The following is a 56,636-nucleotide window of genomic DNA, read 5'->3' as shown; positions in this document are numbered from 1 at the left end:
CCGTGAACAGCTTGAATGCATCGGCCGAGGCGTTGATCGCGAGCTCGCGTCCGGTCAGGACGTTTGCGCCCTTGGCTTTTGCCGCGGTCAGCAACGGCGTCCAGAGCGGCGTGTAGACGGCGTCGGCAACCCACATCGACGGACGCAGCAGCGCGTCCGGCACCGGCGTGTCGCGGCTCGGCAGCATGCCGACCGGCGTTGCATTGACGAGACCTGTGGCGCCGTCCACCGCGCTCGCGACGCTGCCGGCATGGATCGCATCGCGATCCCGCAACTGGCCAGCAAGCTGCGCGGCCTTGGCGGCATCGGCGTCGAAGACCCTGATCCCGGCGACACCGAGGCCGACGAGCGCGAAGGCGATCGCCTTGCCGACACCGCCGGCACCGATCAGCGCGATCGGGCCGCGCGGCGCTGACGCAAGCAGCGGTGCGATCGCACGCGCAAAGCCGGTCGCATCGGTGTTGTGCCCGACCAGCCGCGCGCCATCGGCGACGATGGTGTTGACCGCGCCGATCGCCCGCGCATCGGGTGAGAGGTCATCGAGCAGATCGACGACCGCTTCCTTGTAAGGAAAGGTGACGTTGACGCCGGCAAAGCCGAGCCGCCTGATGCCCTCTAATATCGCACGCAGATCGTCGCGCCCGGCGCCATCAACCTCGATGAGCTGGTAGTGACAGTGAACGCCGAGCACTGCTGCGGCCTGCTCGTGCATCGCAGGCGCCGCTGAATGCGCGATCGGATACCCGATCAGACCGGTCAGGAAACGGTCGCGCATTGTCCCTCACGTCAGTGTGCTCAGCTCATGCGGTCGAGCCGAGCATAGCTGTCTTCCATGCCGTGCTCCATGCCGGTCGCGAGCATCGCCGCGCGCGTCTCGGCATCCGGCAAGGTCATCCGCATGGTCATCACGGTGCCGCCGCCGTCAGGCGCAAACCGCGTCTCGACGCGATTGTCCGGGGTCGGATCCGGCAGATGCATGCGCTCGACATGCACGATGCGGCTAAACGGTTCGAGTTCGACATATTCGCCGGTCAGATGAAAGCCGCCGCCCTTGCCGTCGGTCCACTCGTAGCGGATCTTGCCGCCGGGCCTGAGATCGCTGACGCAGACCGGCATGGTCCAGCCCTCGGGACCGAGCAGCCACTTCTGCAGCAGCTCCGGCTCGGTGTGCGCGCGATACACCGCCTCGGGCGGCGCGACGAAGCGCCTGGTGACAACGATGTAGCGGTCGCCTTCGGTCTTCAGTGTCAACTTGCTCATGGGATACCCTTCATTTCTCAGGCTTCATGGCGGCCAGCACTCCGTCCAGCCGGTCGTAATTGGTTTCCAGCGCCCGCCGCAGCATGCCGAGCCATTGATCAATCTCGGCGACCGCAGTCGGCGCCAACCGGCACGGCCGCTTGGTGCCCTCAACGCGCCGCACGATCAGGCCCGCGCCCTCGAGCACCTTGAGATGGCGGGAGATCGCGGGCTGGGTCATCTCGAACGGCTCGACCAGCTCCATCACCGTCGCCTCACCCAGAGCGAGACGCGCCAGGATCGCCCGGCGGGTCGGGTCGGCGAGCGCGGAAAAGGCGGCGTCGAGGTTGGGCATAATTCATCTCGTATCTGTTATATAACCAACTTGCTATATAACTGATCGCGCATAGTCAAGCAAAATCCGCTGCGGCGAAGGCGCGCAGCGGATTTGGGTCGTCCCTTCAGTGCTGGATTTGCGCGCCGCCAGGCGCGGTCAGCGGCTAGACGTCGAAGAACACGGTCTCGTTGTCGCCCTGAAGGTGGACATCGAACATGTAGGTATTGCCCGAGCCAGCCTTGCGCCTGGCAATCAAGGTGGCGCGGCGATCGGCCGGCACCAGCGCCAGCACGGCATCGCCGGCGTTGCCGGCTTCGTCGTCGAAATAGATCCGCGTGTAGAGATGCAGCAGCATGCCGCGGGCGAACACCGCGAGCACGATGTGCGGCGCCTGCGGCTTGCCGTCGGCATCCGGCACCACACCCGGCTTGATGGTGTCGAACGAATAGAAGCCGCTCTTGTCGGTGCCGCAGCGACCGAAGCCCTTGAACGAGGAATTCGGTAGCGCGCGCGCATCCTGCGGATCGGAGAAGCGGCCCTGGCTGTCGGCCTGCCAGATCTCCAGCATGCAATCCGGGATCACGGCGCCGTCGCCGTCATAGACGGTACCCTCGACGCGGATGCGCTCGCCCGAGACGTCGCCCGTCAGCAGATTGTTGGTGAAGGCATCGTTCCACTCATATTCGCCGTTCGGCGTCAGGCCATATTTGAAATAGGGACCGACGGTCTGCGAGGGCGTGATTCCATCAGGACGCTGGTTCGACACTTATTTGGTCTCCATCGGCGTGGCATTGCGCCCGCGCAGCACGATATCGAAGCGATAGCACAGCGCCCATTCCGGCTTGGTGTTCTCGAGATCGAACGACGAGATCATCCGCGCCCGCGCCTTCTCATCCGTGACCGAATTGAAGATCGGATCGAACGGGAACAGCGGATCGCCGGGGAAGTACATCTGCGTCACAAGCCGCGAGACGAAGGAATGCCCGAACACCGAGAAGTGGATATGCGCGGGCCGCCAGGCGTTGTGATGATTGCCCCAGGGATAGGCGCCCGGCTTGATGGTGATGAACTTGTAGTAGCCGCTCGCATCGGATTGCGTGCGGCCTGCGCCCGTGAAATTCGGATCGAGCGGCGCCGGATGCTGGTCGACCACATGGATGTAGCGGCCGCAGGCATTGGCCTGCCACAGCTCGACCAGCGTGTTCGGCACGCCGCGGCCGTCCTCGTCGCGCACATGACCGTGCACGATGATGCGCTCGCCGAGCGGCTCGCCCTTGGCCTGGATGGTGAGATCATTGTCGTGCACGCGCACCGTCTCATGGCCATAGACCGGCCCGGTCAATTCCGAGAGCGTGTGCCGCATCGGGATCAGCGGCTTTTGCGGCGAGCGCTTCACGGTGGAGCGATAGTCCGGCGACAGCCGCGCCGGATGAGCCGCAAGCGATTGCAGCGGATACAACAGGGTCATGGCGAATTCCTCCGCGGCCCACGCGCCCGGTGAGCTCACATCAGATCATTATAATGCATAACCAAATTGGGGAAGGGCTGTTTTCAGCCCTTCCAAGCCATTGGATTAATTCAGCTTTTCGATCGCGACCGCGACGCCCTGGCCGACCCCGACGCACATAGTTGCCAAGGCAAGCTTCCCGCCGCGCTTCTCCATGCCGTGCACAGCGGTCAGCACCAGCCGCGCGCCGCTCATGCCGAGCGGATGGCCGAGCGCGATCGCGCCGCCATGCGGATTGACGAAATCGGCGTCTTCCTTGACGCCGAGCTGGCGCAGGCAGGCGATGCCCTGCGAGGCGAAGGCCTCGTTGAGCTCGATCAGATCGAAGTCCGACACCTTGATGCCGAGACGCTCGACCAGCTTCCTGGTCGCCGGCACCGGGCCGATGCCCATGATGCGCGGCGGCACCGCGGCCGAGGCGAGACCGAGGATCTTCGCGCGCGGGGTCAGGCCGTGCTTCTTCACGGCGGCTTCCGACGCAAGGATCATCGCGGCGGCGCCGTCATTGACGCCGGACGCATTGCCCGCGGTCACCGTGCCCGGATTGCGCACGATCGGCTTCAGCTTGGCGAGAGCTTCGAGCGTGGTCTCCGGCCGCGGATGCTCGTCCTTGTCGACGGTGATCGGGCCGGCCTTGCCGCCGGGCACCTGGATCGGCACGATCTCCTCGGCGAAATAGCCCGACGCGATCGCGGCACCCGCGCGCTGCTGCGAGCGGATCGCCATCGCATCCTGATCGGCACGCGACACCTGGAATTCCTCGGCGACGTTCTCGCCGGTCTCCGGCATCGCATCGACGCCATACTGCGCCTTCATCAGGGGATTGATGAAGCGCCAGCCGATCGTGGTGTCGTAGATCTCGGACGAGCGCGAGAAGGCTTCGGAAGCCTTGCCCATCACGAACGGTGCGCGCGTCATCGATTCGACGCCGCCCGCGATCGCGAAATCGATCTCGCCGGCGCGGATGGCGCGGCCCGCCGCACCGACCGCGTCGAGGCCGGAGGCGCAGAGCCGGTTCAGGGTCTGACCGGGAACCGATTCCGGCATACCGGCGAGCAGGAGCGCCATGCGCGCGACGTTGCGGTTGTCCTCGCCGGCCTGGTTGGCGCAGCCGAAATAGACCTCGTCGACCTGATTCCAGTCGAGCGTCGGGTGCTTGGCCATCAGCGCCTTGATCGGGGCCGCCGCGAGATCGTCGGCGCGCACCTTGGCGAGCGAGCCGCCGAAACGGCCGATTGGTGTCCGGACGGCATCGCAAATGAACACATCACGCATTGAATCTCTCCCTGAATGCCGCGACTTAGGCGCTGGATCGGCTGGAACTTGAGGGGAGTTTTAGGAGCGTGCCCGCGGCAGGTCAATTGACGCGGCTGCGCGCCCCGCACGCATTACCGTGAGGGCTGTCATAATGGCACCGTGGACAGGGTGGAAAACTCCGCCTTCGCGGATAGGACCGCATGGCGAAATTCTGTAGTTTCCGCCACCTCATGACTATTCAGCAGCCCATCCCCGTTCCGCCCGAAGCCACTGCCGCCGAGGCGCCGTCGCGCGTCACGCCGATGATGGAACAGTATCTGGAGATCAAGGCCGCCCACCCCGGCCTCCTGCTGTTCTACCGGATGGGCGATTTCTACGAGCTGTTCTTCGAGGATGCCGAGATCGCCTCGAAGACGCTCGGCATCGTGCTGACCAAGCGCGGCAAGCATCAGGGCATGGACATCCCGATGTGCGGCGTTCCGGTCGAACGCTCAGAGGATTACCTGCATCGCCTGATCGGTGCCGGGCACCGCGTCGCGGTGTGCGAGCAGACGGAAAATCCCGCGGAGGCAAAGGCCCGCGGCAACAAAAGCGTGGTCCGCCGCGGCGTGGTGCGGCTGGTGACGCCGGGCACGCTGACCGAAGACACGCTGCTCGACGCCCGCACCAACAATTACCTGATCGCAATCGCACGCGCCCGCGGCTCGGCCGGCGCGGATCGTCTCGGCCTTGCTTGGATCGACATCTCGACCTCCGAATTCATGGTGACGGAGTGCGCGACATCGGAGCTCGCGGCGACGCTGGCGCGCATCAATCCGAACGAGGCGATCGTCACCGACGCGCTGTACAGCGACAATGAACTCGCGCCGACCTTGCGCGAGCTGCCGTCGGTGACGCCGCTGACCCGCGACGTGTTCGACAGCGCCACATCGGAGCGGCGGCTGTGCGACTATTTCGCGGTCGCGACCATGGATGGCCTGTCCGCGATGTCGCGGCTGGAGGCGACCGCCGCAGCCGCCGCCGTCACCTATATCGACCGCACCCAGGTCGGCAAACGTCCGCCGCTGTCGCCGCCGGCGCGCGAGGCTGCCGGCACCACGATGGCGATCGATCCGGCGACCCGCGCCAACCTCGAGCTGACGCGGACGCTCGCCGGCGAGCGCCGCGGCTCGCTGCTCGATGCGATCGACTGCACCGTCACCGCGGCGGGCTCGCGCCTCCTCGCACAACGGCTGGCCGCGCCGCTGACCGATGTTGCGGTGATCGCACGGCGGCTCGATGCCGTCTCCACCTTCGTTGCGGATTCAGCCGCGCGCGAGGACATCAGGACCGTGCTGCGCGCCGCGCCCGACATGTCGCGCGCGCTGGCGCGGCTCTCGGTCGGCCGCGGCGGCCCGCGCGATCTCGCCAGCCTGCGCGACGGCATCCTTGCCGCCGACCAGGCGCTGGAGCTGCTCGCGCAGCTCGCTAGTCCCGCGGCCGAGGTTTCGACCGTGATGGCGGCGCTGCAACGCCCCTCGCGCGATCTCGCGCAGGAGTTCACCCGCGCGCTGTCCGAGCAATTGCCGCTGATCAAGCGCGACGGCGGCTTCGTCCGCGAAGGCTATGAGGCCGCGCTCGACGAGAGCCGGAATTTGCGCGATGCCTCGCGCCTCGTCGTCGCCGCGATGCAGGCGCGCTATGCCGAGGACACCGGCATCAAGACGCTGAAGATCCGGCACAACAATGTGCTGGGCTATTTCGTCGAGGTCACCGCGCAGCACGGCGACAAGCTGTTCGCGCCGCCGCTCAATGCGACCTTCATCCATCGCCAGACGCTGGCGGGACAGGTTCGTTTCACCACGGCAGAGCTCGGCGAGACCGAGGCCAAGATCGCCAATGCCGGCGAGCGCGCGCTCAATCTCGAGCTCGAGATCTTTGAACGGCTGAGCGCGATGGCGCTCGCCGCCAGCGACGATCTGCGCAACGCCGCGCATGCCTTTGCGATGCTCGACGTCGCGACCTCGCTGGCGAAGCTTGCGATCGACGACAATTACGTGCGGCCCGAGGTCGACGGCTCGCTCGGCTTTGCGATCGAGGGCGGCCGCCATCCGGTGGTCGAGCAGGCGCTCAAACGCGACGGCCAGCCGTTCATCGCCAATGCCTGCGACCTGTCGCCGGCGCCGGGACAGAAGTCCGGCCAGCTCTGGCTGATCACCGGACCGAACATGGCCGGTAAATCGACCTTCCTGCGCCAGAACGCGCTGATCGCGCTGTTGGCGCAGATCGGCTCGTATGTGCCGGCGTCGCGGGCGCGGCTCGGCATCGTCGACCGGCTGTTCTCGCGCGTCGGCGCCGCCGACGACCTGGCGCGCGGACGCTCGACCTTCATGGTCGAGATGGTCGAGACCGCCGTGATCCTCAACCAGGCGAGCGAGCGGTCGCTCGTCATCCTCGACGAGATCGGCCGTGGGACCGCGACTTTCGACGGCCTGTCGATCGCCTGGGCCGCGATCGAGCATCTGCATGAAAGCAACCGCTGCCGCACGCTCTTTGCCACCCACTATCACGAGCTGACCGCGCTCTCGGCCAAGCTGCCGCGGATGTTCAACGCCACGGTGCGGGTCAAGGAATGGCAGGGCGACGTCGTATTCCTGCACGAGGTGCTGCCCGGCTCCGCCGACCGTTCCTACGGCATCCAGGTCGCAAAGCTCGCCGGCCTGCCGCCCGCGGTGATCACCCGCGCCAAATCGGTGCTGGCGAAGCTCGAAGCCCAGGACCGCGGCCAGACCGCGCGCGCTCTGGTCGACGATTTGCCGCTGTTCGCCGTGCCCTCCCGCGCCGCAAGTGAGGATAAGCCGCCGAGCGAGACGGATTTGCTGGTCGAGGCGGTGAAGGCACTGCACCCCGACGAAATGTCGCCGCGCGAGGCGCTCGATGCGCTGTATGCGTTGAGGGCGAAATTGCCGAAGCAGTAGCCGTGCCGTAGTACCGTAGGATGGGTAGAGCGCAGCGAAACCCATCAATCGTTGTATGCCGAAGCATGATGGTTTCGCTGCGCTCTACCCATCCTACGCCTCTACGGCTTCACGGCGCGCCGTCGCCCGACCTGCCACAGCGCCAGATTCCAGGCGATGCAGGTGGCGAGTGCGCAGCTGAGGCCGATCGCCGAGCCGAACTGCAGCACCGCGACATGCAGCACGGCGATGCCGAGGCCGAAGCCGAGCAGGCCCCAGGCGCTGTTGGCGAGCACGGCGGCGGTGGCGGGGCCACCAATGCGCGGATGCAGGATCAGCATCATCGAGGAGAACACGATCGGAAACAGCGCGATCACGCCCGTGACGCGCGGACCGACCCAGGTCGACGCGGTGACGACGGTGCCGACCAAGCTTGCGACCAGCGCAGCGCGCAGCGGAATATCGTACCAGCGCCGCGCGATCAGCGGCATTTTCCGGACGTGCCGATAGGGCCTGAGCAGCGGAATGCAGATCGCGAAGGCAATGGCATTGAGGATCAAACCGCCGGCAAGCGTCCATGCGAACTGGCGGATGATGGTGCCGAGCACCAGCCACAACGCGATCGCGGAGCCCGCGCTGATCCACATGCTGAAGCGCTGCGCCAGCACGGCATAAGTCAGGCCCATGAAGATCGTCGCCGCATTGACCGGCAGGCTCGACAACGCGCCCTCGGCGATGAAGGCAGCGTCATGATCGAGCGCGAGGAAGGTGTAGGACGGCCCGGCCGAGATCGGCAGGGTGGCGATCAGTGCGCCGATCACCGGCCCCGACCGTTCCGTGATGATGGACGCACTGACCACGAAGGCGGCGGCAACCGCCATGCGCAGCACGAGGAGCAGGACGAAGTGGAGTTCGGGGGACATCGAGTGTCGTCCCGACGAAGGCCGGGACCCATAACCACGAATGGGTGTGAGGAGCGAAAGCCGTCGGGCAGCGCGGCTTGAACCGAGAGGACACGGCGTATGGGCCCCGGCTTTCGCCGGGGCGACGCGCTAAACCCGCTGCATCGTGACCGACACTTTCGGGCCGTTCTTGATGGTCTGGTAGACTACGCAATAGCGCTCGGTGAGCTTCAGCAGCAGATCGAGCTTGTCCTGCGGCGCGTCGGTGCCGACGTCGAAGCGGAGACGGATCTCGCGGAAGCCGACCGGGGCCTCCTTGTCGACGCCGAGCGTGCCGCGGAAATCCAGATCGCCCTCGGCGAACACGTTGCCGACCTTAAGCGGCACCTCGACGGCGGTTGCGACCGATTTCAGCGTGACGCCGGCACAGGCGACCAGCGCTTCCAAGAGCATGTCGCCGGAGCAGAGCTCGAGCCCGGAGCCGCCGGTGGCGGGATGCAGGCCGGCGACCGCGAGCGCGCGGCCGGTTTCGACCTTGCAGGACAGGCTTTCGTTGTCGATCGTGCCCTTGGCCTTCAACGTGACCACGGCGGCCTGGGGATCGGTCTTGTAGCGCTCCTTGATCGGAGCCTGCATTGCGCGGAGTTCGGCGGAGTCCATGGTTCTGCTCCCGGCTATTCTTCTTAGCCTTCGGATGTAAGGCCTTATGGCGCCGATGTCACCACCACATCGCCTCGCCGGCGCTCGATTTGTCCGTGACGTCACGCACCGAACGGTCCAGCGAGCGGTCGAGCGCGGTCAGCACGCGGCGCTTGAAGGTATCGAACAGCTCGGATTTGCGGTCGCGCGGCCGCGCCAGATTGATGGTGATCTCCTCGAACAGCCGGCCCGGCCGCGGCCGCATCACCAGCACGCGGTCAGCCAGCACCACCGCCTCGTCGACGTCATGGGTGACCAGGATCAGGGTCGGGCGCGTGTCGGCCCAGAGATCGAGCAGGTGGTCCTGCAGGTCGCGCCGCGTGAACGCATCGAGCGCCGAGAACGGCTCGTCGAGCAGCAGCACCTCCGGCTGCGGCACCAGCGCACGGGCGATCGCGACCCGCTGCGCCTGCCCGCCGGAGAGCTCACGCGGCCAGGCCGCAGCCTTGTCAGCGAGGCCGACGCGGGCCAGCGCCGCGGCGACCCTTTTGCGCCTGACATCAGCCGCGAGGTCGGCGAGACCGAAGCCGATATTGTCGGCGACGCTGAGCCAGGGCAAAAGCCGCGGCTCCTGGAAGATGATGCCGATCTTGGCGTGCGGTGACGTGATCACCGCATTGTCGAGCGTCACGCTGCCGGTGCTGGCGCGATCGAGGCCGGCGATGGCGCGTAAGAGTGTCGACTTGCCGCAACCGGAGCCGCCGATGATGGCGATGATCTCGCCGAGCGAAATCTCGGCCGAGAAACGTTCCAGCGCGTGGACGCCGTTCGGATAGGTCTTGCCGACGTCCTTCAGTGCCAGCATCACTGCCCTCCCCGCGCGCCGAACGCATCCTGCCAGCGCAGCAGCGGCGCTGTCGCGACCTCGATCAGCCAGTCGGTCAGTTTGCCGAGGATCGCGAAGATCACGATCGCGGCGAGGATCTGCGCCGGCTTGCCGAGTTGCTGGCCGTCGAGCAGGAGATAGCCGAGACCTTCGGAGGCGCCGATCAGTTCGGCCGCGACCACGAACATCCAGCCGAGGCCGAGCCCGACCCGCAGCGACACCACATAGGCCGGCAGCACAGCCGGCAACAGGATGCGGCGGATCATGGCGGGTCCGGAGAGGCGGAACACGCGGCCGACCTCGACGATCTTGCGATCGACCGACAGGATCGCGCCCATCACGCCGAGATAGATCGGAAAGAACACGCCGACCGCGATCAGCGCGACCTTCGAGGTCTCGAAGATGCCGAGCCAGAGCACGAACAGCGGCACCCAGGCGAGCGAGGGGATCGCACGCAGCGCCTGTACGGTCGGATCAAGCAGCCGCTTGGCGAAATCCCAGTAGCCGGAGATCGCGCCCATGAGGGTGCCGGCGATGACGCCGAGCGCAAAGCCCGCGCCGACCCGCCATAGCGTCGCCAGGATATGGCGCGACAGCTCGCCGCTTTTGGCGAGCGCCACGATAGTCTCGAACACCTTTGACGGCGGCGGCACCAGGCGGCCGTTGGAATAGCCGAGATCAACGACCAGTTCCCAGCCCAGCGCGAGCACGACCGGCACCACGAGCCCGAGCACCGGGCGCGCAAAACGCGACCACCGCGCCGCCGCCGCACGCGGCGCGGCCGTCTGTTCCAGCGCAGGCAGGTCAACGGTCATGGCCATAGCAAGAACTATTCTTCCGGCGGGATTGCAAGGTGGGTCGAAACGCGAGCCGCGGCGCCCTCTTTCCTTCTCCCCTTGTGGGAGAAGGTGGCGCGGACGCAGTCCGCGACGGATGAGGGGTCTCTATCCGCTTGCTAGAGAGCGCCGAGGGGAGAGAACCCGTCACCCCGCTTCGCTGCGCGAAGCGACCCTCTCCCACAAGGGGAGAGGGTGCAACGGTAGCTAGTTCGTCGGAAGCGGGACCTGATCGTCGATCAGGCTGTCGAGCGCGGCCTTCACGTCCGTCTTGGCGTCGATCACGCCAGCCTGCTGCAAGGCGAGGCCCGCGGCCAAAATCGACTCGCGCTGGGGAGCGCCGATCCGGCTGTGGGTCAGCTCGGTGCGCTCCTTGAGCTGCTTGTCGACCACGGCGTCCGGCAGCTTGGTCACGGCGATGAAGGTCTTCTTCAGCTCGTCGTAGTTCGCCAGCGAATATTTCCGCGCCTCCTCGTAAGCTCCGAGCACGCGGCGGACGATATCCGGATGCGCTTTCAAGAACTCCTCGCGCACATTGAGGATGCCCCAGGTGTTGGCGTCGGCCTTGCGGTAGAACAGCTTGGCGCCGTCCTCGACCTCGGCCTGCGCCATCATCGGGTCGAGGCCGGCCCAGGCGTCGACATCGCCGCGGATCAGCGCGGTCTTGCCGTCGGCGTGCTGCAGCAGTACCGGCGTGATGTCCTTTTCGGTCAAACCGGCGCCGAGCAGCGCACGGACCAGGAAGATGTGCGGGTCGGTGCCGCGCGTCACCGCGACGCGCTTGCCCTTGAGGTCGGCAACCGAGGCGATCTTGGAGTCCTTGGCGGTGACCAGCGCGGTCCATTCAGGACGCGAATAAACGTAGATCGACTTGATCGGATTGCCGTTGATCCGGGCCACCAAAGCGGCCGAGCCCGCGGTCGAGCCGAGATCGATCGAACCGGCGTTGAGGAATTCGAGCGCCTTGTTGGAGCCGGCCGACTGCACCCAGACGATGCTGATGCCGTCCTTGGCGAACTCCTTCTCCAGCAGACCCTTCTGCTTCAGGACCATCGACACCGGATTGTAGGTCGCCCAGTCGATCCGGATCTCCTTCAGCGCGTCGGCGGCAAGCGCTGTGCCAGGCAGCAACGCGGAGATCGCGAACAGCGTCGCGAAAGCGCGCCGGAAAAATTTCTGCATTGGTCGACCCCCTCAGGTTGATTAATAAACAGTCTTTTAATTCAATGAGTTAGCCTTGCGGTCAACGAGAAAATCTCTACCCTTTACGAGATGGCGCGAGAACGATCTTGCTCACGGCGTCGTCAGGAGAGCATGGAGCTGCTGTCGTTATACTTTGGTCAGTGACAGCAACAGCTCCGTCCGATATCGGATGAACGTATGGACAGCGTCGTAGCCGAAGTCCGCCCTGAAGCGGATGATCGTTTCGAGACCGAGCGGATCACCGCTGCGGTCAATGCACTCGCCGAGCAGCATGCCGGCCGCGAGGACCAGTTCCGCGCCGCGATGGCGCAGCTGCTCAAGGCCGAGCTGATCGCGGCGCGCGCCACGGCGCAGACGCTGCTGCTGAAGGACCGTCACGGCCGGCGTTGTGCCGAACGGCTCTGCTTCGTGCAGGACGAGATCATCCGCATCCTCTACGCGGCAGCGACCCGGCATCTGTATCACTCGCCGATCCCCTCGGGCGCCGAGCGCATGGCCGTGGTCGCGACCGGCGGCTATGGCCGCGGGCTGATGGCGCCGGAATCCGACATCGATCTGTTGTTCATCCTGCCCTACAAGCAGACCGCCTGGGGCGAGCAGGTCGCCGAAGCCATCCTCTATTGTCTCTGGGACATGGGGCTGAAGGTCGGCCACGCCACGCGCTCGGTCGATGAATCGATCCGCCAGGCGCGCGGCGACATGACGATCCGCACCGCGATCCTGGAGACGCGCTTCCTGACCGGCGACCAGCCGCTCTATGACGAGTTGGTCGAACGCTTCGACAAGGAAGTCGTGCAGGGCACCGCGGCGGAATTCGTCACCGCCAAGCTCGCCGAGCGCGAGGAGCGGCATCGCCGCGCCGGCCAGTCGCGCTATCTGGTCGAGCCCAACGTCAAGGATGGCAAGGGCGGCCTGCGCGACCTGCATACGCTGTTCTGGATCGCGAAATACGTCTACCGCGTGCGCGAGACCGACGAGCTGCTGGAACGCGGCGTATTCGACGCCCAGGAATACCGCACCTTCCGCCGCTGCGCCGACTTCCTGTGGTCGGTGCGCTGCAATCTGCACTTCTTCGCCGGACGTGCCGAGGAGCGGCTGTCGTTCGACATGCAGCGCGAGATCGCGGTGCGCCTCGGCTACACCTCGCATCCCGGCATGCAGGACGTCGAGCGCTTCATGAAGCACTACTTCCTGATCGCCAAGGACGTCGGCGATCTCACCGCGATCCTGTGCGCCAAGCTCGAAGAGGAGCACAACAAGCCGGCGCCGGTGCTGAGCCGGATGGTGGCGCGGCTGCGGCCCGGCGCCAAACGACGGCGAGTGGCCGGCAGCGACGACTTCATCGTCGACAACAACCGCATCAACCTCGCCGCCCCTGATGTGTTCAAGCACGATCCGGTCAACCTGATCCGGATCTTCCGCCTCGCGCAGCAGAACAACCTCGCCTTCCATCCCGACGCGATGCGCACGGTGACGCGCTCGCTGAGGCTGATCAACACCCAGCTTCGCGACAACGAGGAAGCCAACCGCCTGTTCATGGAGATCCTGACCTCGAACGATGCGGAGACCGTGCTGCGGCGGATGAACGAGACCGGCGTGCTCGGCCATTTCATCCGTGCCTTCGGCAAGATCGTCTCGATGATGCAGTTCAACATGTACCACCACTACACGGTGGACGAGCATCTGCTCCGCTGCATCGGCTTCCTGCAGGACATCGAGCGCGGCGGCAACGAGGAGTTCACGGTCGCCAGCGACCTGTTCCGCAAAATTCGCCCCGAACACCGCCCGGTGATCTATATCGCAACCCTGCTGCACGACATCGCCAAGGGCCGGCCTGAGGATCATTCGATCGCCGGCGCCAAGGTGGCGCGGCGGCTGTGCCCGCGGCTCGGCTTCTCGGCCGCCGACACCGAACTGGTGGCGTGGCTGATCGAGGAACATCTGACGATGTCGACGGTGGCGCAATCGCGCGATCTGTCGGACCGCAAGACCATCGAGAATTTCGCCGCCGTGGTGCAATCCGTCGAGCAGATGAAGCTGCTCACGATCCTGACCACCGCCGACATCCGCGGCGTCGGCCCCGGCGTCTGGAACGGCTGGAAGGCGCAGCTCTTGCGCACGCTGTATTACGAAACGGAGCCGGTGCTGACCGGCGGCTTCTCCGAGGTCAATCGCGCCCAGCGCATCGCGGTGGCGCAGGCCGAATTCCGCCGCGCCTTCACCGAATGGCCGGAGGCCGAGCTCAATGCCTATATCGGCCGGCACTACCCGGCCTACTGGCTCAAGGTCGAGCTGCAACGCAAGATCCGCCAGGCGCGCTTCATCCGCGCCAGCGAGCAGGCCGGCCACAAGCTTGCGATCAATGTCGGCTTCGACGAGGTCCGTGCCGTCACCGAGCTCACGATTCTGGCGACCGACCATCCCTGGCTGCTGTCGATCATCGCGGGCGCCTGCGCCTCCGCCGGCGCCAACATCGTCGACGCGCAGATCTACACCACGACCGACGGCCGCGCGCTCGACACCATCTCGATCTCGCGCGAATACGACCGGGACGATGACGAGGGCCGCCGCGCGACGCGGATCGGCGAGATGATCGAGCAGGTGCTGGAAGGCAAGCTCAGGCTGCCCGAGGCCGTGGCCAAGCGCGCGGTGCGCAGCAAGACGCGCCCGTTCATCGTCGAGCCCGAAGTGACCATCAACAACCAGTGGTCCGACCGCTACACCGTGATCGAGGTCTCCGGTCTCGACCGCCCCGGCCTGCTCTACCAGCTAACCACAGCGATCTCGAAGCTCAACCTCAACATCGCCTCGGCGCATGTCGCGACCTTCGGCGAACGCGCCCGCGACGTGTTCTACGTCACCGACCTGCTTGGCGCCCAGATCACCGCGCCGACCCGGCAGGCCGCGATCAAGAGCGCGCTGCTGCATCTGTTGTCGAGCGAGGACCAGGCGGCGAAGCCGGCGGCGTAAGGCAAGCTCTCTGCAAGCGTCGTTCCCGATGCGCAATTGCGCATCTGAGAAACTGAGCCCGGAATCCATCAGGGCCGGGGCTAGACGGGGAGTGGATTCCGGGCTCTCACGGAGGCTGTTGTCGGACCCGTTTTGCGCGACCCAGGCGTGAGCAGCCAGCGCGTCGGTCCCGGCAGCCTGCCGGACTTAGATCCAGAGCGGGCTACGATCCTGGATCTGGCACGTTCAATTGCGGCTGCAGCGCCACTAGGCTTGCCCCCAGCAAGGCGAGGTAGCTCGCCTGACAGAGCACCACGCTCAAGTCGAACACGTCGAGCAGATCGATCCAGGAATGGTCGGCCTGCGCGGTCGCTGCTTGCTTGCCGCCGTCGATAACGGAGGGCTGGAAGCTACGGTTACGTCTCTGAGGCGTCGTCTCGCGCCCGACCTCGTCGGAGCAAAGGATCAGATGCAGGCGCGTGTTGGGCATTTCAATCTCCCGTCTCTGATTGGCGATTGCTGAACCCCGAAAGGCCTCTACTGTCATCGAGTTACCCAATAAGCGTAGCCACCGGGAGGAAACCGGCCATTGAACGGAGGTTGATCCGGCCGTTACATTCGGATGGGGACGACATACTTTGGTTTAGCCGCAACCTGGGCCTGAGTTCGTCCGGCGATTGCGCTTTCCGCGCGATCTCACGCCACGCGAGCGGATCGCCAAAAAACGCCCCCCGATCCCGTTCGGACGTCGAGAAAGCTGCTAACATGCAGTTAGTTAGGAGGGCGACGTTGTCGCCGCTGATGATAGCGGTCACCTAGCGACGCAGCGCGGCCCATGACGGCCAAATGCTGGGGCTGCCGATGATGCGCATCCCGACCACGAAGTCCTGGTCGGCCGAGCAATGGCTGCTCGGCGGCATGGTGCTGGCTTTGGCCGCAACCTGCATTGGGCTACTGCTTGGTCCGCAGCCTGCCGCTTCCGCCCATCTGATCGCGCTGGCGCTGCTGATCGCCTCGCTTGCCGCCGCATTGCTGATGATGGGTGTGGTGGGCCGCACCCACAGGCAGATGGAAGCCATGTTACGCGGCCGGGCCAGCGGCGAAGAGCGCGCGGTCGAGGCCCTGCGCAACAGCGAAGCGCAATGGCGGGAGGTGTTCGAGCACAACCCGGTCATGTACTTCATGGTCGACGCAGCGGGTCTCGTGCTGTCGGTCAACACGTTCGGCGCGGCACAACTCGGCTACACCGTCGACGAATTGCTCGGACAATCCGTGCTGCGGGTCTTTGCCGCCGAAGACCATCAGGCGGTCCAGCGCAACGTCGCGGCGTGCCTCGACAACATCGGCCAAACCCACAATTGGGAAATCCGGAAGGTCCGCAAGGACGGTTCAGGACTTTGGGTTCGTGAAAATGCCAAGGCCGTGCGGCGGCAGGACGATCGATTGATCGTCCTGATCGCATGCGAGGATATCACCGAGCGCAAACAGGCCGAAAACGCGCTGCAGCAGAGCGAAATGTACCTGAGCGAAGCCCAGCGATTGAGCCACACCGGCAGCTTTGGCTGGCACGTCGCCAGCGGTGAGGTGATCTGGTCGGAAGAGACGTTCAGGATCTTCGGATTCGACAGGGCTCCTTCCATCAAGCACGCCACGGTCCTTCAACGCATCCATCCGGATGATCGCAGCCGCGTGCAACGGACCATCGACAGCGCCTCGCTCGACGGCAGGGACTTCGAGCACGGCTACCGATTGCTGATGCCGGACGGCGCGATCAAATATGTTCACGCCAGGGCGCATGCGGTGACCGACCCCTCCGGCGACACCGAATTCATCGGAGCGGTCACCGACGTGACCGCCCGCAAGCGAGCCGAGGCGGGGTTGCATGAAGCGCAGACCAACCTCGCGCATGTCACGCGCGTGACCGCGCTCGGCGAGCTCGCCGCATCGATCGCCCATGAAGTGAACCAGCCGCTTGCCGCCGTGGTCGCCAACGCCGCCGCATGCCTGCGCTGGCTCAACCGAGCGGCTCCCGATCTGAATGAAGCGCGCGGGGCGGTCAGGTCGATCATCAGCGACGGCAACCGGGCAGGCGAGGTCATCCAGCGCGTCCGCGCGCTGGTGAACAAGACAACCGGTCAGATGGCGCCGCTCGACATCAATGAAGCCATCAACGAGGTGATCGGCCTGGTGCAGCATGAATTGCAGAGCCACCTTGTATCCCTGCAGCTCGAGCTCGCTCCCGCGCTCCCGCCTGTGGTCGCCGACCGTGTCCAGCTGCAGCAAGTCATCCTCAACCTCGTCGTCAACGGCATCGAGGCAATGCAGCCGGTCACGGACAGGCCACGGGAGCTCGTGATCCGGACGGACCATGACGATGCCGGGCAGATCCTGGTCACCGTCACCGACTGTGGTGTCGGGGTTGCGACAGAGAATGCCGAACGGCTGTTTGACGCCTTCTACACCACCAAGGCCAGCGGCATGGGAATGGGGTTGTCGATCTGCCGCTCGATCGTCGAAGCCCACCGAGGGCGCCTGTCCGTGTCCAGAAATATCGGCCCCGGCACGACGTTCCAGTTCATCCTGCCGCTGCGTCAGGAGGATCATGCATGGTGATCGGACGCGCGGCATCGCCTCCCGCCCTCACGAACGCCGAGGATCCGATCGTGTTCGTCGTCGACGACGATTTGTCGGTGCGAGACTCGCTGAGCAACCTTTTCCGATCGGTCGGCCTGCGCACCGCCGCGTTCGGGTCGGCCCATGAATTTCTGCAGCACAAGCTCCCCGATGTTCCGAGCTGCCTGATCCTGGACATCAGGCTGCCCCGGCTGAGCGGCCTCGACTTTCAGGCGGAATTGGCCAAGGCCGACATTCATATTCCGATCATCTTCATGACCGGCCACGGCGATATCCCGATGACGGTCAGAGCCATGAAGGCCGGAGCCGTCGACTTCCTGACCAAGCCGTTCCGCGACCAGGACATGCTGGATGCCGTCACGACTGCGATCGAACGCGACAGAACGCGCCGCAATGAGGCCCGGGCGCTCGCGAACCTGCGCGCAGCCTTCGCGACCCTGACCCCCCGCGAGCGCCAGATCATGAGCCTCGTCACCGCGGGGCTCATGAACAAGCAGGTCGCCGCCGAAATCGGCGTAGCCGAGATCACAGTCAAGATCCACCGCGGGCACATTATGCGGAAAATGGCGGCGAAGTCGTTGCCGGACCTGGTCAGGATGGCGCAAATCCTCGGGATCAAGCAGGCATCCGGCGGCGCGCAAACCTAAGTATGATTCTCCGGCCGCGGCCGACGACGCACTGTGGCTCCTTGAGAGCAGACACCAGAGGCCCCTCTGGCCGTTCCAGGAAACCTTCTTGTCCAACCCGGTGATATCAATCGTCGACGATGACATGTCGGTCCGTACCGCGACCGACAATCTTGTCAGGTCGCTTGGCTACGCGGTCCAGACCTATGCGTCGGCCGAAGAATTCCTGCACTCGCCGCAACTGAACGACACATCCTGCGTGATAGCCGATGTCAGGATGCCGGCGATGAGCGGGCTCGACCTGCAGGCCCGCCTGATTGCCGACGGCCGGCGCCTCCCGTTCATTTTCATCACGGCCTTCTCCGTCGAAACCGATCGGGCCCGAGCCATGGAGGCGGGCGCGATCTGCTTTCTGATCAAGCCGTTTGACGGAGATGCGCTGGTCAAATGCCTCGATGCCGCGCTCGCACAGCATGGCACAGCGACGAGCGCGTGAGTCCAAATCAATATACGCAAGGATGATGCCGCGAAACATCTGGACAAGTTGCACATGGACGGTGGCAGCGCGAGATTTCGCGGCGCCGTCCCTCAAGAAGACCGACGGCAACGACAGCATCAGACATTCTTGATTGGCAAATGGCAGTTCCTTGGAGGGAAGTCGCCATGCGTACCGAACCGCGCTGCGCCCAGTGTGACAATGAAGATGCCAAGATCATCTGCCTGCGAAATCCGGCGGGTGAACGCTACTGCGGACGGCTCTGTCTTCACAAGGGTCAGGAGAATTTCATTCGCTGGCTTTGGCGAGCGAATGCGGAGGCAGCATCATGACAGGCCGTTGCGCGAATCCAGGATGCCGGCGGCCCTTCGGACTGGTCCGGCACAGCTGGTACTTCGAGCAGTTCTGCTCGACGAAGTGCCGCGAGATCTACAAGCGGCAGCTGGAGCGCAACAAGGTCTATTGGAAGTGGCTCTATCCCCTTCCGAGAACCGGCGGCCCATCGAAGAAACTGATCTGACGCGCTCAGGGGAGCTCCGATGACGACGGTCGATGCGATGCTGGTAGGAGCGATCCTCGCGTGGGTGCCTTCGCTCATTGTATTCCTCTACATCGTGCGCGATCTGCGCAACATGCCGCGCGAGGATCTCGATTGATCGTCTCACTGCGGCTAAGTTCGGCCGCTAGATCGCCACGCCCTCGTGGCGCAGCAGCCAGCGCTTGCGCTCCAGTCCACCGCCATATTTGACCAGCGAGCCGTTGGCGCCGATCAGGCGGTGACAGGGCACGACGACGCTGATCGGGTTGGAGCCGTTGGCGTGGCCGACCGCGCGCATCGCGTTCGGCACTTTCAGTTTCGCCGCCAGCGCGCCGTAGCTCATGGTGGTGCCCGGCGGGATCTTCGGCAGCGCGTGCCAGACCTTCTGCTGGAACGGCGTGCCGGCAACGCGCCATTCGACATCGGTCAGGCGATCGAGATCGCCGTTGAAGTAGTCGCCGAGCGCCTTGCGCATCGCAGCCGGCGCGCGGCCGTCCCGCAACGTCACGGCGCCATAGTGCAACCGCAGCAGGTCGAGCATCCGCCCTTCATAGTCGTCCCAGTCGAGCGCGCGCAGCACGCCGTCGTCATCGGTCACCAGCAGCGCGGTGCCGATCGGCGTCTTGAGGCGGTCGAGATTGAAGGTCTGTGCAGTCTTGCGGTCGGCCATATCAGTCACTCTGGAACGTCATTGCTCTGGAAACAGGTCGCTCGGCATACAATTCACCGCCCGCGTGCTAGCGTCCACCCGAATTCCGGTGAGAGCGTTTTCGAGCGAAGTGGACACCGGTTCGCGTGAAGAAAACGCGTCAAAGCAAGAATCTTGAGCTTCGGTTCTGATTCAATCAGAACCGAAGCTCCGGGGGGACCGCAATATGCTTTTGCTTGCCAATGTCCTGGTCGCGGTGGTGGCCGCGCTGCACGTCTATTTTCTTGTGCTCGAGATGTTCCTGTGGACCAAGCCGCTCGGACTGAAGACCTTTCGCAACTCGATCGAGAAGGCGACTGATTCGGCCGTGCTTGCCGCCAATCAGGGGCTCTACAACGGCTTCCTCGCCGCCGGACTGATCTGGGGCCTGGTGCACGGCAATGCCGCCTTCGCATTCCAGATCAAGACATTCTTCCTGCTCTGCGTGATCGTCGCCGGCGCCTATGGCGCCGCCACCGTCAGCCGGCGCATTCTTTATGTGCAGGCGGCGCCCGCTGTGCTGGCGCTGATCCTGCTCTGGCTTGCTTAAAGCGTGGGCGCGCTTTTATTTTCTTGAGCATGATCCCCTCGGAAAACCGCTTCGCACTTTTCCGGATCATGCTCAAACGCGCCATCGCGCGCAGGGGCATCATCTTGCAATGCCCCCGCCCTTCCTCCATCATCCCTGATAACGGTGACATCCGCCGGCTTGAGCCTTGCGGACAAGATCACCGGCAACATGGGAGGTCACGAACATGAGGAGCGTGCAATTGCTCGCTGCGACAGCGCTTGCCATCGCGTTGTCGGTTACATCGGCCACCGCGCAGAAGAAATACGACGTCGGCGCGACCGACACCGAGATCAAGATCGGCCAGACCGTACCGTTCTCGGGCCCCGCATCCGCCTATGCGGGCATCGGCAAGACCCAGGCGGCCTACATCAAGATGATCAACGACCAGGGTGGCATCAACGGCCGCAAGCTGAACCTGATCCAGTATGACGACGCCTATTCGCCGCCGAAAGCGGTCGAGCAGGTCCGCAAGCTGGTCGAGGGCGACGAGGTGCTGTTCACCTTCCAGATCATCGGCACGCCCTCAAATGCCGCCGTGCAGAAATATCTGAATGCCAGGAAGGTGCCGCAGCTGCTCGCTTCCACCGGCGCCTCGCGCTTCTCCGATCCGCAGAACGCGCCGTGGACGATCGCGTTCAATCCGAACTACCAGTCCGAGGGACGCATCTACGCCAAATATATCCTGGCCAATCACCCGAACGCCAAGATCGGCATCTTCTACCAGAACGACGATCTCGGCCGTGACTACATCACCGGCCTGAAGAGCGGGCTCGGCGACAAGGCCGCGAGCATGATCGTCGCCGAGGTGTCCTACGAGCTGACCGACCCGACCGTCGATTCCCAGATCGTCAAGCTGAAGGCCGCCGGCGTCGACCTGCTCTATAACGCGTCGACGCCGAAATTCGCAGCTCAGGCGATCCGCAAGGTCGCGGACCTTGACTGGCACCCGGTGCACATCCTCGACATCAATGCGAGCCCGGTGTCGGCGACGCTGAAGCCGGCCGGCCTCGACATTTCCAAGGGCATCATCTCGACCAATTACGGCAAGGACCCTGCCGATCCGCAGTGGAAGGACGATCCCGGCGTGAAGGCCTATTTCGCCTTCATGGACAAGTATTACCCGGAGGGCGACAAGCTCAACACGGTCAACACCTACGGCTATTCGACGGCCGAGCTCCTGATCCAGGTGCTGAAGCAGTGCGGCGACGACCTCACCCGCGAGAACCTGATGAAGCAGGTGACCAGCCTGAAGAAGTTCGTGCCGAGCCTCGCGCTGCCGGGCATGTCGATCACGACGGGACCGAACGATTATCGCATCAACAAGCAGATGCAGATGATGAAGTTCAACGGCGAGCGCTGGGAGCTGTTCGGCCCGATCATCGAGGACACTGGACCGGCGGGCTAGGTCGCGCCACGGCGGGACTGCGCTCCCTCTCCCGCTTGCGAGGGAGGGTTGGGGTGGGGGGTATCCCCACGAGTCATGCTGTGGAGAGAGCCCCCACCCGGATTGCATCTGCGATGCAATCCGACCTCCCCCGCAAGCGGGAGAGGTGAAGGGAGAGCGAGACCGACCGGCGCAGCGCATCCCCGCTGCGCCGGTTCTTTTTGCGCCGCCCCCTACTTTCGTTGACTGAAATTGCTCGCCTTTTCGGCATCCGTCGTCTTGCGTCGCAGCAACGGTTCCTCCAGTATCCCGGCCCAGCGATGGCGACCGCGGGACCTTGAACCCGCGGACAAGATCATCGGCCAACCATCAGTCACGTGAGGGAAACAGCATTATGAGGAATGGGATTTTCCACCTGGTCACGGGAGCGGCGCTCGCGATCGCGCTGTCTGCAACGTCGGCCTCCGCGCAAAAGAAGTACGATCCGGGCGCGAGCGACACCGAGATCAAGATCGGCCAGACCGTCCCCTTCTCCGGGCCGGCTTCCGCCTATGCCTCGATCGGCAAGACCCAGGCGGCCTATTTCAAGATGATCAACGATCAGGGCGGCATCAACGGCCGCAAGATCAACCTGATCCAGTATGACGACGCCTATTCGCCGCCCAAGGCCGTCGAGCAGGTGCGCAAGCTCGTCGAGAGCGACGAGGTGCTGCTGACCTTCCAGATCGTCGGCACGCCGTCGAACGCCGCCGTGCAGAAGTATCTCAACGCCAAGAAGGTGCCGCAGCTGTTCGCCGCCACCGGCGCCTCGAAGTTCACCGATCCGAAGAACTTCCCGTGGACGCTCGGCTTCAATCCGAACTACTTCGTCGAAGGCCGCATCTACGGCCAGTACATCCTGAAGGAGCATCCGAACGCCAAGATCGGCGTGCTCTATCAGAACGACGACCTCGGCAAGGATTATCTGAACGGCATCAAGGCCGGCCTCGGCGACAAGGCCGCCAAGATGATCGTGGCCGAGGCCTCCTATGAGGTCTCCGACCCGACCATCGATTCCCAGGTGATCAAGATCAAGGATGCCGGCGCCGACCTGTTCTTCTCGGCCTCGACGCCGAAGCAGGCCGCGCAGGCGATCAAGAAGATCGCCGAGCTCGGCTGGCATCCGGTCCACATCGTCGACATCAACGCCACCTCGGTCGGCGCCGTGCTGCAGCCGGCGGGCCTGGAGGCCTCCAAGGGCCTGATCTCGACCAACTATGGCAAGGATCCCGCCGATCCGCAGTGGAAGGACGATCCCGGCATGAAGCGCTATTTCGACTTCATGGCGAAGTACTATCCCGACGGCGACAAGAACTCGAACTTCAATACCTACGGCTACTCCACCGCCCAGCTGATGGTGCATGTGCTGAAGCAGTGCGGCGACGAGCTGACGCGCGAGAACGTGCTGAAGCAGGCCACCAACCTGAAGAATGTCGACCTCGACATGGCGCTGCCCGGCATCAAGGGCAACACCACGCCGAACGACTATCGCGTCAACAAGCAGCTGCAGATGATGAAGTTCAACGGCGAGCGCTGGGAGCTGTTCGGCCCGATCCTCGAGGACGCCGGCCCGGCGGGCTAGCTGTCCGCGCAGAGTTGAGATGCAATCGGCGGCCTCCGGGCCGCCGATTTTGTTTTGGGGCTTCGCCCTGTCACCGTCATTGCGAGGAGCGATAGCGACGAAGCAATCCATCGCTCCGCAAGCCGAGACATGGATTGCTTCGCTTCGCTCGCAATGACGTGGATGGAACGGTGCACTCCGTCACCCTGAGGAGGCCGCAACGCGGCCGTCTCGAAGGGTCGACGGGGCCCGGCTGTGGCCGTGCACCCTTCGAGACGCGCTACGCGCTCCTCAGGGTGACGGGGATAGCAAGCGCTAGCGGTTTTGATTGCCTACGCCGGAATCTCGCCGAAATTCTTGCCGACCGGCAGCACCGCGTGGCGGATCAGCCGCGAATCCTCGACGCCGGCCTGGCGATGCTTCACCGCCTCGCGATAGACCGGATCGCGGATCATTTCGACGAAGGCGGCAACGCTTGGATACTCCGCGATGAAGCAGTGATCCCAGCGCTCCTCCTGCGGACCGATCAGCATCAGCTCGAAGCGGCCCTGCCAGACGATACGGCCGCCGAGCCGTTCGAACACCGGGCCGCTCTCACGGCCATACGCAGCATAGGCTTCCGCGCCGGTCGCCTTGCGGCCATCGGGATAGGCGGCCCATTCGCGCAAGCGCACCAGATTGAGCATGTGGATCGGGCCCGGCCGATTGTTGTCCCGGAATTGCGCAAACACGTCCTTGGTCGGATCGATATGGCCCATGCGGTGCTCCTTTGTCTTGTTGTTCCATCTACATGTAGCATGCACCGCCTCACCTCCTAATCCCACGTTAAGCTTTGCGTAACCGCCCCTTAAACCGGGAACGCTAGCGTGCACCCCTGTCAGGGTGTGAGCGTTGCGGATGGCGTGGGGACGTAAAAAAGGCGGTGCGCGCAAGGAGCCGCTGTTCGGGCTTCCGGCCGCGCTCGCCGACCTTCGCCTGTCACCCTCCGATCGCGTTCCCGGCGGCGGCGACGACAAGCCCGCCAAATCCAAACCCAAAAGCAGCAATTCCGGCAGCGAGAAACCGCGCCCGTCGCGCAGCGGCAGCAAGCGGCGCAGCAAGTCGCGCGGCTTCGGCATCGGCCGCCTGTTCTATTGGACTGCGGTGCTCGGCCTGTGGACGGGCATTGCCGTGATCGGTGTCGTGGTGTGGGTCGGCGCGCACCTGCCGCCGATCCAGTCACTGGAAATTCCCAAGCGTCCGCCGACGATCCAGATCGTCGGGATCGACGGCAGCGTGCTGGCACAGCGCGGCGAAATGGCCGGCGCCAACATCGCGTTGAAGGACCTGCCGCCCTATCTGCCAAAGGCGTTCATCGCCATCGAAGACCGCCGCTTCTATTCGCATTTCGGCGTCGACCCGCTCGGCATTTTACGCGCAGCCGTCACCAACGTGCTGCATCGAGGTGTGTCGCAGGGCGGTTCGACCTTGACGCAGCAGCTCGCCAAGAACCTGTTCCTGACCCAGGAGCGCACCATGCAGCGCAAGCTGCAGGAGGCCGAGCTCGCGCTGTGGCTGGAACGCAAGCATTCCAAGGACGAGATCCTCGAGCTCTATCTCAACCGCGTCTATTTCGGTTCCGGCGCCTACGGCGTCGAGGCCGCCGCGCAGCGCTATTTCGGCAAGTCGGCGAAGAACGTGACCTTGCCCGAAGCCGCAATGCTCGCGGGCCTCGTCAAGTCGCCGTCGCGGCTGGCGCCGAACCGCAACCCCGAGGGCGCCGAGCAGCGCGCGCAGGTCGTGCTCGCGGCGATGGCCGACGCCAAGTTCATCACCGAGGCGCAAGCGAAAGCCTCGATCGGCCAGCCCTCGATTGCGGTGAAGCCGGCCGGCGCCGGCACCGTGAACTATGTCGCCGACTGGATCGGCGAAGTGCTCGACGATCTGGTCGGCCAGATCGACCAGGACATCGTGGTGCAGACCACGATCGATCCGAAGCTGCAGAACGTCGCCGAAGCCGCCGTCATCGACGAGCTCGCCGCCAAGAGCGTGAAGTTCAATGTCAGCCAGGGTGCGCTGGTGGCGATGACGCCTGACGGCGCGGTGCGCGCCATGGTCGGCGGCCGGAACTATGCCGAGAGCCAGTACAATCGCGCCGTCACCGCGAAGCGGCAGCCGGGCTCGTCATTCAAGCCGTTCGTCTATCTCACCGCGGTCGAATCCGGGCTGACGCCGGACACCATCCGCACCGACGCGCCGCTCGACATCAAGGGCTGGAAGCCGGAGAACTACACCCACGAATATTTCGGCTCGGTGACGTTGACCCAGGCGCTGGCGATGTCGCTGAACACGGTGGCGGTGCGGCTCGGCGTCGAGGTCGGCGCCAAGAACGTGGTGCGCACTGCGCACCGGCTCGGCATCTCCTCGAAGTTAGAGCCCAACGTCTCGATCGCGCTCGGCACCTCGGAAGTGTCCGTGATCGAGCTGGTCGGCGCCTATGCACCGTTCGCCAATGGCGGCTACGCCATCTCGCCGCATGTGGTGACCAAGATCCGCACCAGTTCCGGCAAGCTACTCTATGACCGCCCGACGGATCCACCCAACCAGGTGATCGAGCCGCGCTATGACGCGATGATGAACAGCATGATGCGCGAGACGCTGATCTCGGGCACCGCGCGCAAGGCCGAGATCCCCGGCTGGACCGCCGCCGGCAAGACCGGCACCAGCCAGGATTATCGCGACGCCTGGTTCATCGGCTACACCGCCAAGCTCGTCACCGGCGTCTGGCTCGGCAATGACGACAATTCGCCGACCAAGAAGGCAACCGGTGGCGGCCTGCCGGTGGAAGTGTGGACCCGCTTCATGAAGGCCGCGCATCAGGGCGTGCCGGTGGCGGCGATCCCGAACTCGCAGGGCAGCTGGGCCCCGGCGAACCTGATGCAGATCTCGTCGCAGATATCAGCGCCAGCACCGGCGGCACCGCTGCAGATTCAACCGCCGATGCAGGCACCGCCGCCCGCGCCGGTCCCGTCCGGCGGCGGCTATTACCGCCAGCCACCGCCGACGCCGGCCCGCGCCTCGGCGCCACCGAACCCGAACGCGCGGCCGGAGGCTGCGGCGGGGCTGGATGGCTGGTTGGCGGATCGGTTGTTTCGGTAGGCCGTCGACAGCTGGTGCGTAGGATGGGTAGAGCGCAGCGAAACCCATTAGCTTCGTGCCGCGGACATCAATCGATGGGTTTCGCTTCGCTCTACCCATCCTACGCGACTGGATCGCCCGCTTGCGCGGGCGATGACAGCGGAGGTGGCGGAGACAGCGCTGCCTACTCCTGAATCCCGTAGCGATGCAGGTCGTTGCCGTAGGTGTCGAGCCAGTTCTTGGCGCGCGTGACCGACGCACAGACCTTGTCGACCACCCGCCAGAACCGCGCCGAGTGATTCATCTCGACGAGATGCGCGACCTCATGCGCGGCGAGGTAGTCGAGCACGAACGGCGGCGCCAGGATCAGCCGCCACGAGAACGACAACGAACCCGCCGAGGTGCACGAGCCCCAACGGCTGGACTGGTCGCGGATCGAGATACGCCGGACCCGTACGCCGAGTTCCGCGGCGTGCAGCTGCGCCGCCTTCTGCAGGTCCTTGCGCGCCTCGCGCTTGAGGAAGTCATGCACCCGGCGGTCCATGTGCTCGACGCCGCCGGCGACGCAAAGGACCTTCTCGCCGCTGTCGCGCGTCTCGGTCCAGACCGTGCCGCGCTCACCCGAGCGATGCACCAGCCGATGCGGCACACCGCGCAACGGCACCACGGTGCCGGGCTGGAACGGCGCAGCCTTCGGCAAGCGGCCAAGACGGGCGGCGATCCAGCCGCCATGGATATTGGCGAATTCCTTCGCCTCCACGATCGTGCCGCGCGGCGGCATCGTCAGGATCGCTTCGCGGTCGGTCGGATGAATCCTGAGCGTATAGCGGCGCGCGCGCCTATGCCGGCGCAGTCTGACGGTGAAGAACTGGGAGCCGTGTCTGACCAATACGGTCGCGGGTTCGGCAGGCCGCCGATAGAGGAGCGCGCGAGTAGCCATTTCTGAGAGTCCGGGGAGCAGGAGTTCGCCCGAACTTTGCCATATCCGCCGCCAGGGAAAGCGCTCGGCGCAAAAACAAATCATTTGCCCAATATACAGGGGTTGGCCGTTATTTGACCTCTACCGGCTGGGGTCGGAACCGGTATTTTTCTGATGAATCGGAGTCACGAAAAAGGCCCAAGAGATGAAATTAAATTCATCACTTGAGCCTTGGCTGATTTGAGATTCTTTTAGTTAAATCAGTGACTTGCGTGACTACGATAATCGCGGCCGGGGCGATACCTATTCGGCCGCGGCGACCAGGGAAAGCCGCGTATTGGCCGCCGAAACCATGAAATCGGAGATTCGCGGCACGATTTCGGAGCGGAACCGCGAGCCGTTGAACACGCCGTAGTGCCCGACACCCTTCTGCACGTAGTGCACGCGGCGATGGTTTGGGATCGCGGTGCAGAGCGCGTGTGTCGCCTCGGTCTGGCCGAGGCCGGAGATGTCGTCCTTCTCGCCTTCCACCGTCATCAGCGCGACGCGGCGGATCTTCGACGGATCGACCGGCTTGCCGCGATGAGTCATCTCGCCCTTCGGCAGCGCGTGCTTGACGAAGACGAGGTCGACGGTCTGCAGGTAATACTCGGCAGTGAGGTCCATCACCGCGAGATATTCGTCATAGAATTCACGGTGCTTGTCGACGAGATCGCCGTCACCCTTCACCAGATTGGCGAACAGCGCCTTGTGCGCGTCCATGTGCCGATCCAGGTTCATGCTGATGAAGCCGTTGAGCTGCAGGAAACCCGGATAGACGTCGCGCATCACGCCCGGATGCGGGAACGGCACCTTGGTGATGACATTGTTGCGGAACCATTCGATGCCGCGCTCTTCCGCGAGGTTGTTGACCGCGGTCGGATTGCGCCTGGTGTCGATCGGGCCGCCCATCAGCGTCATCGACAGCGGCACAAACGGGTCGTTGCTGGCTTCCATCACCGAAACAGCTGCGACGACAGGCACCGAAGGCTGGCACACCGCGACGATGTGCATGTTGCCGCCGAGCGCATGCAGCATCTCGATCAGGTAATCGACATAGTCGTCGAGATCGAACCGGCCGGCCGCGAGCGGCACCATGCGCGCATCGGCCCAGTCGGTGATGTAGACCTCATGCGTCGGCAGGAACGCTTCAACCGTGCCGCGCAGCAGCGTCGCATAGTGGCCCGACATCGGCGCCACGATCAGCACGCGCGGCTGCGGCGAGCGCAGAGGACGCGTCAGCTTGCGGTCGAAATGCAGCAGGCGGCAGAACGGCTTTTCCCAGACCGTGCGAACCTCGACCGCCGTGCGGATGCCGTTGACCTCGGTCGTCGGCAGGTTCCAATCCGGCTTGCCGTAGCGGCGCGTGGTGCGCTCGAACAATTCGCAGCCGGCGGCGATCGATTTGCCGAACTCGGTGTGCGTCCACGGATTGAGCGGATTCTGAAACAGGATCTTGGTGGCGTCGGTCACGGCGCGTACCGGATTGAGCGACGCATGCGCCATCTCATACATCCAGTACAGCGGCGTCGTGAGTGCCGGGCTGCCTTCCGCCGCTAGTGGCGGGGCACCGCCAAATTCACCGATGGGCATAGTATTTTCAGACCCCTGTTTTGCGCCGCAGCATACTGACCAATGCGTAACAATGCGTCAATGCGCCGCGAGTCGAATCTGGGGTCGATATCGGGCTAAAACACCGAGAATCCACGGGAAAGTGACATTTATTCACCACCCGCGAGCAGCGATCCGTTGCGCTTGGCGCTCTGCAAAAGGGCAAGGAAGACCGCAAAAGAGGCAGCGAACAGGATGGCGTTGATGACCAGCGCCCACGCCATCAGGTCGGCGCGGAAGACGTGATCGATCAGCAGCGACCGCATGCCTTCGAACACATAGGTCGGCGGCAAGGTCCAGGCGACATATTGCAGCCAGACCGGCAACACCTCGACCGGATAGTAGATGCAGGCGAGCGGCATCACCGCGAACATCAGCGTCCAGACGATGCTCTCCGCGCCGAGCCCGTTGCGCAACACAAGGCCCGAGGCGAACACGCCGACCGACCAGCTGGTGAAGATCAGATTGCAGAAGAACGCGATCAGCGGCAGCCCGATGGCGTAGAAGTTGAAGCCGAAAAAGAACAGCGCCAGCAGCGTCATCGGGATCACGCCGATGGCAAGCCGGATCAGGCTCATGATCATCAGCGAGAGCAGGAATTCGATCGGCTTCAGCGGGCTCATCATCAGGTTGCCGAGATTGCGCGCCCACATCTCTTCGAGGAACGAGATGGAAAAGCCGAGCTGGCCGCGAAACAGGATGTCCCACAGGATCACGGCGCCGATCAGCGTGCCTCCCGCCCTGGCAAAGAATCCGGATGCTTGCGAGATGTAATTCTGCAGGAAGCCCCAAGTGATGATCTGCAAGGCCGGCCAGTAGATCAGTTCCAGCAGCCGCGGCCATGACGAGATCAGGAGATACCAATAGCGCAGCACCATCGCATTGATGCGTTGCAGTGAGACGCCGCGCGGCTGATGGCTGACGATTTCGCTCATGATGTGCCCTCTGGCGCGCCCTCCCGGAGGCGGCCGCGCGCCACGTCGAGAAACACCTCTTCCAGCGTGTCGCGGTTGTAGCGCGCCATGATCCCCTCGGGGCTGTCGTCGTCCTCGATCTTGCCGCGCTTCATGATGATGACGCGGTCACAGAGGCGCTCGACCTCCAGCATGTTGTGCGAGGCCAGCAGGATGGTCGCGTTATGGGTCTTGCGGTAGGTCTCGAGATGTTGCCGCACCCAGTCGGCGGTGTCCGGGTCGAGCGATGCGGTCGGCTCGTCGAGCAGCAGCAGGTCCGGCTCGTTGATCAGCGCCTTCGCCAGCGCGACGCGGGTTTTCTGCCCGGCGGAGAGCTTACCGTTGGAGCGGTCGAGGAATTCGGTGAGATCGAGATCGGCGGCGAGCTGGTCGATCCGCTCGCGCAGATGCTTCACGGCATAGAGGCGGCCGAAAATGGTCAGGTTCTGCCGCACCGTGAGCCGCATCGGCATGTCGACATAGGGGCTCTCGAAATTCATCCGGCCGAGCACGTCGTAGCGCTGTTCCGGAATTCTCGCGCCCAGCACCGCGACGCTGCCCGAGGTCGGCAGCACCAGCCCCATGATCATCGCGATCGTCGTGGTCTTGCCGGCGCCGTTGCCGCCGAGCAGGCCGGTGATACTGCCGCGCGCGATCCGGAAGGAGATATCGTCGACCGCGCGGGTGGTCTTGTAGACCTTGACCAGATGCGCAACGTCGATCGCTGCCGACCCGCTCTGATCGGCCGCGGGCGGCTGATTGGGCGCTTGATTGGCCGCAGGCGCTTGCGCCTGACCTGTTCCGCGCTGTTGCATATCGCCGTCATTGGGGCATTGCGACAATAAGCGCAAGGCTTGCCGCGCGTGCTTGCGCTAAGTCGCGAATTTGTGCGCCGCCCACGGCACAGCTAAAGTCCAGAGATGACCGACTTCGCTTCCGATTTCCGCCAACCTCGCCGCTATGTCCGCCTGGATACGATCCTGCGGTTGCGCTGGCTCGCCGCGCTCGGCCAGCTCGTCGCGATCTTCATCGTGGCCCAGGGACTGGAATTCGACGTTCCGATCGTCCCCTGCGTCATCATCGTGACGTTCTCGGCACTGCTCAATCTGGCGCTGCAGATCGCCTTCAACCCGATGCAGCGGCTGGAGCCGGCCTATGCCGCGGCCCTGCTCGCCATCAACATCGTCGAGCTCGGCGGCCTTCTGTATTTCACCGGGGGGCTGCAGAACCCGTTCTCGTTCCTGTTCCTGGCGCCGGTCCTGATCTCGGCCACGGTGCTGCCGATCCGCCTGACGATCGCGCTCGGCTGCCTTGCGGTCGCCTGCGCCTCGGCGCTGTTCTTCTACCATCTGCCGCTGCCCTGGGACGGCGACGATCCGCTGGTGCTGCCGCCGATCTATTTGATCGGCGTCTGGCTTTCGATCCTGCTCGCGATCGGCGTCACCAGCCTTTACGCATTCCAGGTGACCGAGGAGGCGCGCCAGCTCTCCGATGCGCTTGCCGCGACCGAGCTGATCCTGACGCGCGAGCAGCATCTGACCCAGCTCGACGGCCTCGCCGCCGCCGCCGCGCATGAACTCGGCACGCCGCTGTCGACGATCTTCCTGATCTCGCGCGAGCTCGAGAAGACGGTGCACGACCCGGCGATCGCCGATGACCTCAAGACGGTGCGCGAGCAGGCGCAGCGGTGCCGCGACATCCTGAGCAAGATTGCGCAATTATCATCAAGCGGCGCGCCGTTCGACACCATGAAGCTGTCGACCCTGATCGAGGAGGCGGTGGCGCCACATCGCGATTTCGGTATCAACATCAAGGTGCGGCTTGCTGTCGCAGCAACGCGTGAACCGGTCGCGGCGCGCAATCCCGCGATCCTTTATGGCGTCGGAAACATTCTCGAAAATGCGGTCGATTTCGCGCATCAGACGGTCGAGGTGAACGCGTGGTGGAACGCGGAAACCATCGAGATCGTCGTCTCCGACGACGGCCCGGGCATCGCACCTGACATGCTGAAGCGGATCGGCGAGCCGTATTTGTCGCGCCGCCGGGGCGCGGATGAGGCCCAAAATGCGCGTGGTGGCCTGGGCTTGGGCGTCTTCATCGCAAGGACGCTGCTGGAACGCACCGGAGCCAAGGTGTCGTTTACCAATCGGCCCTTCCCCGATCACGGCGCCGTGGTGCAGATCGTCTGGCCCCGCGAGCGCTTCGAGGAAGCCGCGCCGGCCGACGAAACCGAATCCTGAGAACGATTCTTAATCGCTCCTCTGGCATACCGGATGCAGTACTCTTTCTGGAATGGCACGCGACTTTCGGCTGCCTTGGCAGCGCCGTAGTAGGACCCCATATAATATGGCGTCTGCCACAGGGAAAAATGGATCGTGAACGCCATCACTGAACTGAATGACCATGCCGACCGCTCGCTCCTCATCGTCGAGGACGACAAGCCGTTCCTGGAACGCCTGTCGCGTGCGATGGAGACGCGCGGTTTCGCGGTGAAGTCATGCGACACGGTGTCTGATGGTCTCGCCGAGATCGGCCGCGCCGCGCCTGCTTTCGCGGTCGTCGACCTCCGCCTCGGCGACGGCAACGGCCTCGACGTCGTCTCGGCGTTGAAGCGCAAGCGCCCCGAGGCGCGCGCGATCGTGCTCACCGGCTACGGCAACATCGCGACCGCCGTCACCGCCGTGAAGATGGGCGCCGTCGACTATCTCTCGAAGCCCGCCGATGCCGACGACGTCGTCGCCGCGTTGCTTGCGACCGGCGCGGAGAAGTCCGAGCTGCCGGCCAATCCGATGTCGGCGGACCGCGTGCGCTGGGAGCACATCCAGCGCATCTACGAGATGTGCAACCGCAACGTCTCGGAGACGGCGCGCCGCCTCAACATGCACCGCCGGACGCTGCAGCGCATCCTCGCCAAGCGCGCGCCGCGCTAAGCGGCGTTTCATTTGTTTTCACGATGGCCGGGCTCGTCCCGGCCATTTGCTTTTGTGGTTTCGTAGGATGGGTAGAGCGAAGCAAAACCCATCGATTTTGTGCCCGCGGCGCCAATGATGGGTTTCGCTACGCTCTACCCATCCTACGGAATCACACATCTAAAATTCATGCCCCTGCGGATCGACCAGCCGATTGATCCGCTGCGCGGCTGCCATGGCAAAGCGCACGGTCATCACCTTGCGAGTGGCCGCCGGCAGGCGATGCTCCGGCGCCTCGCAATGCAGATGCGCGCCATAGGCGTCGGCGATGATCCGGCCGGTGTCTGCGGGGAAGATCTCGCACGGCAGATCCTGCGTGAAGGCGAAGAACAACCGGTCGCAATGCATCCGGTAGTCCTGCCATTTCTGGTCGGCGCGCAAATCCTCGACCGACGACTTGATCTCGACGATCCAGATCTCGCCGCGTTCGTTCAGCGCGACCAGATCGGCCCGGCGGCCGGACGGCAGCGGCAATTCGCTGATGCAGGAAAATCCCAGCGACCTCAGAAGTCTCGCGGTGCCGCGCGCGATCGCAAGCGCAGTGTCCGACTGGCGTCGGTCGGGCGCGGGCACAAGCGCGATCTGGCGGGCGGGCGATTCCATCGCTCAAGAATAGCCGATTCCACCAGAGCATGATCCGGAAAAGTGGAAGCCGGTTTGCCGCGAAGATCATGCTCCAACACATAGAGCGTGGCAGCGCCGGAATCGGCCGCAAATTCGCACCCGGGCCGCCGCGATTTCGGCCTCAAGCCACCGCGAAGCCGATGGAACCTTGGTTCCGAGGGACGAAACCACTGGAGGAGAGACCCATGCGGTCACCCATCACACTTCGCTCGTTCGTCTTCGCTCTCGCAACCCTTCCACTGTCCGCCGGGCTGTCCTCGGCCGTCGCCAAGCCCGTGGTCGAAGTCGCCTTCGTGCTCGATACCACGGGCTCGATGGGCGGATTGATCGAGGGCGCCAAGCGCAAGATCTGGTCGATCGCCACCGCCATCGTCGATTCCAATCCCGACGCCGACATTCGGATGGGCCCGATTGCCTATCGCGACATCGGCGATGAGTACGTGACCAAAAAGGTCGAGTTGACGCGTGACATTCAGGACCTCTACGCCAATCTCCTGGAATTGAAGGCGCGCGGCGGCGGCGACTGGCCGGAGAGCGTCAACGAAGCGCTCGACGTCGCCGTCAACAAGATGCAGTGGACCCAAGGCCGCGACAGCACGCGCATCGTGTTTCTGGTCGGCGATGCCCCGCCGCATATGGACTATGCGCAGGACACCAAATACCCGGTCACGCTCGCGGTCGCCAAGCAACGCGACATCATCGTCAACGCCGTGCTCGCCGGCAACGCGCAGGACACCGAACGAGTGTGGCGCGACATCGCGCAGAACGGCAACGGCGAATTCATCCCGATCCCGCAGGACGGCGGCCAGATCGTCACCATCGAAACGCCGTTCGACGAGGACATCATCATCCTGCAGCGCGAGATCAACGGCACCGTGATCCCGTATGGCCCGCGCGCGTTGCAGAAGCGCACCGAATCCAAGACCCAGCAGCTCGCGAGCGTCGCCGCAGCTTCACCGGCGCGCGCCTCGGAGATGGCAAGCTTCATCAACAAGCGCGCCAAGGTCACGTCGGAGGCGGTGACCGGCGATGGCGACCTGGTCGCCGACATCGCGGCCGGCCGCAACGACATCGCAAAGGTCAAGGACGAGGACCTGCCCGACAATCTCCGTGCCATGAAGCCGAATGCGCGCAGTGCCGAGGTCGACAAGCAGATCGCTCAGCGCAAGGAACTGAACGAGAAGCTCGCCGCGCTGGTCGCCAAGCGCGACAAATATGTTGCCGAGCACCGCAAGAGCGCGCCGAAGGCAGCATCGTTCGATCGCGTGGTCGAGGACACGCTGAAGGCGCAGATCAAGCGGTAGGACTGGCTACCCTATGTCCATTCCCTCCCCCGCTTGCGGGGGAGGGTCAGGGTGGGGGCTCTCGCCGCTGTGGGACCGGAATTGTCAGCAAGGAATCGTGTCCGCTAAGCGAGGCTGGGTATTTGCGACCAAGTATCGATAGCCTTGTTGCGGAGCGACCCCCACCCCACCCTCCCCCGCAAGCGGGAGAGGGAGCCTAACCGATCTGCTCGCCTCGCTCGCGCGCGACATCCATCGGCGGCCCGAGGATCACGCCCTCATTGCCGCGCAGGTCGAGGACGCCTTCGATCTTCTCGCCTTGGCGCTCCATGAAGGTCGACAGCAGGACCTCGTTGCTGAAGCCGATGGCGCTGGAGGAGACCGACGCGGGCACTACGCCGAAATTCAGCGCGATCACGACCACGCCCTCGGCGCTGCGTCGCCGGTAGAGCAGGACATCGCCGTGCGCCGCCACCGGCTCATAGCTGCCATGGACCAGCTGCGGCAGCTTTCGCCGTAGCGCGATCAGCGCCTTGTAGAGGTTGAGGATCGACGCCCGGTCCGCCTCGAGGCTCGCGACATTGTCGCGTGCAAAATCCTGCGCAAGCGGCAGCCATGGCCTCGCCGTCGAGAAACCGGCATAACGCTCGGCGCTCCATTGCATCGGCGTGCGGCAGCCGTCGCGACCGACGCCGATATCAGGCACGTTCTTCTCGAAGGGATCGCGCACCTGGCCTGGGGCGATCGCAACCTGGCGCATGCCGATCTCGTCGCCGTAATACAGCGTCGGCGTACCGCGCAGCGTCAGCAGCAGCACTGCGGCGACCGGCGCCTGCGCGGGCCCCACCCGGCTCGCCACCCGCGGCCGGTCGTGATTGCCGAGCACCCAGTTCGGCCACGCCCCCGGCGGCAACGCCTTCTCATAGTCGGCAATGATCTGCTCGACCGAGCGCGCGCTCCACAAGGTCGACAGCAGCGCGAAATTGAACGGCATCTGCGCGCCGCGCAGATCGTTGCCGTAATAGGCGACCAGCCGGTGCAGCGGCAGATAGATCTCGCCGATCAGCACGCGATTGTCGAACTCCTCGGTGACGCGGCGCATCTCGGTGAGGACGGCGTGCACCTCCGGCTGGTCAGTCGAATATTGCGTCAGCACCTTCTCGTGCGGCGGCCGTCCCTCGCGATAATGCGGGTTCGGCGGATTGTCGCGGAATTCGGTATCCTTGATCAGGTGCCAGATCACGTCGACACGAAAACCGTCGACGCCCTTGCGCAGCCAGAAGCGCATCACGTCATAGATCGCGTCCCTGACCTCGCGATTGCGCCAGTTCAGATCAGGCTGCTGGGTAAGGAACGCGTGATAGTAGTACTGGCCGGAGGCCTCGTCATACGTCCAGGCGCTGCCGCCGAACTCCGACAGCCAGTTGTTCGGTGGACCGCCATCCGGCGCCGGATCGCGCCAGATGTACCAGTCGCGTTTTGGATTATCGCGCGAGCTCTTCGCCTCGATGAACCACGGATGCTGATCTGATGTGTGGTTCGGCACCAGGTCGAGGATCAGCTTGAGGCCGGAATCGTGCGCAGTCGCGACCAGCTCGTCGAAATCCTCCATCGTCCCGAACAGCGGATCGATGCCGGTGTAGTCGGAGATGTCGTAACCGAAATCGGCCATCGGCGACGGGAAGATCGGCGACAGCCAGACCGCGTCGACGCCAAGCCGCGTCAGATAAGGCAGCCGCGCGATGATCCCCCTGAGATCGCCGACTCCGTCACCATCGCCATCTTGAAACGAGCGCGGATAGACCTGATAAAAAATGCTGCGCCGCCACCAGTCCCTGTCGTCCCGATCCATCCCGTCCCCCCAAGCTCGCAGCCCAGCCGCTCCGCGCCTTGGGGCGGCCTGTCCGTTCAGGGATGACGCATAATTCGGGACGGAAAAATGGCTGCAATGCGTCAGTGGCGGGCGATTGCGAGCTGATAGATGGTGATCAGCACCTCGAACAGGATGAGGAAGACGATGATCAGCTCCAGCCGCAGCGAGCGGCTGGTGTCAATGATATCGGTCAGCACCTGCGCGGTCTCAGCCACGACGGCGAGCTTGCGGTTCAGCGATTCCGCACGCTCCTTCAATTCGTACTCGTCCTCGAGCCGGGCATAGAGCCGCTCGAGGTGCGGCTTGTCCCAGAGGATGTCGGGCTTCTCCGACACTTCGACCGGGCCAGCCACGCGATGCCGCACCAACAGCGCGTTGCCGATGTGCTTGAGGATCGCGACCCGGCCGCCACGAACCTGGCCGCCCTTGGCGAGCTCGCGCGCCAACGGCTCGGTCGTGTCGAACACGGCCCGGACCTCGCGCTCGTGCCGCGCCAGCACCACGCTTTTCGCTAGCGCCTCACCGACCAGGATCAGCCGCTCCGGCGACAGGCTTTGCAGATAGATCGGACCACCCGGCGGAATCTGGTCCTCCTTCTCGGCGGCGAGCTCGATGATCGCGATCTCCTCCTCGCGCCGCGTGAACAATCCGGTCATGCGCGACTGCAGGCTGCGCAGGAATTCATCCTCCTCCAGCGCATTGAGACCGATCAGGACCACGACGCCATAGCGGAACAGGATCGCCACACCATTGTCATTGACGCGAAATGCCAGCGGCGTCGTGGCCAGCACGTCGCCGCGCTCGAGGCCGGACGTGTTGATGCGGTCCGCGACGAAGAAGGCGCGGGCGGTGGTCCGGGGGCCGCCGAGCGGTGCATTGGAAGCCTGGGTCATGAAGTTCCGGACTGCGAGGACTTAGATCGGGATCGAGAGCAACCGCATATCAGCCTGCTCACGAAGCTGTTCTGCTGGAGGTGACCTTATCACGGTCCGTTTTGGGATCACACGCCGGGGCAAGCGCATTTCCCGTGCGTGTTGACGGCATTTTCCGGTAGCCTATGGTGCCCCCATGAACGACACAACCGAGACCAAACCGAAGGCCGGCGCGATCATCGTGCCGGTGACGCTGTTCGAGCAGAACTGCACCATCATCTGGCACGAGCCGACCAAGAAGGCCGTGGTGATCGACCCCGGCGGCGACGTGGCGAAGATCCAGGCCGCGATCAAGCAGACCGGCGTGACGGTCGAGAAGATCTGGCTGACCCACGGCCATATCGATCATGTCGGCGGCGCCGCCGAATTGCGCGACGCGCTGCAGGTCAAGATCGAGGGCCCGCATATCGCGGACAAATATCTGCTCGACAACGTGGTCTCGAGCGGCGAACGCTTCGGCATGACCGGGGTGCGCAATTTCGGACCGGACCGCTGGCTCGACGAGGGCGATCAGGTCTCGATCGGCGACCTCACCTTCGACATCCTGCACTGCCCCGGCCATTCGCTGGGCAGCGTGGTGTTCTTCAACAAGGAGCTGCGCTTCGCCCATGTCGGCGACGTGCTGTTCGCCGGCTCGGTCGGACGCACCGACCTGCCCGGCGGCAGTCACCCGACGCTGATCCAGTCGATCAAGGAGAAGCTGCTGCCGCTCGGCGACGATGTCGGTTTCATCTGCGGCCACGGCGCCGGATCGAGCATCGGCCAGGAGCGGATGACGAACCCGTTCCTGACCGGCGAGATGTAACTACTTCATCAGCCGTTACTTCATCAGGCCTGCGGCGGTCAGCGCCCGCGTGATGACGCCGCCGACGTCGACACCCTTGCTCCGCCGCTTGCGCGGCCGGTCGCTCTTGCGGCCGGATGCCGGCTCAGGCTCGGGCTCGGCCGCAGGCACCGGGATCGTCATCGAGATCGTGTCGGCGCGCTCGCGCGGGATTCCGGTCGGCGCGATATGCGGCTGACGGACCTTGTCGGTCAGGCCGAAGAAGCTCGCGATGTGATACGACGAGGAGATCCCGGCCTCGATCAGGAACGCGCCCTCCACGCCATAGCGCTCGTCATTGTCGGCAAGCCCGAGCGGCGTGCCGTGCGCCATGTCGGTGATGGAGTAGGATTCGACCAGCGTTTCGCCATCGGCGCTCCACCAGACCTCGCGCGGATGGCCGTCGACATCCGACTTCGACATCGCCACAAGCGGCAGGCCGTGCACGTCGAGCCACTGCCGGACGATCGCATCGGCATTGCCGGGATGCACGGTGCGGTCGGCGCTGCCATGCCACACCGAGATCTTCGGCCATGCGTCGCCATGCGTCGAGGCGTTGCGGACGAGACCGCCGAGCTCCGGCGCCGACAGCGCGCTTCCATGCAGCATCGCATGCAGCGCTTCGCGCAGATCGCCGGCGACGCCGAACGGCAGGCCGGCGATGATGGCGCCGCCTGCGAACACATCCGGATAGGTCGCGAGCATGACCGAGGCCATCGCGCCGCCGGCGGATAGTCCGGTCACGAAGATGCGGCGCGGATCGATCTTATGCGCACCGGCGAGGTGTCCAATCATTTGCCTGATCGAAGCGGCCTCGCCCTGCCCGCGCGCGATGTCCTGCGGATTGAACCAGTTGAAGCAAGTGTTGCCGTTGTTGGCCGCCTGCTGTTCAGGCATCAACAGCGCGAAGCCATATTGGCTCGCCAATGTCGACCAGCCGGCGCCGAGATCGTAGGACGCAGCCGTCTGGCCGCAGCCGTGCAGCACCACGACGAGCGCGGGCGACCGCGCAAGCTGCGCGGGCACGAACGAGTACATCTTCAGATCGCCGGGGTTGACGCCGAATTCGGTCGTCTCGACGAGCGGCGTCGGCACGGCCGGCGCAAGCGCGCCGAGACCGCTGAACGCGTTCATCTTGGGCAGATGACGCAAAAATTCGACATTGTTGACCAGGGACAACAGCAACTCCTGAGGTGATTCATTCTTCTGTGTCACCCGATCAGATAATTGCTGCACTGCAAAATGAAAAGGCCGTGTGCTGTCTTTCCCTGCGGAATTGTGAGAATCGGCGTTAACGCGTGATCGCGCTACGGACTGATCGAAACAGTTGCCGTAGCACCTTGTTCGAGCACCAACTTTCCAAGAAAGTGCGCCACGTGGCTGCGGATTCATACGGTGGCACGTCGCATCCATGACAGAAATGCGGCTGAAATAATGATCGACAGCACAAACAATGCGCATGCCGCAAACAGCGCCAGATGCGCTGATGTCGCGCTCTCAACGGCAAAGAACACTGCGCCGATCGCGGCGACGCCGGCCGCGTTGCCGATCTGCGTCGTCGTGCCATACATGCCGGAGCCGGCTCCGGCGCTTGCGGGCTTGACGCTCGACAGCACGGCGCTCGACAGCGGCGCCATCACCAGGCCCTGACCGTAGCCGAAGATCACAAGCACCAGTGCGAGCAACAGCGCCGATGGTGACGCGATCGCCTGAACCGTCGCGACCAGCACACCGAGGCCGACGATCTGCAACGCACAGCCCTCGATCAGCACCAGCGTGCCGCGATGCCTCGCGCGCATGCCGCTGTGCCGCGAGGCAATCACGAAGGTCAGCGCCAGCGGCACGAACACCAGCCCGGCCTGCAACGGCGGGATCTGCAGGCCCTTCTGCATGAACATGGTCATGATCAGGTAGAAGGACAGGTTGGCAAAGAAGAAGAAAAACACCGCGACCAGGCCGCGCATGAAGGCGCGATCGGACAGCAGCGCCAGATCGATCAGCGGCATGCCGCCACGGCGCGCGACATTGCGCTCGAGCCGCACGAAGGCCGCAATGACCGCAACACCTGCTGTCATCGTCAGCCAAACCCACGCCGTCCAGTTGAGATCGTGACCGAACAGCAGCGGGCCGATCAGGCACAGCAGACCCACAAACAGCACGATCGCGCCGGGAAGATCGAGCCGCGTGCCGGCGCGGCGCGGCACCGTCGGCATGATCTTCAGCGCGGCTGCGATGATGATGACGCCGAACGGCACGTTGACGAAGAACACCGCGCGCCAACCGAGGCCGGCAAGATCGAGCGTCACCAGCACACCGCCGAGCATGAAGCCGGCCGCGCCGGCGAGCCCCAGCACGATGCCGTAAATGCCGAACGCCCGCGCACGGGCGGCATCGGAGAACAGCAGATGCAGCGTCGCCAGCACCTGCGGCACCATCAGCGCCGCTGTCGCACCCTGCGCCAGCCGGGCGATGATCAGCTCCGGTCCGGACTGCGCCAGACCGCACCACAGCGAGGTCACCGAGAAGCCCGCGACGCCGGCGATGAACACGTTCCTTGTGCCGTGGATATCGCCGAGCCGGCCGCCGGTGACCACCAGCGTGGCATAGGCGATCAGATAGATCGCGATCACGGCCTCGATCTGCGCCGGCGTCGCGTGCAGCTCCGCCGCGATCGTCGGGATAGCGACGTTGACGATGAAGGCATCGACGCCGAACATGAATTGCGCTGACACCACGATCGCAAGCACCCACCAGCGGCGGGAGGTCTCCGCCCGCGTCGAAACGATCTGGTGCATGCCCTGTCCTGCCCGAAATGAAGTTGCAGCGGACATCAGCAGATTCCGGTCATTGCTTCGATTACCTGCGAGGTAAGCCTGGGATCACGGACGCGCGACCCGGCGCCGATTTGCGTTGATGCGCTGGGAAACATTCCGGAGGGCGGCAATCGCCGCCGATTTGCGCAACAACCATGCGGGCGCCGCAACCCCGGAGCATTGCCTTGCCTCGGGCCACCCCGTAGGTTGGCGGAAAGCCCCCGATAACAATCATCCGGAGAGAACGACCAATGGCGCGCCTCAAGTTCGGAGCCTTCCTCGCCCCGCATCACCCGATCGGCGAGCATCCGATGCTGCAATTCCGCCGCGACCTCGATTTCGTCGAGCAGCTCGACGCGCTTGGTTACGACGAATTCTGGTGCGGCGAGCACCATTCCTCGGGCTGGGAGACGATCGCCTCGCCGGAAATGTTCCTGGCCGCCGCCGGCGAGCGCACCAAGCGCATCAAGCTCGGCACCGGCGTGATCTCGCTGCCCTATCACCACCCCTTCAACGTCGCGCAGCGCATGGTGCAGCTCGACCACATGACCGGCGGCCGTGCCATCTTCGGCTCCGGCCCCGGCGCGCTCGCCTCCGACGCGCATACGCTCGGCATCGACCCGATGACCCAGCGCGACCGCCAGGACGAGGCGATCGCGGTGATCCGCCGCCTGTTCAACGGCGAGCGCGTTACCGCGAAGACCAACTGGTTCGAGATGCACGACGCCGCGTTGCAGATCCTGCCGCTGCAGGAGGACATGCCGTTCGTGGTGGCCTCGCAGATCTCGCCGTCGGGCATGACGCTCGCCGGCAAATACGGCATCGGCATCATCTCGCTCGGCTCGATGTCGACCCAGGGCCTGATGGCGCTGCCGCAGCAATGGCAGTTCGCCGAGGACGCCGCCAAGAAGGCCGGCACCACGGTGAGCCGTTCCAACTGGCGCGTGCTGCTGTCCTGGCACATCGCCGAGACCCGCGAGCAGGCACGGCGCGAGGCCGGCGCCGGGCTGCTGCGCTGGCACAACGAATATAACGTCGGCACCCTGATGCGGCCGGGCCTGACCGCGTTCGCCTCGCCCGATGAAGCCGTCGACAAGACCGCCTTCGTCGAAGGTGCTGCGTCGACCATCGGCACGCCGGATGATCTGATCAAGATGATCAAGAACCTGGTCGACGTCTCCGGCGGCGTCGGCTCGATCATCGGCTTTGCCCATGACTGGGCCAACCCCGAAAACACCCGCCGCAGCTGGGACATGGTCGCGCGCTATGTGGTGCCGGAGATCAACGGCTATATCGACGGCCTGCGCAAGTCGCGCCAGTTCGTGATCGACAACCGCGCGGTGTTCGAGCGCGCCGGCCAGGCTGTGATGGCCAAGATCATGCAGAACGACAAGGCCGCCGCAGCGCTCCAGCAAACCGGCACTGGGCGCGTCGCGATCCCGGCCGTGAATGCGCCCGACCTCGCGAAGGAAGCGGCGAAGCAGAAGGCGTAAGGGCAAGAGCGCCTTGCGGCGTGAGCGTCGCGCAGCTGTCGTAACCGCGAAAGCTGGAATCGACGTCGCGCCGCATCCACCGCCGTCGTCCCTGCGCAGGCCGGGACCCATAACCACGAATGCCGATCGTTGCGCCACGCTGGAACGACGAGTCCCGTTCACAACATCCACCGCGGCGTATGGGTCCCGGCCTGCGCCGGGACGACACTGAATTTGTTGCGCCGCTTGTGAGTCACACATCCGCATTCTCGCGACATGGATTTGTCCGAGTCTTGCGTCTCATTTAATTTGTCGCAGCCTGACGTCCGGCGACGCTGGCCTATGTCGCCTTGTGATCCGATGTGGACGGCAACAGGTCAGTGCTCTACGCCATCAGATCGGGATGATCTTTATCGATATTCTCCAGCAGCATAGTGTCTAACCGAGCGATGATATCGCCGACCGATGTCCTCAATCTCAGAAACTCATCTGTCGGAGAGGCTTCCTCGGCGAGCGTGAGCGCCAAGGACAACTCCTCAATGGCCCGCTCCGCGTGCTGTTTAAATCTTGCGGCTGATTTCGCGTCCATGAGGCGATCTCAATTTCTCGCGGGAACACTCTACTGAAGCCCCAATCTGCGTCGTGAATTTGGCGCTTCTTCGACCCGCCTCCCTTTGGCCAAAGCAGATCGACCGGATCGCTCTGACGGTGTCTGTTGATTGGGCTACGCCAGAAGTGGCAGCCAAAGCGGCAATGCGACGCGAATGACCCGAAGCCGACATTCCCGCTTCCGTTTCAGGCGAGGGTACTTCTTCACGGCATCGTCGTGGAATTGGTCAGCCGCCAATTACCCGAAACGTTCAATCAGCAATTCGGTGAGAACTCGGACCTTCCTTGTGGGATGCTGTCCGGGAGGTCGAACGACGAAGATGCCGGCCGTCGGAACAGGGTAGCGCGACATGACGCCAACAAGCGCGCCGGAATCCAGATAGCTTTTGGTGAGATGATCCGGAAGCCAGGCGATGCCGAGCCCCGCCACCGCGGCAACGACGAGTGCAGTACCATTGTCTGCCTTGAACCGCCCCTGCGGATGAATGGAAATGACCTTGTCGCCATCCATAAACTGCCAGGCTTCTGTTCCCTGCATGAGCGACTGGTGGCTGAGAAGATCGTCCGGCGTCTCGGGAGCCCCGTGCGCCCTGATATAATCCGGACTTGCCACCAGCGTCCCAGTGAGCGCTCCGACACGACGCGCGATCAAGTTCGAGTCGCTGAGATAGCCGACCCGTATCGCACAATCGAAACCCTCCCCAATGATATCCACGAAGCGATCGCTGTAGCTCGCCTGGACGTGGAGCAGCGGGTGGCGCAGCGCCATGTCCGCAAAGACCGGCGCCAAATGCGTGGGTCCCAAGGATAGCGGTGCGGCGATACGGAGGCGGCCGCGCAGTTCGCCGGCAGGCAAGATCGTTTCGAGGGCGGCGTCGATTTCGGCGCGGACGCGAGCGGCGTGCTCGCGAAATGTGACCCCGGCCTCCGTCAGCGCGGCACCGCGTGTTGTTCGCGCGAGCAGCTGAACGCCGAGCTCGGCTTCCAATCGGAATAACCGTCGGCTGACAATCGACTTGGAGACGCCAAGCCGCCGGGCAGCCGCCGACACCCCGCCAGCATCCGCCACGTCGACAAAAGTCCGCAGATCTTCGAAATCCATCCCAAGCGTTCCATTTTTTGCGACACAGATGGCCAATTCATAGGGCTATCTGATCGAATTCAGCAACGATAGCTTGGTTGTCAGTTCAAGCCAAGGGAGATCGCTATGTCATCGAGAAACCAACATTCCGGCCGCTCAGCGGTCGTCACCGGCGCCGGCGCAGGGCTCGGCCGCGATATTGCGCTGGAGCTCGCAGCCAAAGGCTATGTCGTTTTCGGAACGGCCATGTCGGCAGTGGAAGTCCAGGACCTGAAGGACGCTTCCGGTGGACGCGTCAGCCTGACGGTCTGTGACATGACCAAAGAAGAGCCGGTGAAAACCTGGGCGGGCGGCGTGTCCGACGCCCTCGGCGATTCCGGCCTCGATGTCCTGATCAACAACGCCGGCATCCTGACCCCGGGACCGATCGAGGTTCTTCCGCTGGACGCCATCCGGCGCGAATTCGACGTCAACGTGTTCGGTGCCCTCTCGGTCATGAATGCTTTTCTGCCCGCGCTCAGGAAGGCGCGTGGGCGCATCGTTCAGGTCAGCACGTGGACCGCCAGCGTGCCGCTGCCGTTCAATGGACCGTCGGGCGCATCGAAGGCCGCGATGGAAGTCTTCGCGACGGTCTACCGTGCTGAACTGAAGCGGTTCGGAATTGACGTCGTGGTCGCGGCGGCAGGCAACATGAAGACCGGTGGCCCCGCGAAAACAGCCGCAGCCCTCCAGCGGGTGGCTGACGGAATGACGCCCGAACAACGCGAGCTCTATGGAAAAACCTTCGGATCGTTCGCGGCCGCTCTGAACGGCATGCAGAACAGCGGCCTCGATTCGACCGCCGCCGCCCGAAGGGTGATCGAACTGGCCGAGCAAGTCCCCGCACCGAGCCGTGCGCCGGTGGGAGTAGACGCCGGAGAGATGCTCTGGGTCGCTCGAGAGAAATCAGACGCCGAGCAGGATGCGTTGCGCCTTCAGCTCGTCGGCCTGAGTTGAGTCCACCCGACAACCACCCATCTGACAACAGGAGCTAACCATGATCGAGATCCTTGACACCAACGATAGCCGCGCCGTTCGCAACAAGAACAACGTTCTTGCGCTCTACGATCTGATGATCAACACGAAGAGATCGGAAGAGGGCACGGCCAGATACGTGAGCCCCGCCTACATCCAGCACAACCCGCTGATTGCCGATGGTTCGGTCGCGCTGGGGAAGTTCTTCGCCCAGATCACCGGAGAACGCGCCCGGGCTCGCGTCGTGGTCCACCGCATCATCGCCGTCGGCGACTATGTATGGGCGCACGTGAATTTCCTGAATCTCTTCAATGACGACCCGAATGATACGGGAATCGCCGGCGTCGATATCTACAGGATGGACGCCGAAGGCAAGGCCGTCGAGCATTGGGACACCTTGCAGTTCGTTGGCGACGCGGCAAACTCGGCACCAATGATCGCGCCGAACATCCCACGGGCCAACCCGAACGGAATGTTCTGAACGGGCGCGCGTCAAGAAACGGGTCTGTTCCGATCTTGCGGTCCGGTGGAGACGTTCCTGCCAGCGCTACTGGCAGGGACGTCTCGCCTTTCAGCCATCAGCGGCGCTGAAAAAGGGCTGTCAATGTGCAGTGAGCACCTACGCTTGAAGCAGCTATCGCTGATCAGCTTTTCTTGTACATCGTCTCCGGCGAAATGTCTGCTTATGGCCCCGAGGCGAAGATCGCGATGGCTTCTGGCACGTCGGCATGCATTCACGTCGAGATCGACGTCACCGTTCGTGACTGAAGCGAACGTCTATGAGCACGGGCTCGCGGAAGAACTGGGCGATTACGCCACCGCTCCGATCCCAACCACGTCGATGCCGTCGACGCGGCCCCGGATCGGGAGCGTGCCGAGGTCGCTCAGCGGAAATGGCGGCGGCACAGCGAAGCGCGCCATCGCCGCGCGTGAGGCGAGAAAGCCGCCCTCGACCTTGCGGCTCAGCTCTTCGAGCCGCGCTGCGGTGTTCATGACGTCGCCGTTGAACACGATCGCGCGCTTGATGTCGCCGATCTCGCCGACGATCACCGGACCGAAATGCAGGCTGCCGCGGATCTGCGGCACCGCGCCGAACTCGTGCGCGAACTGCGATGCCGCCTTTTGCAGCGCGCTGCGCATCGCCACGAAGCAGCGCAGCGGCCGGCAATCGACCGCGCCGTGTCGCTCCGGCCAGGTGACGATGATTTCGTCGCCGACGTAATTGAGTACCTCGCCGCGATAATCGACCACCGACTGCGTCAGCAGGCGGAAGGTACGGTCGAGGAAGCGATGGATGCCAATGCCGCCGAGCCGTTCGGCAAGTCCGGTCGACCCCGCGATGTCGACGAACAACACGAAGCGGTCTTCCTCGACCGGCCGGTGATAGCGCCCGGTGACGAAGTTCATGAAGGCGCGCGGGCCGATCAGATTGGCTATCGCGAGGCCGAGGTTGATCAGCACCGAGACGCCTGCGGAGTAGGCGAAGGCCCACCAGAAATCCCCAAACGAGGCCTCCAGCGGGAGCCCCGCGATGCGCTCGCCCGGGTGCAACAGCTGGATGCCGATGATGATGGCGGCGTAGACGGCGCTGCGCACGGCCAGATTGGCGAGGAAGGACAGGCGATTGAGCCAGTCCCAATTCTCGAGGACGAACAGTTCGACCGCTCCGATGATGGCGCCAAGCAGGAAGCCGTAGACGGCGCCGGTGATCAGCGCCGTCGCTCCGGTGCCGTGGGTCAGGCCGACCGCGATGCCGGACAGGGTGCCGACCACGATCACGGCAGCAAGACGTTGCAGCTTCCGCTCGAGCCTGGCGTTCATGCGAGAGAGTTGTCGGGGGGAGCTTGCCAGATCGACCATCGTCATATTCCTCCCCTCGTCGTTCCGAGACGCGAAGCGATGAAGCGGGCCATGACGCTGCCGATTCGTTTCGCGCGCGTTGGAAAACGCTCTACCCCGCTCCCTGATCGAATGCCTTGCGCAACGCGACGTAGCCCGCCTGCTGCTGGCTCCAGTTGCGGCCGCCGGTCATGGCGCCGTCGACGACGAGGTCGTGGCCGTTGACGAAGCTCGATTCGTCGCTCGCCAGAAACACCGCGGCATGCGCGATGTCGTCGGGCAGACCCGCGCGCGGGATCGGCTGTGCTGCCTTATAGACCTCGCGCATGACAGCCGGGGTCTGCTCGGCGGCTTCGGTCGACAGCCCCAGCGCCTTGCCGAAAATGCCGGTGGCGATCGCGCCGGGCGAGATCGAATTGACGCGAATGCCGGACTCGCCGAGCTCCATCGCCACGCATTTGGTGAAATGAATCACCGCGGCCTTCGCGGCGCCATAGACCATCGACGAGGAGAAGCCGGCGAGCCGGCCGGCGATGCTGCCATTGTTGATGATGCTGCCGGAACCCTGCTGGCGCATGATGGGCGCAACATGCTTCATGCCGAGCATGACGCTGCGCACCAGGGTTGCCATCGCGGCATCGAACCGTTCGACGTCGAGGCCCTCGATGCCGCCGGTCTGCGCCGGGCCGCCGGCATTGTTGAACAGACAGTCGATCCGGCCGAACTTCTCCACCGCAAGCGCGATCAGCGCCTGCATCTGCTCCTCGACCGTGACGTCGGTCTGGCGAAAGATGCAGCTGCCGCCGAGCCGGCGCGCCAGTGCCTCGCCCTCCGGCGCGCGGCGCCCGGCGATCACGATCCTTGCGCCCTCCGCGACAAAGACCTCGGCCGTGCACAACCCGATGCCGCTGGTCGCCCCGGTGATGATCGCGACCTTGCCGTCCAGCCGTCCCATGCCGGTCTCCCTGACGTTTGATGTTGCCGATATTCCCCAGCCGCTCCTGCCAACGCAAGCGCAGGCTCGGTTAACGGCCGGCGAGGTCCGTCTGTGGCCAGAAGGCCACAACTGCGGTTTTTCGGTCGCAGCGGCCTTATTTTGGGTCGCCTGTTCACGTGAACTGGCGCGACCGATGGCGAAATGGATCGACGATTTCAGGGCGAGTTGGCGGGGCGATGCGCAGCCATCGCTGCTGCTTGCGGTCGCCTTCGCCGTGTTCTGTCTCGTTTTGGCCACGGCCGCGCGGTTCGGGCTCGCCCAGATCAGGCCGGACGTGTTCTTCACGCCCTATTTCCCGGCGGTATTCTTCGCGACCGCCCTTGGCGGCTTCCGGATCGGGATCGCAACCGCGCTGGCCAGCGGCCTGCTCGGCGTCCTGCTCAATTTCAGCAGCGCGCATGCCGACCCGGCGCGCTTTGCGCTGCTGATGATCTTCTGGGTCGTGTGCGGCGTCGCGATCTGGGGCGTGGAGCACTACCGTTCCCTGGTCGCGCAGCAGCGCGAGGTTTCCAAGCGGCTGACCGAGGAGGAGCAGTATCGCAAGATCGTGGTCGATGAATTGCAGCACCGGCTGAAGAACAAGTCCTCGACCATTCATGCCGTGCTGCATCAGGCGCTGCAGGACCGGCCCGACGTCTGGCAGCGCATCGACCATCGCATCCGCGCGCTCGCCGCGACCGACGATCTGATCGCGCGGGTCGACGGCTACGGCTGCGATATCAAGGATTTGCTCCGCTCGGAGCTCGGGCCCTACGGGCATGTACGGTTCAATCTGAATGGCGAGCAATTGTTCCTGCCCGCCAAGCTCGCCGTCTCACTGGCGCTGATCTTCCATGAGCTCGCAACCAACGCAGGAAAGTACGGCGCCTTCTCCTCGCCGCGCGGATTTCTGCAGGTGTCATGGACCGTGGACGACGGGCGTCTCAACGTGATCTGGGACGAAACCGAGGGACCGGTGGTCGAGGTCATCGGCGAAGCCGGCTTCGGCACCAAGCTGTTGAAGTCGGCGCTGCGGCCGTTCGACGGCAAGACCGAGATCAGTTACCTGAAGACCGGTGTTCACTGCATCATGCAGTGCAATCTTCCCAACTGTTGATAAGCCTGCTTTTCGGTACACGCACTTTATTTGCGCGTGCCGACGCAACCGCGCGCCGCGCAATCGCTTTCACCGGCGGCCGATGCCGCCATTGATACTCTGTTAATGACGATTGCCGCGGCGGCTTGCGAAAGCAGCCCGGGTCTCTTTCTGTCACGGCATTTCGCAAGTCCGCTTAACCAAAACTACAACGGACTTTGCCAAGGTCGGCGGATGCACAGTTTCATCAAAAACGATTTTCAGGCGGGCACGGCAGAGACCGGGCAGGACGACATTTCCAGCAATGAATTGCGCATCTTGCGCGATCTTCTCCAGCTGCTGCCAGCGGGCGTCACCGTCCAGGACGAGCAGGGCCAGTTCATCCTGGTGAATGAAGCGGCAGCGAGCCAGTTGCAGCTGGCAGCCAGCGCGAGCCAGCCGTCGCCGGTCGACGAGCGCCACGCCGCCAATTTGGACCTGTTGCGCAGCGGCCGTCCGGTGGTGCTCGAGGAAGTCCTCGCCTGCGGCGCCTCCAAATACGTGTTCCTCACCTCACATCGGCCGGTGCAGATCGCCGGCCGCAATCTCCTGATCTCGACATCGACCGACATCAGCGAGCAGAAGGCGTTCGAGGACCAGCTGTTCCGCTCGGCCTATTACGATGAGCTGACCGGCCTGCCGACGCGGCGGGTGATCGAGCATCGCGTCAACGGTCTGATCCGCGACTCCGCGCAGAACCAATTCGCGCTCGCCTTCCTCGACGTCGACAACTTCAAGCACATCAACGATTATTACGGCCACGCGATCGGCGACGCGCTGCTGGTCGAGCTGTCCAAGCGGCTCGGCCACGCGCTGCGCGAGACCGATATCCTGTCACGGATCTCCGGCGACGAATTCCTGCTGCTGCTGAACCCGATCAGCGGCAATGACGAGGTTGCCGAATTCATCCATGTCATGCAGGAGCGGCTGAAGGCGCCGTTCTTCATCGAGGACTCCGAGATCTTCGCCTCGACCTCGATCGGCGTCAGCCTCTACCCGGTGCATGGCCGGAGCTACGAGGCGCTGCGCCAGAATGCCGACATCGCGATGTATCGCGTCAAGAACAACGGCAAGGGCTCGATCGCGTTCTTCGACAACAGCATGGAGCGCGAGGCGCTGGCGCGGATGAAGATCGAGCAGTCGCTGCGGCTGGCGATCCTGGAAAAGCGCTTCTGCTGCGCATTCCAGCCCAAGGTCGATATCCGCACCCAGGAGATCAAGGGCATCGAGGCGCTGGTGCGGCTGCGCGACGACGAGGGCGTGATCCAGGCGCCTGGCACCTTCATCAACCTCGCCGTGGAGCTCGGCCTGATCGACGAGCTGACGTTTCTGGTGCTGGCGGAAATCGTCAAGTCGATCGACCTGATCAACGACACGTTCGGCCCCACGGCGACGATCAGCATCAATGTCGCCGCCAAGCAAGCCTCCAACCTCGAGTTCATGCGCCGCTTCGCGAGCGCGATCGAGGAGACCGGCTTCCCGAAACGCTTCATGATCGAGGTGACCGAGGACGCGTTCGTGACCCGGTCGCATTTCCAGGACCAGATCCTGCCGATCCTGCGCGGCATCGGCGTCGGCATCTCGATCGACGATTTCGGCATCGGCTATTCGTCGCTGTCGGCACTCGCGGACATCACCGCCGACGAGATCAAGATCGATCGCTCCTTCATCACCGACATCCACAAGCGGCCGCGCAGCCAGGGCATCCTGCGTGCGATCGAATCGCTGAGCGAGGCGCTCGGCATGACCGTGATCGCCGAGGGCATCGAGTCCTACGAGGAGCTCACCTATCTGCAGGCGGCGACCAAGATCCGCTACGCCCAGGGCTTTTACTTCGCCAAGCCGATCTTCCTCGAGGATTTGAAGCCCGCGACGCCGGTCGCCAGCGAGGCGCGCGCCAGCATGGCGGCGCGCCCGGCCCAGGAAGGCCGCCAGAGCTACTCGCGCGCCAGCGGTTTTCGGCGGTAACGCAAGTCAGAAGGCAACCTCGACGGGACTTCACTCCCTCTCCCGCTTGCGCAGGGCTATCACATATAGCGCTTCGGCATGACGTGTCCACGTCGTCATGGCCGGGCTATGGAACGAGGCCGACAACCGGATGCGATAGCTTGTCCCCGGGGCGCGCTGCTAAAATATCGAAAACAACCCCATGCAAAGTAGCCGGCGACTGTCGGCGCTCGACGCGGCAACTTGACTCGTCGGGCAAATCAGCGGCACTCTTCCATTATTCCGAAATCGTGATGTGAGTCTGCGGCTCCTCCAACACGTCGTCCCTGCCTAGTGCGCAGTTGTGCACGGGAGCAGGGACGACGATGAGGATGGTTTTCGATTGAAGGCGTCACGCCACGCGGCGTCATCACCCGCGCATGCGGGTGATCCAGTATTCCAGAGGCAGCAGTGCTTGAGCCGAGAAGCTGCGGCGTACTGGATCGCCCGGTCGAGCCGGGCGATGACGGCGGTGGACGAGGATATAGCTCCACAGACTCTCAGGATGACGCCTTGTTTCGCGGCTAGGCTCGAGACCCTCATGGAGCGCCGCTTGCGGCGCATCTTGAGCCACGATGCCAAGCACCTGCGCGGCCGGCGAAGACGCATATGCGATTGCCCTACCCGCAAGCGGGAGAGATAGGAGAGCGAGCTACTTCTCCAGAGCCGGCAGCGGCGGCACGCTGTCATTGGCGGAGCCGGCCTGCATTGTGATCAGCGTCATCGAGACGAGGTCGTAGTAGCCCATGATGCCGACGATATCCATGATGCCACGCTCGCCGAACTTCTCCAGCGCGGCCTTGTAGACGGCGTCGCTGACCTTCCTGTCGCGATAGAGCGCAATGCCGAGATCATAGAGCGCGGCTTCATCATCCTTCATGCCGTCGGGCCGCGTGCCCCTGGCGATCGCATCCGCGATCTTCGGATCGAGCCCGCCCTTCATCGCCAGCGGATAATGCGCGGTCCATTCATATTGCGCGGTCCAGTGCCGCGCCGTGATCAGGATCGCCATTTCGCTGAGCCGCGGCGGCAGCGAGGTGTTCCAGCGCAGATAGTCCGACAGGTTCGACAGCTTCGGCGCCAGATCGGGATTGCGGATATAGGCGCGGTAGGGCGGCACGGTGAACCTGGCGTTGCGCGGCGGCGCGCTGATCAGGTCGGCCCAGGCCTTTTGCGGCGGCGACAGTTCCTCGGCCTTGAGCGGCGCAAAACGCACGGCGTCTTCGCTGCGCGCAGCCGGCGTCGTCAACGCCAGCACTGCCAGAACGCTCGCCCCAAGCAGTTTTCTCATTGTTGCTCTCCCTTTCCGATGCAGGCTTCTCGTGTCCTGCCCGGCCGCGCGAGCTTAGTCGCGATCAAGACAGATGCAACGCGGCGAGCGCGCGTTTGGGCCCGCACCTACCGCCACGCCCGACATCAGCCTATATTGGAGGCGTCCGAAGCGGCGCGAAGGTGTCAGCCATGCAGCCTGTGTCTATCCTCCTCAACATCCTCTGGATCCTGATCGGCGGTGCCTGGATGGCGTTCGGCTGGCTGATCGCCGCTGTCATCATGGCGGTGACCATCATCGGGCTGCCCTGGGCGCGCGCCGCATTCAACATCGCGGTCTACACGCTGCTGCCGTTCGGCTCGCGCGCGGTACGGCGCGATGAAGTCACCGGCATGTCCGACATCGGAACCGGACCGCTCGGCGTGATCGGCAATCTGATCTGGTTCATCCTGGCCGGCTGGTGGCTCGCGATCGGCCATCTGATCACCGCGATCCTGCTCGCGGTGACGATTATCGGCATCCCCTTCGCCTGGGCGCATCTCAAGCTTGCCGGCATCGCGCTGTGGCCGATCGGCAAGGTGATCGTGCCGGCGTAAGGCGACCACATCGCGATCGGCGGGCTTTCGCGCGAGTTCTAGCGCGCCGCCTCGCAGCCGGGGATGTCGAACACCGCGGTCAGGCCGCAGGGCGAGTTGAGCATCTTGCCGCCCTCGTGGCCGACGCCGGGCACATCCCACACGCTGTGGTTCGGCGTGCCGTGGTCGCGGGCCTGCATCGCCGCGACATAGGAATGCCCGCGCGCGTAGCGGTACGGCCCTTCGGCCTCCGCCATGCAGGACTTGTCGAGTGCGGGATGATTGGGATTGGTGTCGAGCGTTCCCAACAGATAGATCACACGGCGCGCGACATAGGCCTGCTCCAGCACCGTTGGCGTCGGCTCGGCGAGATAGGGAGGACGGTCGTCCATGCCGAACTTCCAGCTGTTATAGCCCTCACACTTCGCCGCGATCGCGGGCTCCGGCCGCTCCTTGGTGAAGTAGGCGTAGGAGGACGGATTGGCGACGACGTAGCGCACGCCGATGCCCTCGCGCAGCAGCACCTGATCGCCCTTCACTGCGATCGCATAGCGCTGCACCACCTGGCCGCCGCCGGAATGGCCGAACACGACGACCTGCTTCAGGTTCGGAAACAGCTTGCGGTCGCCGAGCTTCGCCAGGATCGCGTCGAGCGCCTCGAACGAGCTCGCCCGATTGGGCGCCACCGCAGGCTCGCCGCCCTGCCAGCCATAGAGGCTCCAGCGCAGCGTCTCCGCCGGCAGCTTGAACGCCTCGACATCAGGCTCGATCAGGAATTGCGGCGCGATCATCAGCGTGCTCTTGCCAGTATCGCCGGCCGCGGCCTGCGCACTCAGCGCCGCGCGGAAATAGTCGTCGGCATTGCGCAGCACCCCGTGCAGCACCAGCACCGCGCGGGTGACGTCCGGCAGCGGATTGGACCAGTCGGCCGAGAGGTAGACGGGAAACATCGCGCTGCCGACGGCAATGCGACCGCTCGCGATCTCCTTGACCGGCTTCTTGTCACGCTCGATCTGCTCCTGCGTTGCCGACGCGACCGGCGCGTGAACGGTCGCGATGAGCAGCGTCAATGCCGCAAGCCAGGCTCGGTGATGCATGATTTCGACTCCGTTGGTGCCGTTGTTGTTTTGACGCGTTTTCTTGACGCGAACCGGACTTCGCTCGAAAACGCTTTGGCAGGGACGATGCGATCGGGCGGGATCATGGCGCGTCAGGCGCCGATTCACCCATGAATTTTCAGAAAGCTTCCAGACGGCACCTCACGCCGCGAGACGCCCGCGATTGTTGGCGGCGAGGATCGGTCGGATCAGGCGGCCGAACCGCTCGGCCTCCTCGTCGTGCAGATAGCCGGACAGGCAGAAGGAGTGGCAGCCGGCGTCGATGAACTGCTGCAAGGTCGCGGCGCATTGCTCGGGGTTGCCGACAACCGCGATGCCGGCACCGGGCCGCACCTTGGTGATGCCGGTCCACAGATGCGGCATCGGGAGATCGCCGTAGTCGCGCGCGAGCTGCTGCACGCGCTGGTTGGCCTCCGAGCGGTTGTAGAGCGTCTTCATCTCCTGCTTCTGCCGCTCGGTGGCGTGGCGCACCAGCCGGTCGGCCGCCTCCCAGGCATCGGCCTCGTTCTCGCGGCAGATCACCTGCAGCCGCATGCCGAAGCCGATCGCGTCCTCGCGGTCATGCGCTCGCGCCATCCGCCTGATCTCGGCGATATTGTCCGCGATGCGCTCCGGCAGGTCGCCCCAGAACAGATGGACGTCGGAATGCTTCGCCGAGACCTCCCAGGCCTGCCGCGAACCGCCGCCGAGATAGAATTTTGGAAACGGCTGCTGCAGCGGACGCGGCCTGATATGCGCGCCCGAGATCGTGTGAAATTGGCCCTGGAAGTTCACCGGGCCGCGCGTCGTCCACAGCGCCTTCAGGATCGAGACCTCCTCCTCCATCAGCGCGTAGCGCTCTTCCTTGGCGTAGCGCACGCCTTCGGCCTCGACCTCGCTCTCGTTCTGGCCCGCGATCAAATTGATGCAGATTCGCCCGCCCGACATCTGGTCGAAGGTCGAGATCATCTTGGCCATCAGCACCGGGTTGATGTAGCCGGGCCTTGCTGCGATTAGCGGCTTGATCCGCGCCGAGCGCGCCGCCATGAAGGCGCCGGATATCCAGGCCTCCCAGCACACCGAGCCGACCGGGATCAGGAGATATTCAAACCCGGCATCCTCGGCCGCCTTGACCACGCGGTCGCAGAGTTCCGGCGACCCCGCGACCTGCGCCTCCATCAGCCCATAGGCCGTGGTGTCGCCATGCGTGGGCAGATACCAGCCGAATTCCAGCGGACGCATGGGCAAACTCCCTCGAAAGACGGCCTTTTTCCTCTAGAGCCCCCTTCCGCTCCGATTGCATCGGAACGGGGCTCTAGATTCTCGCTTTAACGCGTTTTCTTCACGCGAACCGGTACCCACTTCGCTCGAAAACGCTTTGGCCTGTCATATTGGCGGCAGGCAGTTTACAGCCCTGAACCGGCCGGACAACGCCGTTGCCGACCCGGAGCCAATCAGCTAAATGAACCCCTGCACGCACCCGTAGCTCAGCTGGATAGAGCGTTGCCCTCCGAAGGCAAAGGTCACACGTTCGAATCGTGTCGGGTGCGCCACTCTACGCCAGACCACGCTGGCGTAAGCGAGGGCCGCCAATGGCGCCCTCTGTTGCAGTGGTTATGTCGGCTCTTTGGTGGCCGCACGTGCGTCATGCTCGCCATGATCGACCGAGGCCTTGAAGACTCCAGGGCGATTGAAGACAAAGCGTTACTGGTTTGGTAAAAGTGGGTGCCCACGTCCGCTCGAGACGAGGGGCAGAAAGAAATAGCGATTCGACTTCAATTCATCGCGCTCGAGTCACCCATCTGCAGGCTGCGGACCCGCGTATCCTTCCACGATCGAAAGGTCCATTATTGACTTACCCTGCCTCAGCGCCATCGCTTTAGCGTACTCCGGCGACCGGTAGCATTCGAGCGCCGCTTGATATGTTGGAAACTCAATTACGACCGCGCGTGATCTCGGCTTACCCTCGGGCGCTTCACACTTCCCACCGCGAGTCAGGAAATGCCCACCGTACTTTCGGAATGCCTTGGCATTCTCCGCAATGTAAGCTTGGTAGCCCTCGGGATCATGTACATCCGCGAACGCTACCCAATATCCTTTCGTCATCGCAGAACTCCTTCTCTCCTATTGGCTCGACCGCAATGCTCACACTGCTCGGCTATGGCACCTTGGCGTCCATCTCCGGGTACATCACCACGCTTTCCCGAGCGGTTGGCTCGTTGCGCGCGCCGAGGAAAACTGCAGGTTTACTCCCGCGGTTGACGGCGACGTGGAGCACGTTGGCTGGAATGTAGAGGTAGTCGCCGGAACGCACGACATCTCGGTGCTGCAGTTGATCTCCCGTCCACATCTCGAGCTCATCGCCACTCATCATGTAAAATGCTGTTTCGTGGTGCTC

At 64.2% G+C, this 56,636-nt stretch carries 52 protein-coding genes and 1 tRNA gene (2 of these 53 running past the window's edge); 21 read left to right on the top strand and 32 right to left on the bottom strand.

Translation table 11 applies throughout. The features are described 5' to 3' along the window. The 6 genes from Q0030_RS19940 to pcaF all read right to left on the bottom strand — a co-directional run. Window positions 1-775 carry the 5' portion of a shikimate dehydrogenase gene (locus Q0030_RS19940; protein ID WP_298370640.1) on the bottom strand. 77 nt of this gene lie to the left of the window's left edge, so the window shows 775 of its 852 coding nt (coding positions 1-775); it begins with the start codon at window positions 773-775; the stop codon falls past the left edge of the window. Between the two features lie 20 nt (window positions 776-795). Then, the gene (locus tag Q0030_RS19935; protein WP_298370638.1) at window positions 796-1,260 is read right to left on the bottom strand and encodes an SRPBCC domain-containing protein; all 465 of its coding nucleotides are present in this window, start codon (window positions 1,258-1,260) and stop codon (window positions 796-798) included. A gap of 10 nt (window positions 1,261-1,270) precedes the next feature. Continuing rightward, window positions 1,271-1,594, bottom strand: a complete 324-nt coding sequence (locus Q0030_RS19930) for a metalloregulator ArsR/SmtB family transcription factor (RefSeq protein WP_173640060.1) — start codon at window positions 1,592-1,594, stop codon at window positions 1,271-1,273. A 145-nt stretch (window positions 1,595-1,739) separates the two neighbouring features. Next, window positions 1,740-2,342, bottom strand: coding sequence for a protocatechuate 3,4-dioxygenase subunit alpha (gene pcaG / locus Q0030_RS19925; protein ID WP_298370634.1), 603 nt, complete (start codon window positions 2,340-2,342; stop codon window positions 1,740-1,742). Next, a complete protein-coding gene (pcaH, locus tag Q0030_RS19920) occupies window positions 2,343-3,044 on the bottom strand; it encodes a protocatechuate 3,4-dioxygenase subunit beta (protein WP_298370631.1) in 702 nt (233 codons plus the stop codon). Between the two features lie 105 nt (window positions 3,045-3,149). Continuing rightward, window positions 3,150-4,358, bottom strand: a complete 1,209-nt coding sequence (gene pcaF / locus Q0030_RS19915; protein ID WP_298370628.1) for a 3-oxoadipyl-CoA thiolase — start codon at window positions 4,356-4,358, stop codon at window positions 3,150-3,152. Between the two features lie 212 nt (window positions 4,359-4,570). Here pcaF and mutS point away from each other — a divergent pair, with 212 nt between their 5' ends. Further along, window positions 4,571-7,297, top strand: coding sequence for a DNA mismatch repair protein MutS (mutS, locus tag Q0030_RS19910; protein ID WP_298370772.1), 2,727 nt, complete (start codon window positions 4,571-4,573; stop codon window positions 7,295-7,297). Window positions 7,298-7,398: 101 nt separating this feature from the next. Here mutS and Q0030_RS19905 read toward each other — a convergent pair whose 3' ends face one another. The 5 genes from Q0030_RS19905 to Q0030_RS19885 form a co-directional block, all read right to left on the bottom strand. Beyond that, window positions 7,399-8,199, bottom strand: a complete 801-nt coding sequence (locus tag Q0030_RS19905; RefSeq protein WP_298370625.1) for a hypothetical protein — start codon at window positions 8,197-8,199, stop codon at window positions 7,399-7,401. A gap of 129 nt (window positions 8,200-8,328) precedes the next feature. Continuing rightward, window positions 8,329-8,838, bottom strand: a complete 510-nt coding sequence (locus Q0030_RS19900; protein ID WP_298370623.1) for an OsmC family protein — start codon at window positions 8,836-8,838, stop codon at window positions 8,329-8,331. A 58-nt stretch (window positions 8,839-8,896) separates the two neighbouring features. Continuing rightward, window positions 8,897-9,682: an ABC transporter ATP-binding protein gene (locus Q0030_RS19895; RefSeq protein WP_298370620.1), complete on the bottom strand. Its 786-nt coding sequence runs from the start codon at window positions 9,680-9,682 to the stop codon at window positions 8,897-8,899. Then, window positions 9,682-10,518 (bottom strand): ABC transporter permease, encoded by an 837-nt coding sequence (locus tag Q0030_RS19890; RefSeq protein ID WP_298370771.1) that lies wholly within the window; start codon window positions 10,516-10,518, stop codon window positions 9,682-9,684. Before Q0030_RS19890 ends, Q0030_RS19895 begins: the two co-directional genes overlap by 1 nt. A gap of 228 nt (window positions 10,519-10,746) precedes the next feature. After that, the gene (locus Q0030_RS19885) at window positions 10,747-11,721 is read right to left on the bottom strand and encodes an aliphatic sulfonate ABC transporter substrate-binding protein (RefSeq protein WP_298370618.1); all 975 of its coding nucleotides are present in this window, start codon (window positions 11,719-11,721) and stop codon (window positions 10,747-10,749) included. A 198-nt stretch (window positions 11,722-11,919) separates the two neighbouring features. On the opposite strand from Q0030_RS19885, the gene Q0030_RS19880 reads away from it, so the two are divergent. Beyond that, complete coding sequence (locus Q0030_RS19880) at window positions 11,920-14,712, top strand: [protein-PII] uridylyltransferase (protein WP_298370616.1); 2,793 nt, start codon at window positions 11,920-11,922, stop codon at window positions 14,710-14,712. A 202-nt stretch (window positions 14,713-14,914) separates the two neighbouring features. Here the strand turns inward: Q0030_RS19880 and Q0030_RS19875 are convergent, their stop codons facing one another. Continuing rightward, a complete protein-coding gene (locus Q0030_RS19875; RefSeq protein ID WP_298370614.1) occupies window positions 14,915-15,181 on the bottom strand; it encodes a hypothetical protein in 267 nt (88 codons plus the stop codon). 356 nt (window positions 15,182-15,537) lie between these two features. Between Q0030_RS19875 and Q0030_RS19870 the strand changes: the two genes are divergently transcribed. From Q0030_RS19870 to Q0030_RS19855, 4 genes are all read left to right on the top strand, one after another. Next, window positions 15,538-17,304, top strand: a complete 1,767-nt coding sequence (locus tag Q0030_RS19870) for a PAS domain S-box protein (protein WP_298370613.1) — start codon at window positions 15,538-15,540, stop codon at window positions 17,302-17,304. Further along, the gene (locus tag Q0030_RS19865; protein ID WP_298370610.1) at window positions 17,298-17,972 is read left to right on the top strand and encodes a response regulator transcription factor; all 675 of its coding nucleotides are present in this window, start codon (window positions 17,298-17,300) and stop codon (window positions 17,970-17,972) included. The genes Q0030_RS19870 and Q0030_RS19865 overlap by 7 nt, the downstream gene beginning before the upstream one ends. 100 nt (window positions 17,973-18,072) lie before the next feature. After that, entirely contained in the window at window positions 18,073-18,447 is a 375-nt protein-coding gene (locus Q0030_RS19860; RefSeq protein ID WP_298370769.1) for a response regulator, read from the top strand. Between the two features lie 328 nt (window positions 18,448-18,775). After that, window positions 18,776-18,967 (top strand): hypothetical protein, encoded by a 192-nt coding sequence (locus Q0030_RS19855; RefSeq protein WP_298370607.1) that lies wholly within the window; start codon window positions 18,776-18,778, stop codon window positions 18,965-18,967. 163 nt (window positions 18,968-19,130) lie between these two features. Here Q0030_RS19855 and Q0030_RS19850 read toward each other — a convergent pair whose 3' ends face one another. Further along, entirely contained in the window at window positions 19,131-19,655 is a 525-nt protein-coding gene (locus Q0030_RS19850; RefSeq protein ID WP_298370766.1) for a methylated-DNA--[protein]-cysteine S-methyltransferase, read from the bottom strand. Between the two features lie 205 nt (window positions 19,656-19,860). Between Q0030_RS19850 and Q0030_RS19845 the strand changes: the two genes are divergently transcribed. From Q0030_RS19845 to Q0030_RS19835, 3 genes are all read left to right on the top strand, one after another. Then, window positions 19,861-20,223, top strand: a complete 363-nt coding sequence (locus Q0030_RS19845) for a DUF1304 domain-containing protein (RefSeq protein WP_298370604.1) — start codon at window positions 19,861-19,863, stop codon at window positions 20,221-20,223. A gap of 205 nt (window positions 20,224-20,428) precedes the next feature. Beyond that, complete coding sequence (locus Q0030_RS19840; protein ID WP_298370601.1) at window positions 20,429-21,649, top strand: ABC transporter substrate-binding protein; 1,221 nt, start codon at window positions 20,429-20,431, stop codon at window positions 21,647-21,649. A 373-nt stretch (window positions 21,650-22,022) separates the two neighbouring features. Then, window positions 22,023-23,249 (top strand): ABC transporter substrate-binding protein, encoded by a 1,227-nt coding sequence (locus Q0030_RS19835; protein WP_298370599.1) that lies wholly within the window; start codon window positions 22,023-22,025, stop codon window positions 23,247-23,249. Between the two features lie 311 nt (window positions 23,250-23,560). On the opposite strand, the gene Q0030_RS19830 is transcribed toward Q0030_RS19835, so the two are convergent. After that, window positions 23,561-23,986: a DUF1330 domain-containing protein gene (locus Q0030_RS19830; protein WP_298370596.1), complete on the bottom strand. Its 426-nt coding sequence runs from the start codon at window positions 23,984-23,986 to the stop codon at window positions 23,561-23,563. Window positions 23,987-24,125: 139 nt separating this feature from the next. Between Q0030_RS19830 and Q0030_RS19825 the strand changes: the two genes are divergently transcribed. Beyond that, entirely contained in the window at window positions 24,126-26,366 is a 2,241-nt protein-coding gene (locus tag Q0030_RS19825; protein ID WP_298370594.1) for a penicillin-binding protein 1A, read from the top strand. A gap of 163 nt (window positions 26,367-26,529) precedes the next feature. On the opposite strand, the gene Q0030_RS19820 is transcribed toward Q0030_RS19825, so the two are convergent. The 4 genes from Q0030_RS19820 to Q0030_RS19805 form a co-directional block, all read right to left on the bottom strand. Continuing rightward, on the bottom strand, window positions 26,530-27,369 hold the full coding sequence (locus Q0030_RS19820) for a SprT family zinc-dependent metalloprotease (RefSeq protein WP_298370591.1): 840 nt from the start codon (window positions 27,367-27,369) through the stop codon (window positions 26,530-26,532). 198 nt (window positions 27,370-27,567) lie between these two features. Next, entirely contained in the window at window positions 27,568-28,896 is a 1,329-nt protein-coding gene (gene phaZ, locus Q0030_RS19815; protein WP_298370588.1) for a polyhydroxyalkanoate depolymerase, read from the bottom strand. A gap of 128 nt (window positions 28,897-29,024) precedes the next feature. After that, window positions 29,025-29,849 (bottom strand): ABC transporter permease, encoded by an 825-nt coding sequence (locus Q0030_RS19810; RefSeq protein WP_298370585.1) that lies wholly within the window; start codon window positions 29,847-29,849, stop codon window positions 29,025-29,027. Beyond that, the gene (locus tag Q0030_RS19805; protein WP_298370582.1) at window positions 29,846-30,682 is read right to left on the bottom strand and encodes an ABC transporter ATP-binding protein; all 837 of its coding nucleotides are present in this window, start codon (window positions 30,680-30,682) and stop codon (window positions 29,846-29,848) included. The genes Q0030_RS19810 and Q0030_RS19805 overlap by 4 nt, the downstream gene beginning before the upstream one ends. A gap of 105 nt (window positions 30,683-30,787) precedes the next feature. On the opposite strand from Q0030_RS19805, the gene Q0030_RS19800 reads away from it, so the two are divergent. Then, complete coding sequence (locus tag Q0030_RS19800) at window positions 30,788-32,107, top strand: ActS/PrrB/RegB family redox-sensitive histidine kinase (protein ID WP_298370579.1); 1,320 nt, start codon at window positions 30,788-30,790, stop codon at window positions 32,105-32,107. Window positions 32,108-32,242: 135 nt separating this feature from the next. Then, window positions 32,243-32,797: an ActR/PrrA/RegA family redox response regulator transcription factor gene (locus tag Q0030_RS19795; RefSeq protein WP_298370576.1), complete on the top strand. Its 555-nt coding sequence runs from the start codon at window positions 32,243-32,245 to the stop codon at window positions 32,795-32,797. Window positions 32,798-32,956: 159 nt separating this feature from the next. On the opposite strand, the gene Q0030_RS19790 is transcribed toward Q0030_RS19795, so the two are convergent. Beyond that, window positions 32,957-33,439 (bottom strand): MmcB family DNA repair protein, encoded by a 483-nt coding sequence (locus tag Q0030_RS19790; protein WP_298370573.1) that lies wholly within the window; start codon window positions 33,437-33,439, stop codon window positions 32,957-32,959. Between the two features lie 206 nt (window positions 33,440-33,645). Here Q0030_RS19790 and Q0030_RS19785 point away from each other — a divergent pair, with 206 nt between their 5' ends. Continuing rightward, a complete protein-coding gene (locus Q0030_RS19785; protein ID WP_298370570.1) occupies window positions 33,646-34,764 on the top strand; it encodes a vWA domain-containing protein in 1,119 nt (372 codons plus the stop codon). A gap of 196 nt (window positions 34,765-34,960) precedes the next feature. Here Q0030_RS19785 and Q0030_RS19780 read toward each other — a convergent pair whose 3' ends face one another. Both Q0030_RS19780 and Q0030_RS19775 read right to left on the bottom strand, forming a co-directional pair. Further along, on the bottom strand, window positions 34,961-36,595 hold the full coding sequence (locus tag Q0030_RS19780; RefSeq protein ID WP_298370568.1) for an alpha-amylase family glycosyl hydrolase: 1,635 nt from the start codon (window positions 36,593-36,595) through the stop codon (window positions 34,961-34,963). Window positions 36,596-36,696: 101 nt separating this feature from the next. Continuing rightward, a complete protein-coding gene (locus tag Q0030_RS19775; RefSeq protein WP_298370565.1) occupies window positions 36,697-37,509 on the bottom strand; it encodes an RMD1 family protein in 813 nt (270 codons plus the stop codon). 175 nt (window positions 37,510-37,684) lie between these two features. Here Q0030_RS19775 and Q0030_RS19770 point away from each other — a divergent pair, with 175 nt between their 5' ends. After that, a complete protein-coding gene (locus Q0030_RS19770; protein ID WP_298370562.1) occupies window positions 37,685-38,353 on the top strand; it encodes an MBL fold metallo-hydrolase in 669 nt (222 codons plus the stop codon). Window positions 38,354-38,368: 15 nt separating this feature from the next. Here Q0030_RS19770 and Q0030_RS19765 read toward each other — a convergent pair whose 3' ends face one another. After that, on the bottom strand, window positions 38,369-39,550 hold the full coding sequence (locus tag Q0030_RS19765) for a PHB depolymerase family esterase (protein ID WP_298370559.1): 1,182 nt from the start codon (window positions 39,548-39,550) through the stop codon (window positions 38,369-38,371). A gap of 209 nt (window positions 39,551-39,759) precedes the next feature. Next, complete coding sequence (locus tag Q0030_RS19760) at window positions 39,760-41,166, bottom strand: MFS transporter (protein WP_298370556.1); 1,407 nt, start codon at window positions 41,164-41,166, stop codon at window positions 39,760-39,762. A gap of 269 nt (window positions 41,167-41,435) precedes the next feature. Between Q0030_RS19760 and Q0030_RS19755 the strand changes: the two genes are divergently transcribed. Further along, window positions 41,436-42,677, top strand: coding sequence for an LLM class flavin-dependent oxidoreductase (locus Q0030_RS19755; RefSeq protein ID WP_298370554.1), 1,242 nt, complete (start codon window positions 41,436-41,438; stop codon window positions 42,675-42,677). Window positions 42,678-43,041: 364 nt separating this feature from the next. Here the strand turns inward: Q0030_RS19755 and Q0030_RS19750 are convergent, their stop codons facing one another. Both Q0030_RS19750 and Q0030_RS19745 read right to left on the bottom strand, forming a co-directional pair. Continuing rightward, the gene (locus Q0030_RS19750; protein ID WP_298370551.1) at window positions 43,042-43,245 is read right to left on the bottom strand and encodes a hypothetical protein; all 204 of its coding nucleotides are present in this window, start codon (window positions 43,243-43,245) and stop codon (window positions 43,042-43,044) included. A 258-nt stretch (window positions 43,246-43,503) separates the two neighbouring features. Then, on the bottom strand, window positions 43,504-44,367 hold the full coding sequence (locus Q0030_RS19745; protein ID WP_298370549.1) for a LysR family transcriptional regulator: 864 nt from the start codon (window positions 44,365-44,367) through the stop codon (window positions 43,504-43,506). 105 nt (window positions 44,368-44,472) lie between these two features. On the opposite strand from Q0030_RS19745, the gene Q0030_RS19740 reads away from it, so the two are divergent. Together Q0030_RS19740 and Q0030_RS19735 are read left to right on the top strand one after the other, a co-directional pair. Next, a complete protein-coding gene (locus Q0030_RS19740; protein ID WP_298370546.1) occupies window positions 44,473-45,342 on the top strand; it encodes an SDR family NAD(P)-dependent oxidoreductase in 870 nt (289 codons plus the stop codon). A 40-nt stretch (window positions 45,343-45,382) separates the two neighbouring features. Continuing rightward, the gene (locus tag Q0030_RS19735) at window positions 45,383-45,841 is read left to right on the top strand and encodes a nuclear transport factor 2 family protein (RefSeq protein WP_298370544.1); all 459 of its coding nucleotides are present in this window, start codon (window positions 45,383-45,385) and stop codon (window positions 45,839-45,841) included. 329 nt (window positions 45,842-46,170) lie between these two features. On the opposite strand, the gene Q0030_RS19730 is transcribed toward Q0030_RS19735, so the two are convergent. Together Q0030_RS19730 and Q0030_RS19725 are read right to left on the bottom strand one after the other, a co-directional pair. Further along, complete coding sequence (locus Q0030_RS19730; protein ID WP_298370541.1) at window positions 46,171-47,181, bottom strand: adenylate/guanylate cyclase domain-containing protein; 1,011 nt, start codon at window positions 47,179-47,181, stop codon at window positions 46,171-46,173. A gap of 130 nt (window positions 47,182-47,311) precedes the next feature. Continuing rightward, window positions 47,312-48,154 (bottom strand): glucose 1-dehydrogenase, encoded by an 843-nt coding sequence (locus tag Q0030_RS19725; protein WP_298370538.1) that lies wholly within the window; start codon window positions 48,152-48,154, stop codon window positions 47,312-47,314. A gap of 175 nt (window positions 48,155-48,329) precedes the next feature. Between Q0030_RS19725 and Q0030_RS19720 the strand changes: the two genes are divergently transcribed. After that, on the top strand, window positions 48,330-49,292 hold the full coding sequence (locus tag Q0030_RS19720; RefSeq protein ID WP_298370535.1) for an HWE histidine kinase domain-containing protein: 963 nt from the start codon (window positions 48,330-48,332) through the stop codon (window positions 49,290-49,292). Between the two features lie 213 nt (window positions 49,293-49,505). Next, a complete protein-coding gene (locus Q0030_RS19715; RefSeq protein ID WP_298370533.1) occupies window positions 49,506-51,278 on the top strand; it encodes an EAL domain-containing protein in 1,773 nt (590 codons plus the stop codon). Window positions 51,279-51,948: 670 nt separating this feature from the next. Here Q0030_RS19715 and Q0030_RS19710 read toward each other — a convergent pair. Next, complete coding sequence (locus Q0030_RS19710) at window positions 51,949-52,587, bottom strand: carboxymuconolactone decarboxylase family protein (RefSeq protein ID WP_298370530.1); 639 nt, start codon at window positions 52,585-52,587, stop codon at window positions 51,949-51,951. 170 nt (window positions 52,588-52,757) lie between these two features. Between Q0030_RS19710 and Q0030_RS19705 the strand changes: the two genes are divergently transcribed. Beyond that, the gene (locus tag Q0030_RS19705; protein ID WP_092120423.1) at window positions 52,758-53,162 is read left to right on the top strand and encodes a YccF domain-containing protein; all 405 of its coding nucleotides are present in this window, start codon (window positions 52,758-52,760) and stop codon (window positions 53,160-53,162) included. A 38-nt stretch (window positions 53,163-53,200) separates the two neighbouring features. Here Q0030_RS19705 and Q0030_RS19700 read toward each other — a convergent pair whose 3' ends face one another. Further along, window positions 53,201-54,238, bottom strand: a complete 1,038-nt coding sequence (locus tag Q0030_RS19700) for an alpha/beta fold hydrolase (protein ID WP_298370526.1) — start codon at window positions 54,236-54,238, stop codon at window positions 53,201-53,203. Window positions 54,239-54,400: 162 nt separating this feature from the next. Next, window positions 54,401-55,480, bottom strand: a complete 1,080-nt coding sequence (locus Q0030_RS19695; RefSeq protein ID WP_298370523.1) for an LLM class flavin-dependent oxidoreductase — start codon at window positions 55,478-55,480, stop codon at window positions 54,401-54,403. Window positions 55,481-55,714: 234 nt separating this feature from the next. Between Q0030_RS19695 and Q0030_RS19690 the strand changes: the two genes are divergently transcribed. Next, window positions 55,715-55,791, top strand: a tRNA-Arg gene (locus Q0030_RS19690). A gap of 241 nt (window positions 55,792-56,032) precedes the next feature. On the opposite strand, the gene Q0030_RS19685 is transcribed toward Q0030_RS19690, so the two are convergent. Both Q0030_RS19685 and Q0030_RS19680 read right to left on the bottom strand, forming a co-directional pair. Next, entirely contained in the window at window positions 56,033-56,344 is a 312-nt protein-coding gene (locus Q0030_RS19685; protein ID WP_298370521.1) for a DUF1330 domain-containing protein, read from the bottom strand. 52 nt (window positions 56,345-56,396) lie between these two features. Beyond that, window positions 56,397-56,636: the 3' portion of a cupin domain-containing protein gene (locus Q0030_RS19680; RefSeq protein WP_298370519.1), read on the bottom strand. 207 nt of this gene lie beyond the right edge of the window; 240 of the gene's 447 nt are visible here — the last part of the coding sequence; its start codon lies off the right edge, out of view; its stop codon occupies window positions 56,397-56,399.

Origin of the sequence: uncultured Bradyrhizobium sp., assembly GCF_947648125.1 — a bacterium.
Classification (GTDB): Bacteria; Pseudomonadota; Alphaproteobacteria; order Rhizobiales; family Xanthobacteraceae; genus Bradyrhizobium.
Note: the sequence above shows the minus strand (reverse complement) of the source record. Positions and strands in the feature narration are given on the sequence as shown.

Bases quoted from the DNA above. Each gene is read 5' to 3' on its own strand.
- Q0030_RS19835 (WP_298370599.1), top strand. From the start codon at position 22,023: ATGAGGAATGGGATTTTCCACCTGGTCACGGGAGCGGCGCTCGCGATC.
- Q0030_RS19880 (WP_298370616.1), top strand. From the start codon at position 11,920: ATGGACAGCGTCGTAGCCGAAGTCCGCCCTGAAGCGGATGATCGTTTC.
- Q0030_RS19845 (WP_298370604.1), top strand. From the start codon at position 19,861: ATGCTTTTGCTTGCCAATGTCCTGGTCGCGGTGGTGGCCGCGCTGCAC.
- Q0030_RS19810 (WP_298370585.1), bottom strand. From the start codon at position 29,849: ATGAGCGAAATCGTCAGCCATCAGCCGCGCGGCGTCTCACTGCAACGC.
- Q0030_RS19825 (WP_298370594.1), top strand. From the start codon at position 24,126: ATGGCGTGGGGACGTAAAAAAGGCGGTGCGCGCAAGGAGCCGCTGTTC.
- Q0030_RS19780 (WP_298370568.1), bottom strand. From the start codon at position 36,595: ATGGATCGGGACGACAGGGACTGGTGGCGGCGCAGCATTTTTTATCAG.
- phaZ (WP_298370588.1), bottom strand. From the start codon at position 28,896: ATGCCCATCGGTGAATTTGGCGGTGCCCCGCCACTAGCGGCGGAAGGC.
- Q0030_RS19725 (WP_298370538.1), bottom strand. From the start codon at position 48,154: ATGGGACGGCTGGACGGCAAGGTCGCGATCATCACCGGGGCGACCAGC.
- Q0030_RS19740 (WP_298370546.1), top strand. From the start codon at position 44,473: ATGTCATCGAGAAACCAACATTCCGGCCGCTCAGCGGTCGTCACCGGC.
- Q0030_RS19855 (WP_298370607.1), top strand. From the start codon at position 18,776: ATGACAGGCCGTTGCGCGAATCCAGGATGCCGGCGGCCCTTCGGACTG.
- Q0030_RS19900 (WP_298370623.1), bottom strand. From the start codon at position 8,838: ATGGACTCCGCCGAACTCCGCGCAATGCAGGCTCCGATCAAGGAGCGC.
- Q0030_RS19830 (WP_298370596.1), bottom strand. From the start codon at position 23,986: ATGGGCCATATCGATCCGACCAAGGACGTGTTTGCGCAATTCCGGGAC.
- Q0030_RS19745 (WP_298370549.1), bottom strand. From the start codon at position 44,367: ATGGATTTCGAAGATCTGCGGACTTTTGTCGACGTGGCGGATGCTGGC.
- pcaF (WP_298370628.1), bottom strand. From the start codon at position 4,358: ATGCGTGATGTGTTCATTTGCGATGCCGTCCGGACACCAATCGGCCGT.
- Q0030_RS19890 (WP_298370771.1), bottom strand. From the start codon at position 10,518: ATGACCGTTGACCTGCCTGCGCTGGAACAGACGGCCGCGCCGCGTGCG.
- Q0030_RS19775 (WP_298370565.1), bottom strand. From the start codon at position 37,509: ATGACCCAGGCTTCCAATGCACCGCTCGGCGGCCCCCGGACCACCGCC.
- Q0030_RS19870 (WP_298370613.1), top strand. From the start codon at position 15,538: ATGCTGGGGCTGCCGATGATGCGCATCCCGACCACGAAGTCCTGGTCG.
- Q0030_RS19700 (WP_298370526.1), bottom strand. From the start codon at position 54,238: ATGCATCACCGAGCCTGGCTTGCGGCATTGACGCTGCTCATCGCGACC.
- Q0030_RS19800 (WP_298370579.1), top strand. From the start codon at position 30,788: ATGACCGACTTCGCTTCCGATTTCCGCCAACCTCGCCGCTATGTCCGC.
- Q0030_RS19785 (WP_298370570.1), top strand. From the start codon at position 33,646: ATGCGGTCACCCATCACACTTCGCTCGTTCGTCTTCGCTCTCGCAACC.
- Q0030_RS19840 (WP_298370601.1), top strand. From the start codon at position 20,429: ATGAGGAGCGTGCAATTGCTCGCTGCGACAGCGCTTGCCATCGCGTTG.
- Q0030_RS19735 (WP_298370544.1), top strand. From the start codon at position 45,383: ATGATCGAGATCCTTGACACCAACGATAGCCGCGCCGTTCGCAACAAG.
- Q0030_RS19720 (WP_298370535.1), top strand. From the start codon at position 48,330: ATGGCGAAATGGATCGACGATTTCAGGGCGAGTTGGCGGGGCGATGCG.
- Q0030_RS19685 (WP_298370521.1), bottom strand. From the start codon at position 56,344: ATGACGAAAGGATATTGGGTAGCGTTCGCGGATGTACATGATCCCGAG.
- Q0030_RS19710 (WP_298370530.1), bottom strand. From the start codon at position 52,587: ATGAGAAAACTGCTTGGGGCGAGCGTTCTGGCAGTGCTGGCGTTGACG.
- Q0030_RS19820 (WP_298370591.1), bottom strand. From the start codon at position 27,369: ATGATTTGTTTTTGCGCCGAGCGCTTTCCCTGGCGGCGGATATGGCAA.
- Q0030_RS19750 (WP_298370551.1), bottom strand. From the start codon at position 43,245: ATGGACGCGAAATCAGCCGCAAGATTTAAACAGCACGCGGAGCGGGCC.
- Q0030_RS19715 (WP_298370533.1), top strand. From the start codon at position 49,506: ATGCACAGTTTCATCAAAAACGATTTTCAGGCGGGCACGGCAGAGACC.
- Q0030_RS19770 (WP_298370562.1), top strand. From the start codon at position 37,685: ATGAACGACACAACCGAGACCAAACCGAAGGCCGGCGCGATCATCGTG.
- pcaH (WP_298370631.1), bottom strand. From the start codon at position 3,044: ATGACCCTGTTGTATCCGCTGCAATCGCTTGCGGCTCATCCGGCGCGG.
- Q0030_RS19760 (WP_298370556.1), bottom strand. From the start codon at position 41,166: ATGCACCAGATCGTTTCGACGCGGGCGGAGACCTCCCGCCGCTGGTGG.
- Q0030_RS19895 (WP_298370620.1), bottom strand. From the start codon at position 9,682: ATGCTGGCACTGAAGGACGTCGGCAAGACCTATCCGAACGGCGTCCAC.
- Q0030_RS19790 (WP_298370573.1), bottom strand. From the start codon at position 33,439: ATGGAATCGCCCGCCCGCCAGATCGCGCTTGTGCCCGCGCCCGACCGA.
- Q0030_RS19930 (WP_173640060.1), bottom strand. From the start codon at position 1,594: ATGCCCAACCTCGACGCCGCCTTTTCCGCGCTCGCCGACCCGACCCGC.
- Q0030_RS19885 (WP_298370618.1), bottom strand. From the start codon at position 11,721: ATGCAGAAATTTTTCCGGCGCGCTTTCGCGACGCTGTTCGCGATCTCC.
- Q0030_RS19755 (WP_298370554.1), top strand. From the start codon at position 41,436: ATGGCGCGCCTCAAGTTCGGAGCCTTCCTCGCCCCGCATCACCCGATC.
- Q0030_RS19875 (WP_298370614.1), bottom strand. From the start codon at position 15,181: ATGCCCAACACGCGCCTGCATCTGATCCTTTGCTCCGACGAGGTCGGG.
- Q0030_RS19805 (WP_298370582.1), bottom strand. From the start codon at position 30,682: ATGCAACAGCGCGGAACAGGTCAGGCGCAAGCGCCTGCGGCCAATCAA.
- Q0030_RS19730 (WP_298370541.1), bottom strand. From the start codon at position 47,181: ATGAACGCCAGGCTCGAGCGGAAGCTGCAACGTCTTGCTGCCGTGATC.
- Q0030_RS19865 (WP_298370610.1), top strand. From the start codon at position 17,298: ATGGTGATCGGACGCGCGGCATCGCCTCCCGCCCTCACGAACGCCGAG.
- Q0030_RS19695 (WP_298370523.1), bottom strand. From the start codon at position 55,480: ATGCGTCCGCTGGAATTCGGCTGGTATCTGCCCACGCATGGCGACACC.
- mutS (WP_298370772.1), top strand. From the start codon at position 4,571: ATGACTATTCAGCAGCCCATCCCCGTTCCGCCCGAAGCCACTGCCGCC.
- Q0030_RS19850 (WP_298370766.1), bottom strand. From the start codon at position 19,655: ATGGCCGACCGCAAGACTGCACAGACCTTCAATCTCGACCGCCTCAAG.
- Q0030_RS19705 (WP_092120423.1), top strand. From the start codon at position 52,758: ATGCAGCCTGTGTCTATCCTCCTCAACATCCTCTGGATCCTGATCGGC.
- Q0030_RS19935 (WP_298370638.1), bottom strand. From the start codon at position 1,260: ATGAGCAAGTTGACACTGAAGACCGAAGGCGACCGCTACATCGTTGTC.
- Q0030_RS19905 (WP_298370625.1), bottom strand. From the start codon at position 8,199: ATGTCCCCCGAACTCCACTTCGTCCTGCTCCTCGTGCTGCGCATGGCG.